This window comes from Shewanella sp. SM69 (assembly GCF_025653985.1).
GTDB lineage: Bacteria > Pseudomonadota > Gammaproteobacteria > Enterobacterales > Shewanellaceae > Shewanella > Shewanella oncorhynchi.
The window spans coordinates 1-57,671 of sequence record NZ_JAKKRV010000006.1 but is presented as its reverse complement, the minus strand read 5'-3'; the positions used below and the strand labels follow the sequence as shown (position 1 = coordinate 57,671).

Annotated in this window: 52 protein-coding genes and 1 pseudogene (1 of these 53 running past the window's edge); 22 read left to right on the top strand and 31 right to left on the bottom strand. The window is 45.3% G+C overall.

The features are described 5' to 3' along the window. Positions 1-1,297, top strand: the 3' portion of a protein-coding gene (locus tag L5M37_RS10120) for a PAS domain-containing protein (protein WP_263200351.1). Its footprint begins 941 nt before the window's first position; only the last 1,297 of its 2,238 coding nucleotides appear in the window; its start codon lies off the left edge, out of view; its stop codon occupies positions 1,295-1,297. On the opposite strand, the gene L5M37_RS10115 is transcribed toward L5M37_RS10120, so the two are convergent. The 3 genes from L5M37_RS10115 to L5M37_RS10105 all read right to left on the bottom strand — a co-directional run bounded on the left by L5M37_RS10115 (position 1,278) and on the right by L5M37_RS10105 (position 4,073). Next, positions 1,278-2,681: a hypothetical protein gene (locus tag L5M37_RS10115; RefSeq protein WP_028761621.1), complete on the bottom strand. Its 1,404-nt coding sequence runs from the start codon at positions 2,679-2,681 to the stop codon at positions 1,278-1,280. The genes L5M37_RS10120 and L5M37_RS10115 overlap by 20 nt on opposite strands. 95 nt (positions 2,682-2,776) lie before the next feature. Then, entirely contained in the window at positions 2,777-3,331 is a 555-nt protein-coding gene (locus L5M37_RS10110; RefSeq protein ID WP_113939813.1) for a hypothetical protein, read from the bottom strand. Beyond that, positions 3,324-4,073, bottom strand: coding sequence for a transcriptional regulator (locus tag L5M37_RS10105; protein ID WP_263200350.1), 750 nt, complete (start codon positions 4,071-4,073; stop codon positions 3,324-3,326). The genes L5M37_RS10110 and L5M37_RS10105 overlap by 8 nt, the downstream gene beginning before the upstream one ends. A 429-nt stretch (positions 4,074-4,502) precedes the next feature. Between L5M37_RS10105 and L5M37_RS10100 the strand changes: the two genes are divergently transcribed. Both L5M37_RS10100 and L5M37_RS10095 read left to right on the top strand, forming a co-directional pair. Continuing rightward, positions 4,503-5,324 (top strand): cytochrome C, encoded by an 822-nt coding sequence (locus L5M37_RS10100; protein ID WP_168824862.1) that lies wholly within the window; start codon positions 4,503-4,505, stop codon positions 5,322-5,324. Between the two features lie 10 nt (positions 5,325-5,334). Further along, the gene (locus tag L5M37_RS10095) at positions 5,335-5,853 is read left to right on the top strand and encodes a hypothetical protein (protein WP_105250094.1); all 519 of its coding nucleotides are present in this window, start codon (positions 5,335-5,337) and stop codon (positions 5,851-5,853) included. A gap of 193 nt (positions 5,854-6,046) precedes the next feature. Here the strand turns inward: L5M37_RS10095 and nhaD are convergent, their stop codons facing one another. The 6 genes from nhaD to tkt form a co-directional block, all read right to left on the bottom strand. Next, positions 6,047-7,516 carry a sodium:proton antiporter NhaD gene (gene nhaD, locus L5M37_RS10090; protein WP_028761625.1) on the bottom strand — a complete coding sequence of 490 codons (1,470 nt, stop codon included), beginning with the start codon at positions 7,514-7,516 and terminating at the stop codon, positions 6,047-6,049. A gap of 231 nt (positions 7,517-7,747) precedes the next feature. Further along, positions 7,748-8,485 (bottom strand): YdiY family protein, encoded by a 738-nt coding sequence (locus L5M37_RS10085; protein ID WP_028761626.1) that lies wholly within the window; start codon positions 8,483-8,485, stop codon positions 7,748-7,750. Between the two features lie 205 nt (positions 8,486-8,690). Further along, positions 8,691-9,758, bottom strand: coding sequence for a class II fructose-bisphosphate aldolase (fba, locus tag L5M37_RS10080; RefSeq protein ID WP_028761627.1), 1,068 nt, complete (start codon positions 9,756-9,758; stop codon positions 8,691-8,693). Positions 9,759-10,010: 252 nt separating this feature from the next. Further along, entirely contained in the window at positions 10,011-11,186 is a 1,176-nt protein-coding gene (locus L5M37_RS10075; RefSeq protein WP_006084021.1) for a phosphoglycerate kinase, read from the bottom strand. 137 nt (positions 11,187-11,323) lie between these two features. After that, positions 11,324-12,340 (bottom strand): erythrose-4-phosphate dehydrogenase, encoded by a 1,017-nt coding sequence (gene epd, locus L5M37_RS10070; RefSeq protein WP_173497320.1) that lies wholly within the window; start codon positions 12,338-12,340, stop codon positions 11,324-11,326. A 116-nt stretch (positions 12,341-12,456) separates the two neighbouring features. Beyond that, complete coding sequence (tkt, locus tag L5M37_RS10065; protein WP_263200347.1) at positions 12,457-14,451, bottom strand: transketolase; 1,995 nt, start codon at positions 14,449-14,451, stop codon at positions 12,457-12,459. A 445-nt stretch (positions 14,452-14,896) separates the two neighbouring features. Between tkt and metK the strand changes: the two genes are divergently transcribed. The 3 genes and pseudogenes from metK to L5M37_RS10050 form a co-directional block, all read left to right on the top strand. Then, complete coding sequence (metK, locus tag L5M37_RS10060) at positions 14,897-16,048, top strand: methionine adenosyltransferase (protein ID WP_028761631.1); 1,152 nt, start codon at positions 14,897-14,899, stop codon at positions 16,046-16,048. Positions 16,049-16,204: 156 nt separating this feature from the next. After that, positions 16,205-16,690: a hypothetical protein gene (locus tag L5M37_RS10055; protein ID WP_263200345.1), complete on the top strand. Its 486-nt coding sequence runs from the start codon at positions 16,205-16,207 to the stop codon at positions 16,688-16,690. Positions 16,691-16,780: 90 nt separating this feature from the next. Beyond that, positions 16,781-17,094, top strand: a pseudogene (locus L5M37_RS10050) (transposase); the annotation flags it as partial. A 130-nt stretch (positions 17,095-17,224) separates the two neighbouring features. Here L5M37_RS10050 and L5M37_RS10045 read toward each other — a convergent pair. After that, positions 17,225-19,639, bottom strand: a complete 2,415-nt coding sequence (locus L5M37_RS10045; RefSeq protein WP_212599759.1) for a TonB-dependent receptor domain-containing protein — start codon at positions 19,637-19,639, stop codon at positions 17,225-17,227. 158 nt (positions 19,640-19,797) lie between these two features. Between L5M37_RS10045 and L5M37_RS10040 the strand changes: the two genes are divergently transcribed. After that, complete coding sequence (locus tag L5M37_RS10040; RefSeq protein ID WP_263200344.1) at positions 19,798-20,202, top strand: GNAT family N-acetyltransferase; 405 nt, start codon at positions 19,798-19,800, stop codon at positions 20,200-20,202. A gap of 38 nt (positions 20,203-20,240) precedes the next feature. Here the strand turns inward: L5M37_RS10040 and L5M37_RS10035 are convergent, their stop codons facing one another. Together L5M37_RS10035 and L5M37_RS10030 are read right to left on the bottom strand one after the other, a co-directional pair. Next, on the bottom strand, positions 20,241-20,591 hold the full coding sequence (locus L5M37_RS10035; protein WP_263200342.1) for a hypothetical protein: 351 nt from the start codon (positions 20,589-20,591) through the stop codon (positions 20,241-20,243). A 61-nt stretch (positions 20,592-20,652) separates the two neighbouring features. Then, on the bottom strand, positions 20,653-21,195 hold the full coding sequence (locus tag L5M37_RS10030) for a GNAT family N-acetyltransferase (protein ID WP_263200341.1): 543 nt from the start codon (positions 21,193-21,195) through the stop codon (positions 20,653-20,655). Between the two features lie 168 nt (positions 21,196-21,363). Here L5M37_RS10030 and L5M37_RS10025 point away from each other — a divergent pair, with 168 nt between their 5' ends. Next, positions 21,364-22,380, top strand: a complete 1,017-nt coding sequence (locus tag L5M37_RS10025; RefSeq protein WP_263200340.1) for a GGDEF domain-containing protein — start codon at positions 21,364-21,366, stop codon at positions 22,378-22,380. 36 nt (positions 22,381-22,416) lie between these two features. Here the strand turns inward: L5M37_RS10025 and L5M37_RS10020 are convergent, their stop codons facing one another. Next, positions 22,417-22,647, bottom strand: coding sequence for a hypothetical protein (locus L5M37_RS10020; protein WP_028759411.1), 231 nt, complete (start codon positions 22,645-22,647; stop codon positions 22,417-22,419). A 71-nt stretch (positions 22,648-22,718) separates the two neighbouring features. On the opposite strand from L5M37_RS10020, the gene L5M37_RS10015 reads away from it, so the two are divergent. Beyond that, complete coding sequence (locus L5M37_RS10015; protein ID WP_113939802.1) at positions 22,719-23,135, top strand: META domain-containing protein; 417 nt, start codon at positions 22,719-22,721, stop codon at positions 23,133-23,135. 73 nt (positions 23,136-23,208) lie between these two features. Here the strand turns inward: L5M37_RS10015 and L5M37_RS10010 are convergent, their stop codons facing one another. After that, positions 23,209-24,543 (bottom strand): dicarboxylate/amino acid:cation symporter, encoded by a 1,335-nt coding sequence (locus L5M37_RS10010; protein ID WP_263200338.1) that lies wholly within the window; start codon positions 24,541-24,543, stop codon positions 23,209-23,211. 209 nt (positions 24,544-24,752) lie between these two features. Beyond that, complete coding sequence (locus L5M37_RS10005) at positions 24,753-25,049, bottom strand: hypothetical protein (protein WP_263200484.1); 297 nt, start codon at positions 25,047-25,049, stop codon at positions 24,753-24,755. 213 nt (positions 25,050-25,262) lie between these two features. On the opposite strand from L5M37_RS10005, the gene L5M37_RS10000 reads away from it, so the two are divergent. Next, on the top strand, positions 25,263-25,706 hold the full coding sequence (locus tag L5M37_RS10000) for a GNAT family N-acetyltransferase (RefSeq protein ID WP_105250107.1): 444 nt from the start codon (positions 25,263-25,265) through the stop codon (positions 25,704-25,706). A 109-nt stretch (positions 25,707-25,815) separates the two neighbouring features. On the opposite strand, the gene L5M37_RS09995 is transcribed toward L5M37_RS10000, so the two are convergent. Together L5M37_RS09995 and L5M37_RS09990 are read right to left on the bottom strand one after the other, a co-directional pair. Then, positions 25,816-27,111, bottom strand: coding sequence for an aromatic amino acid transport family protein (locus L5M37_RS09995; RefSeq protein WP_028761640.1), 1,296 nt, complete (start codon positions 27,109-27,111; stop codon positions 25,816-25,818). A 451-nt stretch (positions 27,112-27,562) separates the two neighbouring features. Next, positions 27,563-30,127 carry an acylase gene (locus tag L5M37_RS09990; protein WP_263200337.1) on the bottom strand — a complete coding sequence of 855 codons (2,565 nt, stop codon included), beginning with the start codon at positions 30,125-30,127 and terminating at the stop codon, positions 27,563-27,565. 258 nt (positions 30,128-30,385) lie between these two features. Here L5M37_RS09990 and yjjX point away from each other — a divergent pair, with 258 nt between their 5' ends. From yjjX to L5M37_RS09970, 4 genes are all read left to right on the top strand, one after another. Then, a complete protein-coding gene (gene yjjX, locus L5M37_RS09985; RefSeq protein WP_263200334.1) occupies positions 30,386-30,946 on the top strand; it encodes an inosine/xanthosine triphosphatase in 561 nt (186 codons plus the stop codon). Positions 30,947-30,950: 4 nt separating this feature from the next. Further along, positions 30,951-32,000, top strand: coding sequence for a bifunctional helix-turn-helix transcriptional regulator/GNAT family N-acetyltransferase (locus L5M37_RS09980; protein WP_263200333.1), 1,050 nt, complete (start codon positions 30,951-30,953; stop codon positions 31,998-32,000). Positions 32,001-32,241: 241 nt separating this feature from the next. Next, positions 32,242-34,689 (top strand): ankyrin repeat domain-containing protein, encoded by a 2,448-nt coding sequence (locus L5M37_RS09975; RefSeq protein ID WP_263200330.1) that lies wholly within the window; start codon positions 32,242-32,244, stop codon positions 34,687-34,689. A 161-nt stretch (positions 34,690-34,850) separates the two neighbouring features. Further along, positions 34,851-35,270 (top strand): hypothetical protein, encoded by a 420-nt coding sequence (locus L5M37_RS09970; RefSeq protein ID WP_173497310.1) that lies wholly within the window; start codon positions 34,851-34,853, stop codon positions 35,268-35,270. A gap of 145 nt (positions 35,271-35,415) precedes the next feature. Here the strand turns inward: L5M37_RS09970 and L5M37_RS09965 are convergent, their stop codons facing one another. Together L5M37_RS09965 and L5M37_RS09960 are read right to left on the bottom strand one after the other, a co-directional pair. Beyond that, positions 35,416-36,615: a serine hydrolase domain-containing protein gene (locus L5M37_RS09965; protein ID WP_263200328.1), complete on the bottom strand. Its 1,200-nt coding sequence runs from the start codon at positions 36,613-36,615 to the stop codon at positions 35,416-35,418. Between the two features lie 250 nt (positions 36,616-36,865). Then, entirely contained in the window at positions 36,866-37,183 is a 318-nt protein-coding gene (locus L5M37_RS09960) for a hypothetical protein (protein ID WP_263200326.1), read from the bottom strand. Between the two features lie 167 nt (positions 37,184-37,350). On the opposite strand from L5M37_RS09960, the gene L5M37_RS09955 reads away from it, so the two are divergent. Further along, complete coding sequence (locus L5M37_RS09955) at positions 37,351-37,668, top strand: ankyrin repeat domain-containing protein (RefSeq protein ID WP_263167499.1); 318 nt, start codon at positions 37,351-37,353, stop codon at positions 37,666-37,668. A gap of 119 nt (positions 37,669-37,787) precedes the next feature. On the opposite strand, the gene nqrF is transcribed toward L5M37_RS09955, so the two are convergent. From nqrF to L5M37_RS09925, 6 genes are all read right to left on the bottom strand, one after another. Then, positions 37,788-39,005, bottom strand: a complete 1,218-nt coding sequence (nqrF, locus tag L5M37_RS09950; protein WP_105250115.1) for an NADH:ubiquinone reductase (Na(+)-transporting) subunit F — start codon at positions 39,003-39,005, stop codon at positions 37,788-37,790. A gap of 77 nt (positions 39,006-39,082) precedes the next feature. Further along, positions 39,083-39,691: an NADH:ubiquinone reductase (Na(+)-transporting) subunit E gene (gene nqrE / locus L5M37_RS09945; protein WP_105250116.1), complete on the bottom strand. Its 609-nt coding sequence runs from the start codon at positions 39,689-39,691 to the stop codon at positions 39,083-39,085. A 9-nt stretch (positions 39,692-39,700) separates the two neighbouring features. Next, complete coding sequence (locus L5M37_RS09940; protein WP_263200324.1) at positions 39,701-40,321, bottom strand: NADH:ubiquinone reductase (Na(+)-transporting) subunit D; 621 nt, start codon at positions 40,319-40,321, stop codon at positions 39,701-39,703. After that, positions 40,318-41,124: a Na(+)-translocating NADH-quinone reductase subunit C gene (locus tag L5M37_RS09935; protein ID WP_131523704.1), complete on the bottom strand. Its 807-nt coding sequence runs from the start codon at positions 41,122-41,124 to the stop codon at positions 40,318-40,320. Before L5M37_RS09935 ends, L5M37_RS09940 begins: the two co-directional genes overlap by 4 nt. Continuing rightward, entirely contained in the window at positions 41,114-42,346 is a 1,233-nt protein-coding gene (locus tag L5M37_RS09930) for an NADH:ubiquinone reductase (Na(+)-transporting) subunit B (RefSeq protein ID WP_028759366.1), read from the bottom strand. Before L5M37_RS09930 ends, L5M37_RS09935 begins: the two co-directional genes overlap by 11 nt. Next, positions 42,346-43,719 (bottom strand): Na(+)-translocating NADH-quinone reductase subunit A, encoded by a 1,374-nt coding sequence (locus L5M37_RS09925; RefSeq protein WP_263200322.1) that lies wholly within the window; start codon positions 43,717-43,719, stop codon positions 42,346-42,348. Before L5M37_RS09925 ends, L5M37_RS09930 begins: the two co-directional genes overlap by 1 nt. A gap of 454 nt (positions 43,720-44,173) precedes the next feature. On the opposite strand from L5M37_RS09925, the gene L5M37_RS09920 reads away from it, so the two are divergent. The 3 genes from L5M37_RS09920 (at position 44,174) to L5M37_RS09910 (ending at position 46,821) form a co-directional block, all read left to right on the top strand. Continuing rightward, complete coding sequence (locus tag L5M37_RS09920; RefSeq protein WP_105250120.1) at positions 44,174-45,214, top strand: NADP(H)-dependent aldo-keto reductase; 1,041 nt, start codon at positions 44,174-44,176, stop codon at positions 45,212-45,214. Positions 45,215-45,567: 353 nt separating this feature from the next. Further along, positions 45,568-46,341, top strand: coding sequence for an outer membrane protein OmpV (ompV, locus tag L5M37_RS09915; RefSeq protein WP_317630090.1), 774 nt, complete (start codon positions 45,568-45,570; stop codon positions 46,339-46,341). Between the two features lie 21 nt (positions 46,342-46,362). Beyond that, positions 46,363-46,821 (top strand): CC0125/CC1285 family lipoprotein, encoded by a 459-nt coding sequence (locus tag L5M37_RS09910; RefSeq protein ID WP_028761861.1) that lies wholly within the window; start codon positions 46,363-46,365, stop codon positions 46,819-46,821. 260 nt (positions 46,822-47,081) lie between these two features. Here the strand turns inward: L5M37_RS09910 and L5M37_RS09905 are convergent, their stop codons facing one another. From L5M37_RS09905 to L5M37_RS09885, 5 genes are all read right to left on the bottom strand, one after another. Further along, on the bottom strand, positions 47,082-48,374 hold the full coding sequence (locus tag L5M37_RS09905; protein ID WP_263200319.1) for an ATP-binding protein: 1,293 nt from the start codon (positions 48,372-48,374) through the stop codon (positions 47,082-47,084). Next, a complete protein-coding gene (locus L5M37_RS09900; RefSeq protein ID WP_173497303.1) occupies positions 48,371-49,075 on the bottom strand; it encodes a response regulator transcription factor in 705 nt (234 codons plus the stop codon). The genes L5M37_RS09905 and L5M37_RS09900 overlap by 4 nt, the downstream gene beginning before the upstream one ends. A gap of 1 nt (position 49,076) precedes the next feature. After that, positions 49,077-49,466: a DUF3019 domain-containing protein gene (locus L5M37_RS09895; RefSeq protein ID WP_173497302.1), complete on the bottom strand. Its 390-nt coding sequence runs from the start codon at positions 49,464-49,466 to the stop codon at positions 49,077-49,079. 9 nt (positions 49,467-49,475) lie between these two features. Next, entirely contained in the window at positions 49,476-50,315 is an 840-nt protein-coding gene (locus tag L5M37_RS09890) for a MipA/OmpV family protein (RefSeq protein WP_198572891.1), read from the bottom strand. A 280-nt stretch (positions 50,316-50,595) separates the two neighbouring features. Continuing rightward, entirely contained in the window at positions 50,596-52,296 is a 1,701-nt protein-coding gene (locus L5M37_RS09885) for a methyl-accepting chemotaxis protein (RefSeq protein ID WP_263200316.1), read from the bottom strand. A gap of 346 nt (positions 52,297-52,642) precedes the next feature. Here L5M37_RS09885 and L5M37_RS09880 point away from each other — a divergent pair, with 346 nt between their 5' ends. The 4 genes from L5M37_RS09880 to L5M37_RS09865 all read left to right on the top strand — a co-directional run bounded on the left by L5M37_RS09880 (position 52,643) and on the right by L5M37_RS09865 (position 57,095). Continuing rightward, entirely contained in the window at positions 52,643-53,980 is a 1,338-nt protein-coding gene (locus tag L5M37_RS09880) for a cysteine desulfurase (RefSeq protein WP_263200315.1), read from the top strand. A 69-nt stretch (positions 53,981-54,049) separates the two neighbouring features. Then, on the top strand, positions 54,050-54,496 hold the full coding sequence (locus L5M37_RS09875; protein ID WP_263200313.1) for a SufE family protein: 447 nt from the start codon (positions 54,050-54,052) through the stop codon (positions 54,494-54,496). Positions 54,497-54,672: 176 nt separating this feature from the next. After that, positions 54,673-55,839 carry a dipeptidase gene (locus L5M37_RS09870; protein WP_263200312.1) on the top strand — a complete coding sequence of 389 codons (1,167 nt, stop codon included), beginning with the start codon at positions 54,673-54,675 and terminating at the stop codon, positions 55,837-55,839. Between the two features lie 83 nt (positions 55,840-55,922). Then, entirely contained in the window at positions 55,923-57,095 is a 1,173-nt protein-coding gene (locus L5M37_RS09865; RefSeq protein ID WP_263200310.1) for an AAA family ATPase, read from the top strand. Positions 57,096-57,114: 19 nt separating this feature from the next. On the opposite strand, the gene L5M37_RS09860 is transcribed toward L5M37_RS09865, so the two are convergent. Then, on the bottom strand, positions 57,115-57,339 hold the full coding sequence (locus L5M37_RS09860; protein WP_263200483.1) for a cupin domain-containing protein: 225 nt from the start codon (positions 57,337-57,339) through the stop codon (positions 57,115-57,117). Positions 57,340-57,671: the final 332 nt, after the last annotated feature.

Here is a 57,671-nt window from a genome sequence, read left to right as displayed (position 1 = left end):
ACAATGGCAAAACATTGTCATTGTGGCATCGTTAATATTAACGGTTTTAGCCGCTTGGGTTGTACTACTCAGCCACATGTATCGCTTACAACAGCGTTCACGCCAATACAGTATTGATGTTGCTAATGGCTTATTTAATAGTGACATCGGCTTTATGATGGTAAACGAAAATGCCAGAGTCATCAGTGCCAATACTAAAGCGGCACAAGCGACCTTAGTACCATTAGATGAACTGACAGACCGAAGCCTACAGCGTACCTTATGCCTCGATGATAAAACCTACACGGAGTTAATGGAGCAGGTACATAAAACCGGTCAATGGTCTGGTGAAATCAGTCTAGAGAGTATCGATGGCCCTACTTTACGCGTTCATATCCGCCAAGCACCAAGGGCGAGCCGAGGCTCACCACATCTATTAATCACCCTTGAGGACATCAGTGAGTTAATCAGCAGCAAACAAAATGCTTTTCTCAGTGAGCTTTTATGCGATAACACAGTCGCGACAGCCCTCACAGATGCTAACGGTAAACTGATTAAAATCAATCCAGTATTCGATGCGCTAATGCAACTCAATGGCGATTTAAATCAAGATTTAGCGTCATTACTCGCGAATGATTTAGGCAATCAATGGCAGAGGATCAGCGCCCAAATTGCCATGCAAGGTCAGTGGCAAGGGCAAATTCTATGCTCACCTAAACAGGCGCATTCCAATTGTTTGCAAGCCACCTTGAAGGGCCATGTGGCCGCCGATGGTGAGATTGATTATATCGTCTGCACTTTAGAGCAAGCCGCCGAGCGTGGTCGAGGCACAGAGAAGCGTAACCTTGTGCCCCATCGCAGTACTATTCTGCTGAATTTGGCAGATTTAGAACGTTACTTTAACTCTCTGCCGCCACCAAGCCGTCTCAGCTCAAGCTTACTGTTAATGGATATCAATCCAGAGGGCATGCTAAGCCACATGAGTGATATCGACCAACTGGCAAATCGTCAGCAAGAAATAGAAGTGCAATTATTGCTTGAAATTCCAGCTAATTATCAAATTCTGCATTGGCAGCTAGGGAAGCTCATTGTGATGTTACCTGACACAGACGCCACCCATGCGCACAACTTTGCCCTCAATATGATGGAAAAGCTCAATGGTAATGGCTTAGGGGAAGGTATTAGTATTGGTATTGCGGGTTATCAAGAAGGCCAGACATTAGAGCAATATTTGAATAATGCCGAAGTCGCCCTAAAACGGGCGAAGCAAAATAACGATCAGAATATCGGTCAAGCCTTTACTCGTCATCAATCGTAGATTCGGGTGCATTAACTGAGTCAGGCAACTGACTCTGGGTAATTTCTATGATTGCCGAGCGGTTCATGGTGATTTTATAGCGGATATACTGCGGGGCTTCGCGCCCATCACGCAACACTAAAATCAGATTGACTTGATAGCGCCGCTCAACCGATTCATAACTAATTTTGCCTTCAACTTCCTTATAAATCTTCGCTTTACCCCGTTCTAAATAACGGGCAAAAGGCACTAAGCTAAAGCTCACTTGCTCTTGAATAGTCGAATATCCCGCTTGGAATTCACTCTGATTCACCTTAGTGGCGATTTTATAGTGCAGAATTTCCGCATCGACCTTATTTTGGCTATGTCTGTGCTTTAGAATGTCACTGACTTTTTCGGGTAGATCTTGCTGACGCATAAACTCAAGCCATACCAACTGCTTAGCGATAACCGCCTGACTCGTAGTATCCCGTAAAATGCGGCTCCAACGTGGTCGACCCCGCTGAATAAATCGCCACATGGCATTGCGCACATCGTCCTTAAAGATTTCCCTGAAACCGTAGATCACGGCTAAGGTCAGCACTAGCGCAATAGTAAAACCACTAAAGGCGCCCTGCGCTTGAATTATCAACGCAGACACCACCAACATCACTAACGCGGTTGCCAGTCCTGTCGTAAACTTTTTAAGGCCAATCCCTAAAGGCTTTAACTCTTCTTTGAGTACCACACCTTGTTGGATTAAACGGCGCAACAACAACATCTTGTTAGAGATACGGTTAGGATCTTGCTTAGTTTGCGCTGAGTTGTACTTATGCTCATCACGATAGGCACATTCATTACGGCAGAGCGTGAGTACCCGCTCTAAAATATCGTTGAAATCACTGGTACGAGTGGCATAAGCGAGCACTTTGAGTAACTGCTGCTCACAAAACCAAGACAAGTAGTTATCAGCATTTTCAAAGTAAGATTTCCATTTGGGATCACCCGGTTCGTTACGACGAAACTTTTTCAGCAACTGGGCAATTTGTTCGCGTAATTCGTCGAGGGCAAAATAAAAATGGGTTACATCTGTGATTTGATTGAGTTCTTTAACATCGTTTTCAACCGCAACCGCAAACTGATAGGCGAAGAGATTTAGGTACAATCTGAATTCTTCAACAGTACGGCGATTTAAACTGGCAAAACGCCCCTGCACCAGAGGTAAGTGCAAGCCTTCTGAATAGTATGAGCGACGTCCAACTATTGAGCTGTAGTAGTACTCTTCTTCATTGAGCGTGCGCGAGCCTATGCCCATTTCCTTAGGTAAAAAGAAATAGAGATCAAGCTGACGATTATCGCCCTTTTCCATCTGATGGCTGAACTTAATCGACAGGGATTCTTCTTGCTTTACACGTATCTTAGACACAACACCCTTTTCATGAATCCCTCACTGGAGACTCACCACAGTAATCACAAATCAATGAGCACTAATCTTAACTGAAATAAACTCAAATTCACTGATTAAATTCGACTATTTACGATTCTGCATCCACAAATGGTATTGCTAGGCTGAAAAAGGACCACGGCATAATCTTTGGTGTCATCCATATCTAACACCTCGATACTGAGATTGTGCATTTCCGAGTCATTAAAATGTAAGCTGCTGATATAGGATAGATATTTCATATGTTCTGGCCAATTTTTTTGCTTTTCAATTTCAGATTCCGTTTTCGTTTTAACGGTAACTTTATAGGTCATGCTATTGGCCTCAATACTGTCGACTTTGCCTTGCATTAAAATATTGCCCGCACTCGTACCGTCAATATTAAAGTAACGATAATTGATCTGCGTATTGTCAGCGGCAATCAAAACATCCACGAGTAGGTAAAATTTACCGTCACTGCTAACACTCGAGCTGCCGCTGGGATTGGCACTAGAATGGCGGTCGAATAATTCAGAGCTGCAATTTAAAATCATCGTCTGATTGGTAGCCGACTGTTTGTATATAACACCGCAGGCCATAATCAATGCCGACAAGATAACAATATTAATCGTCCACTTTAGCCATTTAGCCACAGATATTAACCTCCTGCAGCCAAGCAGCATCGATAAAGGTTTTCGGTCGAGTGAAATCACTGATTTTAATATTACGGATCACTGACTGACCGAGTTTTTCGCCTCGAAAAGTAATATTAAGCACTTGTTTATCATGGGACAAAGATGCATAAACATCAGCCCAATCACTTTGACCGCAGGCGATTAATCCTGCACTTAAGCGCTCACCTAATTCGAAGAGTAAGGTGTTATTAGTATTGGAATCAGCAAATAAGTGTAATCGTACTTGCTGGCCTGAAGCCAAAGGTAATATTGAGGTCATAAGTGCTTGGGTTGGCTTGCTGTGATCCGTATGATTCAAATAAAACACCGAAAACGCTAACATAAACCCGAATAACACTAAGGCACTCCACAAAGGCACTGTGTGCAATCTGAGGTAATTAACACCTCTAAACTCAGTCCCATTAGATGGTTGGAGTAAATAACCTTGGCCTTTCACGGTTTCAATCAAGCCCTCATATTGAGGTCCAAGAAAGCTGCGAAGCATAAAAACAGCACGGGCCACAGAGGTATCAGTTAGCGGCGGATGTCTTCCATCCCCCGTCTTCAGCATATGCTTAGAAACCAACTTACCTTGATGCTCAACAAGCAAATTAAGCACTTGTAACTCGGCTCGAGGAAGATGCCAAGATTCATCGCGAGACAACTCAATCAATATGCCTCGTTCCCGATCAAACCTGCAGTCTCCCAATTGCATCAACATCCACTCAACTCCATAAAAACACAAAGTTAAGTCTATGCAAACTAACTAATGATTAATGTGATCTTGCTAACCCAAGTCAGCAAATAGTTAATTTTCGTGAGACGACCCCCAAGTTCAGCGCTATTAGGCAAAAACATGCGTTAACTCACAGGAATAAATGCCATTTAGCACATGGAAAATTCGGCATAAATTAACATAAATATAATAAATATCGGGACGATGAACACCTTGCAATCTATTTAGTTAATTAAAATGCATAATTTAAGTCGGTTAATTCTATTTTAGTAACGCTATTTACCGCTCATGTAAAAGGCAAATATCCTCCGGCGTAAATCACAATATTTATCTCAAGCATGCTTAGAATTTACGTCATCAATTTATCTTTAGCATTTGATAAATAGAAGTAATCCTACATAGAGGAAATACATAATGAGCATAAATAGACGTCAAGCATTAACCCGTATTATTGGTATTAGCACCGCTGCGGCAGGTGCAACACTCATGGGAACATCGGTTCTCGCGGCAACGAATGCCGATGGTCAATATCAATTAGCGATTGGTGAGAAACTTAAATACGTTCCACTTGATGCAATGGCAACAGCAAAACTGGCCTATGAAACGGGTGGTGGTTGTATGCACCAAGTTTTTCATGCCGTTGTGACTATGCTAGCCCAATCTAATAGTGCCGATGCAGACAAGTTCAAAACAATCCCAACGGCATTAGCCGCCTATGGTTTTGCAGGGGTAACGGGTCAAGGCACGCTCTGCGGTAATCTTAATGCGATAGGCATGTTAGTGAATATTTTAGATGACATTAATGGTCACAATAACGCCGTGATAGCCAATACCTTCCGCTACTACGAAAATACAACGCTCCCTTTATCTTCACCTGAATTTGTTACTGGTATTGGCTCGACAGCAGAAAAAACGGCTCTTGTGGGCAGTTCATCAAAAGCTAAGAGCGTGTTATGCCACTCATCTATCAGTAACTGGTCAAAGGCTTCTGGCTTACCATTCGCGAAAAAAGGTGAACGCTGTTACCGCTTATCCGCGTCTATGGCTTATTACTTAGTCGATGTATTAAATCGTGCCTATCAAGGGGAGAATATCGGCGCCCTTGTTGGTAGTAAACCAACACCAGATGCACAAGATTGCCAAACTTGTCACGGTAGCACTAGCACACTAGGCTCAGCGGCAAGTGTAAAAACAGACATGGAATGCACCACTTGCCATACAGGGCATTTCAATTAAGGAGACTGTGATGAAATACCCATTACTCACATTGACCCTCGCGACATTAATGCTCGTAGGATGTGGCAGTGACAGCAATAACACTGAGCCTGAAACGCCGCAGCCACCTCCCGTCGAAAATGCAGTAAACATTGATGAAGCAACGCAAATAAATCTCAAGCTTGAGCAATTTGACTCGAGTACAGGGACAATTCAATTTTCACTGACGGATGCGCAACAAGAAGCGATCACTGCGGCAAAAACCTATGATATTTACTATTTTGGGTTCCCCGACAAAGCCAAGGAATCCTCGAATCCGAAGGCATGGAAACACTGGCATGTTACCCAAAATTATCGTTGCCAAAGTCTTGGGGAATGCAGTGGTAAATTAACCGAAGTCACAAGCGGTCAATATCAATTTGAGATAGCAGGCTTAGATTGGGCTCAGCAGGATCCAAGTGGTTCAGTGGCACAAATTAAAGTCGCGATTCAGATCTACGGCGCAAAAGCCAATAACGAGCTGGATTTAATTCAAGTGCTACCGCAATAATCCTTCCAATGACATATCCAAACAAATAGAGGCATCCATCGGATGCCTCTATTTTATTCATTGATATCTAGACGTTATGCGATTGAATTTTGTTAGATCGATGTTGTTCGCTAAATAATTCGCAATATTATCCGCTACAAAACGACTCACAAACACCAATACAGCCCAAAAGGTGAATGAGCAGTACTTTTATTTAGAACATCGCAGCATTGAGCCACATATGTACTAAAATGCTCGCGATATAACCCAGCGCAATGACAGGTGTCCAACGCAAATGGGCACCAAAGGTGTAAATCCCCCTAGCTTGTCCCATCAAGGCAACCCCTGCAGCACTGCCAATTGACAATAAACTGCCCCCAACTCCTGCGGTTAACGTTACCAGTAACCATTGGCCTAAGGCCATCTCAGGGTTCATCGTCAACACAGCAAACATCACCGGAATATTATCAACAACAGAAGACAACAGACCGATAGCCACGTTGGCATAAGTCGTATCCCAATTGGAATACAAAGCCTCAGATACTAAGCTCAAGTACCCCATAAAGCCAAGGCCACCCACACATAGCACTACACCATAAAAGAACAACAGGGTATCCCATTCAGCTCGGGAGATCCTGCTAAACACATCGAAGGGCACCACACTACCAAGCTGCTGAAGACGCTGCTCGTCCTGACGCAATTCAGCCTTTGCACGTTCGCGGGCAACGGAACGATTGAAGGTTTTACGCAGATAAAAACCAAAGAATTGTAAGAAACCTAATCCCGTCATCATACCCAATACAGGCGGCATACCTAAGAAGGAATGAGCACACACTGCCGTAGCGATTGTGAGTAAAAACAACGCAACAATTCGCTTAGCACCCGGCTTAGTATAAACATGCTCTTTTTCTGGCTCTGGCACGAAATGTGGGATAAACACACTCATAATGGCAGCGGGTAATGCAAAGTTCACTAAAGCAGGAATAAACAGATGGAAGAAATCGCTAAAGTGCACTAATCCTTTTTGCCACACCATTAAGGTCGTGATATCACCAAACGGGCTAAACGCGCCACCCGCATTAGCCGCAACAACAATGTTGATACAGGCTAGGGTGATAAACTTGCGTTGCCCTGCCCCCACCTTCATCACCACGGCACACATCAATAGCGCAGTCGTTAAATTATCAGCCACGGGTGAGATAAAGAACGCCATAAACCCTGTCAACCAAAATACGGTTCTTAGACTAAACCCACGGCCGACAAGCCAACCACGAATGGCATCAAACAAATTTCGCTCTTCCATAGCATTGATATAAGTCATCGCCACGAGTAAGAAGAGTAGAAGCTCAGCATATTCAAGCAAGTTATGTTTGAATGCAGTTTCCGACACTTCAGACATACCATTTTGTACATACACAAAACCTATCATGCCCCAGATAATCCCTGCCGCGACCAGCACAGGTTTCGACTTGCGTAAATGTAACGACTCCTCAGCCATCACCATTATGTATGCAAGTACAAACACAAAGACGGCAACATAACCCACACTCGAGGCGGTTAAATTAAGCCGTTCTATCCCTTCTGTCATAGCCCATGCTGCAGGTGAGAATCCGCTCAATATTGCAACGCAGAATAGACTCCATAACGCCATTCCACTGCCTTTAAACAACCGCTGTAATTTCATTAAAGTTCATCTCTACGTAGGAAATTAGTCGAAAATTACCATAGCTTCGGCATAGTAAATGTTGATAAAACGCAACTTTCTATGCATTACCCTATAACCAAAGGCATTTAAAACATTAATTTTTGTATAACTACAGCGATAACTAATAAAGAAACATTTAACTTAGTCTAAAAAGAGCCAATAAAAAAGCACCTCAAAGGTGCTTTTTAGTTTCTAATCAGCGTCACAGCATTAGAAGGAATATAACAAGGTCATATTGGTTTCTGTATCTGTACTTTTCTTATTATCCAACGGCTCGCTGTTGTAACGCACAATAATGGCAAACTTCATTGCTAATGCGCCGATAATATTCGCCGTTAACGAAGTTTCAGAACGGGCATCGAGCTTATCACCGTAATCGGCAACGAAACGTTGTTGGAATTTAGAGGTGTCAGTGATTTCGGTTTCAAAGTTGATCACACCGTGAGCAACGACGCTGTCATTGGTGTCATGGCCTTCGATAAGTGCTTGCTCTGTATCAAGACGCTGATAGATATAACCTGGACCGACTTCGACATCTAAAAAGGTCTTACTAGTATCATAGAATCTATAACCATAACCCGCGGCGCCAGATAGCGTGTAATCATAACCTGTGAACGGATCAACTTCATAATTACCATTAGCAAACAAGTAGCTACGATCTGTCATCTTGTAGTTACCTTGTGCGCCCGCTAAATAGCGTTTCGCGGTAACAGAACCTGTATCCTCTTTATATAAACCTTCGAGTAAGTACTGATTCTCCCAATCGCCAAGCTCATGCTTAAGATTTAAACGTCCTTTGAATGATGAGGTTTCAGTGTTACCTGTGGTTAAGGTTGCACCAAGCTCAGCTTCACCTGCGAATGTCTCATCGCCTTTTACAAAATCGGCCCCAGCTGTCGCCATAAAAGGTGCAGTCATTAATAGTGCTGCGGTCAGTACTTTCTTCATGTTTATCCGTTCCTGTTCCGTTAAATCCAATCCCTATAAATATCTGTTCGTCCCAGCGATGCTGAATAAGCACATATTAATAAGGGTTAGTATTTTCCCCTGAAAATCTGCGCGATATTAACATTTACGATTAAAAAATGAAAATTGCAGCTATTTTAAGTATAAAAAAACCCGCTTTAGCGGGTTTTTATCTCAGCGATAACGCTTACATATTGATCTTAGGATCTAACGCGCCAGACTGATACGCTTTATACATTGCTTGTAAAGACAATGGCTTAATCTTAGATGCTTGACCTGCACAGCCGAAAGCTTCATAGCGAACCGTACAGATATCGGCCATGGCTTCCATTGATGCTTTCAGGAATTTACGTGGATCAAATTCACTTGGGTGTTCAGCTAAGAATTTACGAACGGCACCCGTTGATGCTAAACGTAAGTCGGTATCAATGTTGACTTTACGTACACCGTGTTTGATACCTTCTACAATTTCTTCTAATGGCACACCGTAGGTTTCTGGGATCTGACCACCATATTGGTTGATGATCTTTAGCCACTCTTGTGGCACAGAAGATGACCCGTGCATCACTAAGTGAGTGTTAGGAATACGCGCATGAATTTCTTTGATGCGGTCGATACGCAGTACATCGCCTGTCGGTTTACGACTGAACTTATATGCACCATGGCTAGTACCGATAGCAATAGCGAGTGCATCAACATGGGTATCGGCAACGAAACGCGCCGCTTCTTCAGGGCTAGTCAGCATTTGATCGTGACTTAAAATACCTGATGCACCAACACCATCTTCTTCGCCAGCTTGGCCAGTTTCTAAGCTGCCTAAACAGCCGATTTCACCTTCAACTGACACACCACACGCATGGGCAAATGCCACTGTACGACGGGTAACATCAACGTTGTACTCGTACGATGCAGGCGTTTTGCCGTCAGCCATCAAAGAGCCGTCCATCATGACTGATGACATGCCTAATTGGATAGAACGCTGACAAATATCAGGATCGGTACCGTGGTCTTGGTGAATACACACTGGAATATCTGGGTACTGCTCAAGAGCCGCTGCCATCAAATATTTTAAGAACTGTGGGCGAGCGTATTTACGCGCGCCAGCAGAAGCTTGCACTATCACAGGGCTGTCTGTTGCTTCAGCGGCCTGCATGATGGCACGCATCTGCTCTAAGTTGTTAACGTTGAACGCAGGCACACCGTATCCATGTTCTGCCGCGTGGTCGAGTAGTTGTCGTAGGGAAATTAACGCCATTTTTTAACTCCAATAATAGGGTGACTGTCACATTCTGCAACGCTTGGTCACCGAGGTCACTATCGTTTGGATGGATTTTTATACCCGTATTCAGCTAGATACCTTAAACAAGCACCTAAAATAAGTACCTGAAATAAATATCTAAAATAAACACGGGCGGTTTTTTTATAATTCTTTTATTTATTATCAAGCTTTGATGTTATCAGAGCTTATCGCGGCGTCTTATGCGCCGCGTATTTTAAAACTTGATGATTAAGCGCCGCGCTTTTCTAACATAGCCACAGCCGGTAACTCTTTACCTTCGAGGAACTCGAGGAAAGCGCCGCCGCCAGTCGAAATGTAAGACACTTTATCGGCAATACCGTACTTATCAACCGCAGCCAAAGTGTCACCACCGCCTGCGATAGAGAAGGCTTTTGAATCGGCAATCGCTTGGGCGATACGTTTAGTACCTTCACCAAATTGGTCGAATTCGAACACGCCCACAGGGCCGTTCCACACGATAGTGCCTGCAGATTCGATGATTTTAGCCAGTGCTTCAGCGCTATCTGGACCAATATCAAAAATCATTTCGCCATCAGCGACTTCGCTAACTGATTTTAAGGTTGCCGCAGCCGTTGGGCTAAACTCGCCTGCCACGACTACATCTGTCGGCACAGGAATATCGGCGCCACGGCTCTTAGCATTGGCCACTAAACGCTTAGCTTCGTCGATCAAATCCGCTTCATACAGTGATTTACCGACATTGTAACCCGCCGCCGCGATGAAAGTATTGGCAATACCGCCGCCAACCACTAGCTGATCAACGATACCTGAAAGGCTTTCTAGCACAGTCAGCTTAGTTGACACTTTAGAGCCACCGACAATCGCCACCATAGGACGCGCTGGATTATCTAATGCCTTGCCTAAGGCATCTAATTCTTGCGCCAGTAATGGACCGGCACAGGCGATGGGGGCAAACATGCCAACGCCGTGGGTCGATGCTTGGGCGCGGTGTGCAGTACCAAAAGCGTCCATAACATAGACATCACACAGCGCGGCCATTTTTTTCGATAAGGCTTCGTTGTTCTTGCCTTCGCCTACGTTGAAACGCACGTTTTCGAACACAACCACTTCACCGACGGCAACGTCGACGCCGTCTAAATAATCCGTCGCTAAACGCACAGGACACGACAAGGCTTTAGCCAAGTAGTCAACCACAGGTTGCATAGAATATTCGGGATTGTATTCACCTTCGGTCGGACGACCTAAGTGCGACATCACCATCACAGCGGCACCTTTAGCAAGGGCCAACTCGATAGTTGGTAGAGAGGCGCGCAGACGTGCATCACTGGTGACGACGCCGTTGCTGACAGGCACATTGAGATCTTCACGGATAAGCACGCGCTTACCTTGTAGATCCAAATCTGACATATTGATAATTGCCATAGTAACGCTTCCTTTTATAATCAAAAAACAAACTGGTTTCACACATGGCCGGTATCAGTTTACTGCCGCTAGGCGCTCGACATCCCGTCGAATTGGCATATAACTGAGTGACCCACCGGTGAATAATCTACTTTTTATCAGCCTCGCTTGGCTGCGATCATCGCCAAACTCGTATCTAACATACGATTGGCAAAACCCCACTCGTTATCGCACCACAACAACAGCTTCACCAGCTGACCGGCGCTGACACGGGTCTGGGTACCGTCAACAATACTGGAGCGCGGATCATGGTTGAAATCACATGAAACCAAGGGCTCATCAGTATAACCCAAAATACCGTTAAATCGCCCATTGGCGGCCGATTCCAGCACCTGGTTTACAGTGGCAATATCGACGGTTTTCTCAAGCGTCACAGACAAATCGATCGCCGTCACGTTGATGGTGGGCACGCGCACCGAAATCGCTTCAAACTTATCTTTCATGTGCGGCAAAATCCGCTCAATACCACGGGCAAGCTTAGTGTCTACAGGGATAATCGATTGGCCGGCGGCGCGGGTACGACGCAAATCATCATGATAAGCATCAATCACTTGCTGATCGTTCATCGCCGAATGGATAGTGGTAATCGCACCGCTTTTAACGCCGAAATGGCGATCGAGCACGTCGATCACAGGCACGATACAGTTAGTCGTACAAGAAGCGTTGGAAACGACTGTGTGTTCGGCGCGGAGTAAATCGTGGTTTACACCATAGACAATCGTGCCATCGACATCGGCTGAGGATGGATGACTTATCAGCACTTGTTTAGCGCCGGCGTGAATATGGGCTTCGCAGCTTTGACGATCGACTAATACGCCTGTGGCTTCATAGACAATGTCGATGTCCATCTCGTGCCAAGGGAGTTTTGCCGGATCGGGCTCGTGGAGGATTTTTATCGCATCGTCGCCAATCAGCATATGATCATCAACAAGCTTCACTTTATGCGCAAACCGACCGTGGGTGGTGTCGTACTGTGTCAGATGAATAATGGCTTCAGGTTTAGCTAATTCATTAATCGCGACAATCTGCATTTGCTGCCGTTTTCCAGACTCATATAAAGCTCGGAGAATAGAGCGGCCGATACGGCCATAACCATTGATAGCGACTCGGATCATTGAGGTCTCAATTTCCTCTTAATACAAAAACGGCCTGCAAACGATTGCAGGCCGCATTATACAGATTAACACTTAAAAAGTTTAACCTTTTGTATTGAATCTAATCCCTTGAGCGATTAGCCCAATGATTTTGCAGCATTCAGCACATTTTCAACGGTGAAACCGAAGTGATTCAATAGCACGTTACCCGGCGCAGACTCACCAAATGTGGTCATGCCCACAACTGTGCCTTCAAACCCGACGTACTTGTACCAGAAATCGGTATGCGCCGCTTCAATAGCCACACGTTTAGTCACTGCACGTGGTAATACAGATTCTTTATACGCGGCATCTTGCTTATCGAACTCAGTTGTCGATGGCATAGAGACCACGCGAACTTGTTTACCTTGCTCAGTCAGTGCAGCGGCTGCATCCATTGCCAATTGTACTTCGCTACCAGTTGCGATCAGGATCAGTTCTGGTGTACCCGCACAGTCTTGCAGTACATAAGCACCTTTAGCCACGTTGGCTAATTGCTCAGCGGTACGCGCTTGAGCTTTCAGGTTTTGACGGCTGAAGATCAGTGACGTAGGTGCATTACGGCGCTCAATCGCAGCTTTCCAAGAAACTGCCGTTTCTGCCGCATCACATGGACGCCATACGGCCATATTTGGCGTCATACGCAGGTTAGCTAGTTGCTCAACTGGCTGATGTGTTGGACCATCTTCACCTTGACCGATAGAGTCATGGGTATAAACGAAGATGTTTTGAATGCCCATCAGCGCCGACATACGAACTGCGTTACGAGCATATTCCATGAACATCATGAACGTTGCGCCGTAATTGATGAAACCACCATGCAGCGAAGCACCGTTCATAATGCCGCTCATGCCGAATTCACGCACGCCGTAGTAAATGTAGTTACCAGCTGGATCGTCTTGAATACCTTTAGAACCTGACCACAGTGTCAAGTTAGAACCCGCTAAATCAGCAGAGCCGCCTAACAGTTCAGGCAACATAGCGCCAAATGCACCGATAGCATTTTGTGAGGCTTTACGGCTCGCAATACCTTCGGCTTTGTCCTGTGATGCTTGCACGAATGCCTGCGCTTTTTCTTCGAAATCGGCCGGTAATTCACCTTTCAGAACGCGACGCTCATATTCAGCAGCCAGTTCTGGGTGAGCAGCGCGATATGCTGCAAACTTCTCGTTCCACGCTGCTTCACGGGCCGCACCGGCTTCTTTGGCATCCCAACCGGCATAAACATCGCTTGGGATTTCAAATGGTGCATGTGGCCAGCCAAGGAATTCACGGGCGGCTGCAATTTCTGCATCGCCTAGTGGCGCGCCGTGACAATCGTGGCTGCCAGATTTGTTGGGTGAACCAAAACCGATAATGGTTTTGCAGCAAATCATTGTTGGTTTATCGGTAACGGCTTTAGCCGCTTCGATAGCAGCACGGATTGCCGCGCTATCGTGACCGTCAACACCCGCAATGACATGCCAGCCGTAAGCTTCAAAACGTTTTGGCGTATCATCGGTGAACCAGCCTTCAACATGGCCATCGATAGAAATACCGTTGTCATCCCAAAATGCGACTAGTTTACCTAAACCTAAAGTACCGGCTAATGAACAGGCTTCGTGGGAAATACCTTCCATCAAACAGCCATCGCCGAGGAAGCAGTAAGTGTAGTGATCAACGATATCGTGACCATCACGGTTAAACTGTGCCGCTAAGGTTTTCTCAGCAATCGCCATACCGACAGCGTTGCTGATGCCCGCACCGAGTGGACCCGTTGTGGTTTCAACACCTGGGGTGTAACCGTATTCTGGGTGACCCGGTGTTTTAGAATGCAATTGACGGAACTGTTTTAGCTCTTCAATTGGTAATTCATAACCAGTCAGGTGAAGTAAAGAGTAAATCAGCATTGAACCGTGACCGTTGGAGAGGATAAAACGATCTCTATCTACCCATTTCGGATTGTTCGGGTTGTGCTTAAGGAAATCATTCCACAGCACTTCAGCAATATCTGCCATACCCATTGGGGCGCCGGGATGGCCTGAATTTGCTTTTTGAACTGCATCCATACTTAACGCACGGATTGCGTTTGCGAGTACTTTACGGGAAGACATGCTCTCTCCTGCTTGTTTGTGGGGTCTAGCGGGCAATTTGGATGCATATTTTCCCCTACATGCCAGTGTGACGCAAACTAAAATTACCATTCACTCAGCAAAAGATGGCCGAATATATACCCAAACAACTTGAAGATACAGGATTCAGGTCGCTTGGGTATACAAGTCGCAGAAACAAGCCAGTCACTTTGCTGGCGTTTACTTGGGAGGGCATAGCAAGGATCACTTGTAATGGAGAAATAAATTTCTCAAAAACATAGTAAACTTAATGCTATGAAATATAAGTAAAATAACCTATTTATGACAGAGCGTAGTCGTTTTCAGGTCACAATCTGAGAGGATTTTTTATTATCGGGGGTGATCGGCAATCGGATTTAAACTAAAATAGCCGTCTAGATGTAGATGCTTCTACACGTTTGAATGCTAACGACGAGATTTTCCTACTATGGCAAAGCACTTGTTTACTTCTGAGTCGGTCTCAGAAGGTCATCCCGATAAGATTGCAGATCAGATTTCTGATGCTGTGCTAGATGCAATTCTGGCTCAAGATCCAAAAGCACGCGTAGCGTGTGAAACTTATGTCAAAACCGGCATGGTATTAGTGGGTGGTGAAGTCACTACCTCTGCCTGGGTTGATATTGAAGAAATCACCCGTAAAACGGTGCGTGAAATTGGTTATACCCATTCAGATATGGGGTTTGATGCAGACTCGTGCGCAGTATTAAACGCCATTGGTAAGCAATCACCCGACATTAATCAAGGTGTAGACCGCGCAGACCCTGCAGAGCAAGGTGCTGGCGATCAAGGGTTAATGTTTGGCTATGCCAACAACGAAACCGACATTCTGATGCCTGCACCTATCACCTATGCTCACGCATTAGTGAAACGTCAGTCTGAAGTGCGTAAAAATGGCACGCTACCTTGGTTACGCCCAGATGCGAAAAGCCAAGTCACTTTTGCCTATGATGATGGCAAAATTGTCGGTATCGATGCAGTTGTGTTGTCGACTCAACACAGAGATGACGTTTCACAAGCCGATTTAATTGAAGGCGTGATGGAAACCATTATCAAGCCTGTATTACCGGCTCAATGGTTAAACAAAGATACTAAGTTCTTTATCAACCCAACTGGCCGTTTTGTTATCGGTGGTCCAGTAGGCGATTGCGGCTTAACGGGTCGTAAGATCATCGTTGACACCTACGGCGGCATGGCCCGTCATGGTGGTGGCGCATTCTCTGGTAAAGATCCATCAAAAGTGGACCGTAGCGCAGCATACGCTGCCCGTTATGTGGCAAAAAACATAGTTGCAGCAGGTCTTGCTGATCGCTGTGAAATCCAAGTGTCTTACGCTATTGGTGTGGCAGAGCCTACCTCTATCAGCATCGAGACCTTCGGTACCGGTAAAGTATCTGAAGAAGTGCTGATCAAGTTAGTACGTCAACACTTTGAACTGCGCCCATACGGTTTAACGGCCATGCTAGATTTAGCACGTCCAATTTATCAAGCGACCGCCGCTTATGGTCACTTTGGTCGCAGCGAATTCCCATGGGAAGCGACTGATAAAGCCGAAATATTACGTGCTGACGCGGGTCTATAGTCTTAATTCATTTCAATTTTTACACTTAAGACCCATAAAAAAACCGCTACCCAGCGGTTTTTTTATGTCTGTCATTTAGTTAGATTAATAGTGCTAAGACAAATATGGCAAGATAAAAAGCAGCATATACACAGACCATTAGAGTGCACAGACCCCATGACCGATAACGCCATCTTATTACAGCAACTTCAATCTTGTGCATGGGCAGCCAACGTAGGTCTGCCAGAGGAAACAGCAAAGACATACGGTACATTAGAGGAGATCGCCGCTTTTCTTGAATCCGATCCTGAAGCCTTTTTTGAAACACCTTACGAAATCCACTATGAAAGCCTGTGTGTAACAGATCATGACTTGGCAAATTCGTTAAAAACAAAGGCAGTAGTAAATGATGTGCATGCTTGGATTTCTGACAGCGAAGTCGATGAAATTGCTAAGTCAGCTTACCTCTCCACTTGGAAAATTATTCCCGTTGCAGAAATATGCGCGCTGACATCCGATGACGCTAATACGCTCGCAACACTGCTCCTAGCTGACGTTAAACTTTCAGCCTTTACGAGTGAACGCCTATTTTGGTATCTCTGTGGAAGAATCCCCTTTGGTTATATTGGTACTTACCCAAACGGGCAATGGCTGATTCTTTAGGCTTATACGCTAGCACCTTTAATTTTTCTGACTTCATCTAGGTTCTATTGAGCTTTCGAGAATAATTTTTAGATAGCATGCCAATACTGATTGTTAACCAATGCACGCAGGGAAACGCTTTTTCATTTAATAAACAGCACAGGCCATGTTTATGATAAACCTGAACATAGATAAACATTCGAAGGCATTCTTTACCACCTTCTAACAGGTATCCCTTGGCAAGATTTACCCAAAGAGTTGAGCCATTGGAGTACAGTCTTTAGACGGTTTTATTTATAGTCTAAAAAGACATTCAGGCCTATTTATTCAAAGCTTTAGCGAAAATGGCCGACACGGAATGGGTCTTTATTGATGGCTCGATAGTGCGGACTCTCCAGCACAGTGCAGGTGCACTGAGTAATGAGTAATGAGTAATGAGTAATGAGAGTTACCCTATTGTTTAATTGATAGTGGATACCTTTATCAAACGGGTAACTCTCAGTTTTATCTATCGCCCATGAATATCAAATAATGACTAATGCACAGAGTATTAGTTTAAAAACGTACATTCATACCAACCCAGAAGTTACGGGCCTTATCTTTGTTATTGAAATCATCAACGTAAGATGCTGTGTATCCGTTTTGGCCATTGTCGTCAGAGACACAAGTGGTGCTAGTGTCACTACATTCGGTGAAGACAATATCGTATGAAGTAAAATCTTTATCAAACAAGTTATTTACTCGCATGTTGAAGGTGACAAACTCACTCGCCTGATAAGAACCACCAAGATGGAACACGTTATAACCCTTATAGTAGAGTGCAGCATCATTAATGATATCCCAAGAGCGATAACGTTTAGCACGGTATTCAGAGGTCAAGAATACGTTAAATGAGTCGGTCAACTCCCATTTTAATGTCGCGTTTGCCATATGCTTGGCACTGTTGCCGAGTGGACGGCCTTGCTCTGCACCGCTTTTCTGCTCGCTATCTGTGTAGGTATAATTAGCATTTAACGTTAAGGCATCTAGAATTTCCCAACGTCCCGCGAGCTCAGCACCTTGAATAGTAACTTTATCTATGTTGACTGTTTTGCTACTGACTGCATAACCTAAATCAGCATATTCACCCGCATCGGAACATTCTATGCTCGTACCTTTACCACAGGGTTGTGAAGCAATCTTATCGTCAAAGTCATTTTTAAAGATAGTGACGTTAAAATTATGGCCATCGGGATGAGACCAATACAAGGCGACTTCGCTGGACACACTGGTTTCAGCTTCGAGATCTGGGTTACCAAATTGCGGTGAGGTTCCTTGGCCACCAAAGCCAACGACACCATCATACAATTGTGTGGTTTTAGGTGTTTTAAAACCTGTGCTCACCCCACCTTTTACTGTCCACTCATTATTAATGGTGTAAACACCGTATAGACGTGGGCTGAGTTGGTTGCCAAATATTTCATGATCATCATGACGTAAACCCGCAGTAACAGATAAATCAGAGGTCATGCTCCAGGTATCTTCAGCAAAAACAGACCACATATTGTGTTCTTGTACTGCGCCAGGCGTACCTTCTTCCATACCAAATACACCGTCTTTCAACTCACCACGAATCACCTGCGCACCCGTCACTGCGACATGATTTCCTGCAGCTTCAAATGGAATATCGAGTTTCATATCAAGCGTATATTGATTACTTGCCATTTCGCGTTTAGGTCTAGGCAGGAAAGTGGATTCAGCAATCGCTTTACGTTCGGCTTCAGTCATGCCGGTGTAATCCCCTTTACCATCAATCATCTGCAGTAGTAATACTCGTTCAGCAGTGGTAAATGGCAGTGTGCGGCCATTATTTTGTGTGTCTACATAGGATAGTGACACAAAGCTTGTACCAAAATCCCAAGCACCTTCATGCGTTAACGCCCAAGCATCACGGGTAAATTTTTGAGTCTCGCTGTAACCCGCTCGCGGATTTGATCGTCTTGCCCATTCACCACCGCTGGCTAGACAAGCAGCCTCACGGGAACCTACACCGCCTTTGCAGAAGTTACTGGCAATCCAGAGACTATCGATATTATCAACAGTACCAAGCGGATACTCTCGTTCACCGTTATCATTGATCAGTGGCGTATTATCATAATCTTGAGATGAGGAATCTAAATCAAACCAAATTTTGTGATGTTCATTTAGTGTCCAACTTAAACTCCCACCTAACATATGATTTTCGTTATCGACGGTTTTACCGCCACCACCAAAACCGAGTGAACGAGTGCGTACTTCTCCATTAGGATAATCTACTGGTGCGTACTCTGGTGTTGACCCCATTCGATCATAAATACTGCCATGAATCGATAACCCAAGAACGCCTTTAATGAGGGGACCCATCACGCTGAAATCGGTAGTGATATCTTCGCCATAGGCATCATTGGTTTGATGAGTTCGGCTGTGAGTGATAGAGCCAGACCATTCGTCGCCCACTTTTTTAGTGATGATGTTCACCACACCACCTAAAGCATCTGCACCGTATAACGTTGATGCTGGCCCACGAATAACTTCAATTCGATCAATAGCATCAAGTGGTGGTACATGACCAAATTGATTGCCACCAAAACTGTTTGGATAAATATCACCATGGTTATTCTGACGCTTACCATCGACAAGGATTAAGGTATAGTCAGATCCCATACCGCGTAGACTGATGGTACCTTGCCCTGTTTTATCACGGGTTTCACCAATATCAACCCCTTCCAAGTCACGCACTGCATCTAGGAGAGTGGTATAAGGTTTTATCATCAAATCTTCTTGGGTGATAACAGAAATACTGGCAGGTGCATCAACCAATTTCTGTTCATATCCAGAGGCAGTAACAACCATAACTTCCATTTTTCTGTCGGGAGCCTCTTCGGCTTGGACAAAATTACCCGCAAATACAGCGGTAATGGCAACTGCCAAGCAAGTTTGACGAAATAACATAAACCTCTCCTGTTTAGTAAACTTAGTTTACAAATGTAACCCACAAATGATTTCGCGAATGATAATGATTAACATTAGTGAGATCAATCAAAAGTTGAATACAACAGAAATAACATTTACGTTTATAAAGTAATCACATTCAAGAAAGAGTTTTTGACATGAAATTTGAAGTTATTCATGAAGAAAATAACGCGATTGTGGATGCGCTGGTAGACGGCGTTAGGCAATTTAATGCTGGGCTATTAGGACCTGAGAAATCAGTGCCTTTGACTGTCATAGCACGTGATGAAGCTGGCAAGTTGATTGGTGGTGTGGGTGGCCGGACTATCTATAAAAACTTCTTAATCAATGTTGTCTGGGTTGATGACCAAACCAGAGGCACAGGACTTGGGTGCAAACTCATGGCGCTTGCCGAAGCTGAGGCAAAAGAACGGGGTTGCTTGGTAGCTCAAGTAGATACCTTATCGATTCAAGCCCCTGTATTTTATGAAAAACAAGGGTTTGAGATCATAGGCACAGTCACCACTCCCCCTCAGCGCATCTTTCTGATGAAGAAGTATTGATCAAAAAAGCGATTGAGAAGCTGGCTGAATAAGCGCCCTTAGCAATGGTCGAAATGGGCGTTTTGCATGCAGAGTAGACCGATCTGCTCTTGGGATAAAATAGCGCATTCTAACGCGCTCTTGGAGTTTACACGGCTAAGTTCCTTATCGGTCAGTTGCGTTATCGTCGCAGAATAGGCATTGATTCGGCCACAATCGAGCCAAATATCTCCCACTTGTACCCAATAATGTTGCAATGCCCCTAAGTCAGATAAAAACTCGACTTCAAATCCCCTCGCCTCATACTCATGGTGAGCGCATTCAGATAAGACTAACCTCAAGCTGTCCCAAGCCGATAAATTGACCTTGGCATAAGTCGCTAATAATGATTCAACAAATTGCACATGCATGTATTTATCTCCGTTATTGATATCAGTAGAGATTTAACCCTTAATTCTTATCGTCGAACAACTAAGCTTGGGTCTTTGCCGCCATTAAATAATAATCTCTTGCCGAAACGGTGAAAAAATCCACAACCTGCATGTGCGCTTTACCCGAGTGAGCGGCAAAGGAACGTTCATTATCTTCAGCAATAAAGGTCAGCATATAGCTAAAATGCGGAGCAACTTGGCGACGAATTTCATGGACTAATGCCTCAAAAATCCCTTGTCCACGGTAGGCTTGCTGCACCCAAATCGGCCCGTATTGGCATGAGTTAGTCTTAGTTAATTTTGGTCCATCCCAATCGAGTTGCCCCAAACGATTCAACAAAGTGCGATAAATGGGCCAATGTTCGAAAAATCCCCAACGGCCGGCAATCACATAACCGACGATCTGCTGCTCAACCTGCGCCACTACGACCCAATGATGCTGCACTAATTCGCTCAATTCACTGTGGGAAAAAGCTTGCCCTTGCAGTCCCATATTGGCGGAAGCTAGTTCGTCATTGAGATGTTTTTTCTCTAGCATCGCTAATAAATCAACATCTTGGGGTAAGGCTAATCTAATCTTCACAGTGTTCTCACGGCATCATCTTGGCTTTAGGCCCAATTTAAGGCCGTCAGTATACTCGGTTGGATTAATAGACACAGCTAGAACAAGGTATTATTTAGTGCCTTGATTTGCTAAATCCCCTTTTATTTCCCAAACTTAATGAATATTTAGCCCTAGTTAGGCGTTTGTATGTTGCCCGAAACCATTAATCCCAACTTGAGTTTACTTGATAGCGACAATCAACAAGTGAATCTCACTCGCTGGATGCACCAATGTGAGCTCATCAAAAGTTATTACAACGCTAACACGGTTTTTATATTCCAAAAGACCAGCGCAGGATTTGAGATCATTGTCAGCGCAATCACTGAAACACCACAATTTACCGCGGGCACTTTATATCCACCAGCACTCGAACTCTTCAAACAGATACAAAACAGCCAACCTGATGGTTTATATCAAAACCTCGGCAGCTTTATGTTAGAAGATTTACCAAGGGATTTTGATGGTATTCAGCATATTCTCTCACGTCCTATCGCTTGGCCGGATGGTAGCCAATTTGGTGCCCTGTGTGTACTCAACCCGCATATAACAGAGCCACTAGTCAATGCCGCTATGCTCGAACCATTTCAGATTTTACTGCAACAGGAATTATCTCTGCTGTGTCAGAACCATAGAATTGAATCCCTTTCGATGCGCGATCAAGAAACCGGTATGCTCAACCATTATGGCTTCTTGATGATGGCGCCAAGACAGCTCAATTTAGGCCGCCGCTTTGGCGCCCATGCAGGTATCATCTTCTTTGAATTACTGAGCACGGATAACACACCAATACCACTCGAAAATAATCACCACAGACTGTTAGGCAAGTTAATCCAAGATACGATAAGAACCGCTGACGTTGCCGCCCATTACAACAGCACTCAATTTGTGGTACTTGCTTTTGTGGATGGTGAACGGGATGTTCTACATATTATGAAGCGAGTAGAAAAGCAGCTAGAACAACAAAACCATCAGCTAAAACTCGATGTGAGTTACAGTTTTTTTACCCCAGAATCCAGCGCCAAACTTGCACCTATGATGGAACTCGCACGGGGTAAACTTGATTCAATGCGCCCACCTGTACCCCAAGCCGCAGACACGCCAGTAGAACCCGCCATTGACTCAAGCTTGTACGATAATCCCGCCGCAGATTCGGCAGAGCTTTGATTTAATGAAATTTAGGCTTAATTAGGCAGTACAAAATTACTTGGAATGCTCATCTTGGCGCTTCGCCCATTGGATAAACAGCACCACAGGATAGGGCGACATTAAGACCAACCCTAAACCAATCAGACTTGAGATCAATAACATGCCGCTTATCTCTAGACTCCATTGCGTCAACATATAAAACCCAAGTCCACAAACTAGCATCAATACACCTAACCAATGTAAAAACTTCAACAAATTCAGAGTACTTTTAAATGAGCCTGTCATATAAACCCCTTTAGATCTTACGAAAAACTTGTCACACTATGGCCATAATCATGGAAAAAGGAACCGCAACGATGTTAAAACAAACATTCATCTTAGGTGCATTACTCTTAGGCATCACCGCCTGCCAAAGTGCCGATATAGCCCCAAATGATACCATTCCATTAGAAGGCCGCTGGCACATTGAAATGGTCCAAGGCCAACCGACTATCGATTACAGCCCAGCGCAAATCACCTTTGAGGCCGAAGGTAAATTACATGGCAACAACAGCTGCAATAACTTTTTCGGTCAATATACTCAGCAAGGCGAAGAGCTTAAGCTATCTCCTGCCGGTAGCACAATGAAAGCCTGCGTGGATGCCCTAATGCAGCAAGAGCACAAAGTGATGCAAGCTATGCCATTAGTTACCAAAGCAAAATTAGTGCAAGGCCGACTTACCTTACTTAACAGCGACGACAAGCCAGTGTTAGTGTTAAGCCAAATGAAGTAACCATAAAACTTGTCAGCATAAAAAAACCGCCAATGGCGGTTTTTTTAGTTAACGAACCAGCAATAAAAGCTCCCTATGCTTTGACACTCTTAGCCGCTGCAATTTCGAGGGCAATATTCTGTTCGGCTATTACGGCGCTTTGATCTATGTCGGCATTATAATGCGCCATATCCAACTCATCTTCAGACTTTGCAATGACAGTCGTCGCCACTAAGTCACCGGAGACGTTTACCACAGTACGCACCATATCTAAAATACGGTCAATTCCCGCAATCAATGCCACCCCTTCTAAGGGAAGCCCTACGGTTGTGAGTACTAAAGTCAACATCACTAAACCCGCACCGGGCACACCCGCAGTACCAATAGAGGCCAACGTCGCCGTTAAAATAATGGTGAGATAATCGACGACAGTCAGGTCGATACCAAACGCCTGTGCCACAAACAGCACTGTGACCCCTTGGTATAATGCTGTGCCATCCATATTGATTGTGGTGCCTAGCGGTAATACGAAGCTAGAGATCTTCTTATGAACCCCCAAATTTTCACTCGCACACTTCATACTCACAGGAAGCGTGCCCGCAGAGCTCGATGTGGTAAACGCCACTAACATGGCATTGCTAATCCCTTTAAAAAACTGCAGCGGGCTTAACTTCGCAAATCCGCGCAGTAAAAAACTATAGAATCCAATCACATGAATAATACAGCCAAGGTACACAGCAATAATAACTTTGATCAGTGGCCAGAGCATATCAATCCCATACTCCCCCGCTACCCAAGCCATTAGCCCAAATACACCGTAGGGTGCGAGCTTCATCACCATGTCGGCCATTTTATACATGGCCTCAGCTAAACTTTCGAACACTTTAATTGCAGGTTTTCCATGCTCGCCAATCAGCACTAAGGCGATACCTAAAACAATCGCAAATACTATAACTTGCAAAATTTGCCCGCTTGCTAAAGCCGCAATAGGGTTCGTCGGCACTATGTCGATCAAAGTATCGACTAAAGAAGGTATTTCTTTGGCAGTTTGAGTCGCGCCTTCTGCCAATGACAAACCTAAACCAGCACCGGGTTGAAGAACATAACCGACAATTAAACCGATAGTGATCGCAATAGCCGTGGTAAAGAGATAAAACGCAAAAGATTTAAAACCAATACGCCCCATCTTGTTCGTATCCTGCATCGAAGTGACGCCCACAATCAGTGAGCAAAACACCAATGGCACAATCAGCATCTTAATGGAATTAACAAACAAGGTGCCTATCGGCTTTAAGTGAGTCGCTTGCTCGCCGAAGATGATGCCCACTAAAATACCTAGCACCATACCGATAACAATTTGCAGCCACAGCGGCACTGACATCCAGCGAGACCAAACACGGCCTAATGCTGACGACTTTTGTTTTGTCATATTGATAACCTTGAATTCGAAACTATGATGGGGCAAAGACCAAAACTAGCGCGCTAGTTTCTCAGTCTAAATGGGGCAATCGCCGAGTCTAGCAGAGGGGTTTTAATCGAGGGATGATCTGGGTCACGTTGAGCTAAACCGCCTTAAAATCAGTAATATTAACCAAACCAACTTTGTTAAATTGGCCGCTGAGATGTTAGTTTTCCTGCTTAAGCATCAAAATATTCTGTGACTTTTTTTGGTGCTATTTGCTGACGATAAAGCGACGCAGGCGGTTGCTCACGCTCAATCAAATAACTCCAATAATCGTCATCAAAACCACTGAAAATAAAGTCGGACTTACCGTTAGCTTTTAAGACCAACCACCACCAAACTAAACCCCATAAACCGAAGCCCAACAGCGTTAAAATAAAATGCAGACGATGATTTATCTGTTCATCAGCAGCAATATCATAGACGGGTAAAATCTTAAGTTTATAGCGGCGAGTAGACTTAATAAATCCCATCATTAACTCACTTAGTTCAGCGAAAGGACACTAGAGATAAGCCTAGCAGATAAGACTTTAGTCGTACAAATATCCACAGCAATAAATAATATCAGTGCCTAACCTGCCACTGCCAAACTCGTTATCCCTCGTCGTTCCATGATAAAGTGAATCACAAAATGTTGTTTACTAAACAAGAGCGGTATTGCCAAATAACCGCCTAGGAGTTGTAGTATGTTGATTCGTAAAGCTAAGGCTCAAGACCTAATCGCCTTAGTGCAGTTTAATCAGGCCATGGCCCAAGAAACCGAAGGCCTAGCCTTAGATGAAGCGACACTGACTCGAGGTGTGGGCACGCTACTTGAGAGCCCGCAAAAAGGGTTTTACCTGGTCGCTGAAATCGCAGGTGAGCTAGTCGGCTCGCTCATGGTGACATTTGAATGGAGCGATTGGCGTGCGAAGGATTATTACTGGATCCAGAGTGTGTATATTCGCCCGAAAAATCGTCGCCAAGGCATCTATGCCAAACTCTACAGCGAAGTCAAACAACTGGCCGAAGCCAATGGTGGTGCCGCCAGCTTCCGTTTATATGTCGAGCAAGAAAATCTCGCCGCACAGCAGACCTATCAAGCGTTAGGGATGAAGCAGAGTTACTACTTAATGTACGAAGAAAAATAAGCGATTCAAATGTTATACGTAATAAAAAAGGATCGGGCCAATGGCCCGATCCTTTTCTTTTTACGACTCACGATTCACATTCAAACCGCGTTCCTACTAAGATTAAAACTTAACGAAAGAAGCCAAACAGAATAGCCGTCATTGCCAATAAACCCGCTATAACCACGAAGATATTGCTGATGCGACCACGGTGCGCTTTTAATGCTGGCACTTTGTATACAGCGTACATAGGCATCAAGTACAGGATAGCCGCGATAATTGGGCCACCTAAAGCTTCAATCATATTCAAAATACTTGGGTTTTTGATTGCCACGGCCCAAATCGTCACAAACATAAACACCAGAATAAATTTGTTGATTTTTTGCTCTGAAATGCCTTTTTTATTCGTGTCTAACTGCTTAACAATAATCCCCTTCATGCCTTCTGTCGCGCCCATGTAATGGCCAAAGAAAGAAGACACAATCGCGATAAAGGCGATTAATGGACCAAAGTAGCTCACAAAACCACTTGAATGCACGTTGGCGAGATAAGACAAAATCGGCAGATTCTGAGCTTTCGCTTCGGCCAATTGTGCTGGCGATAATGACAGCACACAAGAGAACACAAACAACATCACAAAGCCCACTAACATCATGGAAGTATTACGTAAAATAACATCAGCTTTGCGAGAAGCATTCGCGCCATGGTCACGTTTCAATGACACAGAAAACTGTGAAATCGCTGGAGAATGGTTAAAGGCAAACACTAAAACTGGAATCGTTAACCAAACTGTGCCTAAAAATGCACCCGCTTCTGGTACAACGAGTAAAGCATCCATTTTCCATTCAGGGATCAGGTAGATAGACATAAAGGCCAAAATACCCACCAGCGGATACACCAGCAGTTGTGTCACTTTGAGCATGAATTTCTCACCTGCGACCATTACAGCCATCATACCGAGGATCAATACACCCGATAGAATGAAGCGTGGTGGCGATGCCATGCCTAACTGATTGACGATAAAGCTATCAACAGTGTTGGTAATACCCACACCGTAAATTAATACAATCGGGTAGATAGCAAAGAAATACAGTACGGTAATGGCTTTACCCGCACCAACACCAAAATGCTCTTCAACTACTTGAGTAATGTCGCTACCAGGAATGCTTGATGAACAAACAAAACGAGATAAGCCACGGTGGGCAAGATAGGTCATAGGACCAATGATCACTGCCATTAACACAAGAGGCCAAAAGCCGCCCATGCCCGCATTGATAGGTAAAAATAAAATTCCAGCGCCAACGGCAGTGCCGAACAAACTCAACATCCAAGTCGTGTCTTGGCGAGTCCAAGGTAAGTGTTTCGTTGAATCTAGATTCTGTGTGCTTTGAGGTGTTCCAAGAACACTGGTCGCATCTTTTTGCATATAAAAGTTACCTTACGGTGTGACTAGCATAATAAATTCGCGCTAAGGATAACCAAAAAAAGCCCATAAAAGTTGATCTGACACGGCTTTATGTAAGGGAATTTCATAATAAACTGATATTGAGATCTAGATCGCTGATTTAATGTAATAAGTTTTCAATGCAGCATCAAAACATATACATAAAAAGCCACTTAAAAATACAAGATATTCACCTCAAGCCAAATCCAGTGACATTGCATAAGCGCCGAGAAAAACAGCTAACCGGACATGTGTCACAAAAATCAACAAAACAAGACGCGTCACAGCATACTCACGTCTAAGGTAGATCAAGATCACAGTCGTTAATGTTAAATTTTTACAAATCGCTATCAGTCGTAAACACGCATAAAAAACGGCTCATCCGGATTCAACTCCGAAGTGAGCCGCTAACGATTAAAGCGCAAAATCTAACTTATGGTTTTTGTAGTGTCAGCTCAGTTGTCGACACTACAGCTGGAGCTATGTCAGCCTCTTTGAACAACAAAGGACGGAAGCTTTTAGCACTCGAGTACAAGATACTTTGATCGGCAAACGCAGGCGTTAAGATATTACTCGACTCAGAGTAAGTTAAAATCCCCCGCGCCACAGGCCCCTCGTCGGTAAAGTTCACCGCCATCATCCAACTTGACCCGTAACGCACTTGGTATCCTTTCGCAGTTAAGCCAGAACTCATCGCCTTGCCAGTGACCACATCCATCACAGCGGCGTATTTGTGCTGCGGGATCAAAGTGTCATCACCCGACAAACTGGTTGAAAACACGTTGAATCCACCTTCAGCATTATGACTACCCGGCCAAGGTAAACGCGACCCACTTGGCGTTCCATCTGGCAGAGATTTCTCCACAAATTGCACATCCCCTAATGGCGCATCTAAGGCAAAGCCTGCGGCCTCAAGGTTAAGCGCACTGTGCGCCAAGGCCTTTAAGGCACTACCATCCGTAGTCAAGGTTTTAGGTGTCGTTGCCGCATTAGCGGGATCGAATCCTTGGGTCAACATGGTTGTTTGGCTGAATAGATGGGCAAATTCACGTAGTAAAGCACCACCTTTACTGTCGTTATCTTGCTTACCGTTCCACGCCTTTAATGCCGCACAAGCCGAAGAGACATCCTTAGATAAACTCGCCGACACCACCACAGGTGTACTGCCTTGGGCATCACACTGGGCAATCAAGTCAGGCAGCACTAACTCGGCGAGATAACTGCGATTCGACAGCACAGCCGCTTCGAGTTCTTCCAAGCTGAACTTGCCATCAGCCCCCGCGGCGTCCTGCATTAAACTCAAGCCCATCCGTGTCCGCAGTGATAGCTGTCCAGCCTCTGCGCCGTACATAGGCGAGAAGTAAGTCAGCGGTTCATTCAAGTTAGTCGACCAAAAGGAGTCATTGGAGTTTTGCACAAAGTCGCTGCGCTCAAGCTTGGGCGCACGCTCATAGGGCGTTGGACCATCGAAGCTAAACAGTGAAGTGTTGCCGGGTAAAATCGTAAATCCGGCCTTAGCCTTAGCCGCTTTAATATCCGGTGAGGTTTTTAACAACACAACTGCCGATTCAGATAATCCTGGCACAGTTGAGTCGTCGATATAGAAAGCATTGCCCTCTTTATCGGCGTACATAGTGTTATTGAAGATGACGCCATCGTAGTCCTTAAATGCCTGTTGGAACTCTTCTTTGTTCGTGGCCATGTTCATGGCTAACCAATGGTCAACAGGGTCCATAGTCCCCATATTGGCATCTTGGATCATAAAGGCACTGCCATCATCCCAACCAAAAGGCGCTAAAGCGGGAGGAGCTTCGACCATAGGGCCTTTGGCCGTAGTATAAATATCTTTCTCGGCGACCAGCATGCCCGCAGGACCTGCATTCACTAGAACCGATACCGTCTCTTTGGTGATCGGCATAGGTTTACCATCAAACAAATACTGCATCCGATCACCCGAGACTAACTCAAGGTTAAACATCACAAAATGCTCAGCGGTAGAGAAGGTATGAGTCCAAGCGAGATCTTTATTGAAACCAATATTAATCGGTCCAGGCATACCCACTAACGAGCCGCCCATCATATCTAAATGCCCTGGGATCGTAATATGGGATTGCCAAAAACGCAGGTTACCCGTATGCGGGAAATGCGGATTACCTAGCACCATGCCCTTACCATTTTCGGTTTTATCCTTGCCTAAACCCCAACCATTTGAACCTAAATCGCGGGGATTGGTTTCTGGTGTCGTGATACGAGCCGCGCGGGCAATCAACTTAGACTGCATATCGGCCACAAACGCAGTTTGGTCTTGGCTAGGCGCGGGCCCAACGATACGCGGCATGTATTCCTGTGCATCTCCTGGGTTAGCGTAAAAAATCAGATCGAGAAAGTTAGCTGCGCCCGGTAATAAGGCGATAGAAAACAAATAAGTCACCACATCTTCTGGCACTATGGGTTTCACCCAAGGCTGACCGCCACAGAAAGGTTCTGCCGTTTGTGTGCCCGCTTCGACATCAGCAAGATATTGGTTATAACCAGAGGTAAAACCTTGGATAAGTGCCCGAGAGTTTTCACTAAATTTCGGCCATTTTTCTTCGGCTTGCGCTCTGATCTTTAACGCTTTATAGGCAAAATCTGAGATAAGGTTACCGTTATCTTCCGCCGTAGGTTGACCCGTAGTGAAGTCAATCGACGCATGGGGACCAAAGTACATAGAACGCTGTGAGTTCGCCTTGATAAAACCATCGGCTAATACACATAAGTTGTCCTGTGCCTGCGCATAACCACTACCAAAACCTAAACTTTCTAAGTTGTCGGCTTGGATATGCGGCACGCCATAGGTAGTACGGCGAATACTGGCTTTGAGTAAACCATTGGGGGCAAAAGCTTGCAGTTGAGTTTCAGGTTCGGTAGGCGTAGTGCTATCTTCGCTATCGTTACAGCCGGTCAGTATTACACCGCAGGCCATTCCCATAGCAATCACGAGTTTGTTGAATTTCATTATTATTATCTCTTGGTTTTGGTTCCTTCAATGACATAGCCTTACTGCCTATTCCAGCCCAAATTACTGAAGGAGCAATAGTTGCATGTCGCTTCCTAGTCCCTAAGGCTGGCTATTGCCTCCCCTACTGTTGGCTTTTTTACTGAGCTTCGCCGACGACTGTGGCAGAATAGAAAACCCAAACGCTTAGACACCTCAGACCATTTAAGCAATGATTCAAACGAGCGTCCACATTAAAATCCAAAATAAATAACTTATATGCAACAAAACATTATTAAGATAAAAGTGGGTTCTAAAAACCCAGTAAAAATCAACGCGGCAACTAACGCCATAGCACAGCTGTTCCCTGAGAGCATCATAGAAGCCAGCGGCATGGATGCCCCTTCTGGTGTTGCGGCGCAGCCAATGACAGATCTCGACACTCGCCAAGGGGCGATCAATCGGGTGCGCTATTGTCAACAGCAGGACCCGCAAGAGACTAAAGCCGATTACTATTTTGCGATGGAAGGCGGTGTCGATTGTTTCGACTTTGGCCCTGCCACATTCGCCTATATCGCGATTGGCCATAAAGACCAGCTTGCCATTGGCCGCAGTGCGATTTTAACTTTGCCAATGCATGTTTATCGAGCATTAGAAGCGGGGGAAGAACTCGGGGATGTCATGGATAGGTTGTTCAATACAATCAATATTAAACAAAAAGGCGGTGCCATAGGTTTACTCACCCACGGCCATGCGACCCGTGAAAGTAATTACACCCAAGCGATTATTCTCGCCATGGCGCCATTATTGAATCCTGATATTTACACAGTAGATTGTTAGTAATATGTTGCAAGAGGAATTAAAGCCCGCTAACTTAGTTGTGACATGCAACCAAACCTATTCGACTATGGCTCAAACAGACACACCATTGGCTCAAGATCCCGCGAAGCCTGTGACTCAAACTAAGCAAACGACTGAGTCAGGCTCATCCGCCCAACTCAGGCATTTGTCTCGCTATCTGGTGAGAAATTTAGGCATGCTCAACGCCGCCTTTGGGGATTTACCCCTTTCGCCCGTGCAAGCCCATGCCCTGTTTGAGATAGGCAAGCAGCCCCTGACCATCAAAGAGCTTGCAAGCAAACTCAGCATAGATAAGTCCAATGCGAGCCGCGCTATCAAGCATTTGATCGATAAACATCTTGCCCAGAGTCAGGTGCACCCACGGGACAGTCGCTGCTTAGTTGTGCAACTGACACCTGCGGGTAAGAAATTACTCGTTAAATTGGATACTCAGCAGAATCAATTATTCCAAGGGATCTTAGCCCAACTGACTCCATTGCAAACTTCACAAATCGAAGAGGCCCTCGTGTTATATAACCAAGCCGTACATAACGCCAAGCAGCAAAGTAGCTGTCACATTCGCCAAGCCACAGCCCAAGATGATGCCGCAATTGCCAAAGTCATCCGCGATGTTTCGGCCGAATACGGCTTAACCGCGGATAAAGGCTATAGCGTGGCGGACCCGACCTTAGATTGCCTAAGCCAGATCTACTCCCAAGCGGGCGCCAACTATTGGATTATTGAATTAGAGGGCCGCATTCTAGGCGGCGCCGGTATTGCGCCTTTAGCTAACAATGATGGCGTCTGCGAACTGCAAAAAATGTACTTTATGCCAGAAATCCGCGGCAAAGGACTCGCAAAACGCGTAGCGTTAATGGCACTCGATTTCGCCCGCGAAACGGGTTATCAAAGCTGCTATTTAGAAACCACCGCTGTACTAAATGAAGCCGTAAAACTCTATGAGAAATTAGGCTTTGTACATCTGTCGGCTCCCCTAGGGAACACAGGCCACGACGCCTGCGAAATGCCGATGCTGCTAGATCTTAATCAATAGGATATGAAGCAGAATTCCAATCAAAGTAACAATGCCAAACATGTCATCATGCAACTTGTTTGGCATTATCAATTTGTATCACAAAATGTTATTCAAACAGGATCATTTTAATTATCAGTCTTAGGGCATAGTTTTTCTTAACTTAAATGCATTAATATATGGCAATTTTACCTCACTCAATTTTTAATAAATTGAAAGGCGTTTGATACCATTTTGTTAACGGCATTAAATAGGGAACATTATGCTCAGTTGGATTTTTAGTGATAAGAAACTCACACTTCGGGAAATATGCCTAGATAACACGCTTTCGACCTCGGCTAAAATAAAGAAAGTTGATCAATTTCTTGCCGATAGTGGAGATCTCAACTTTATTGATCTCAATGTTTCGCCCTGCAATATATTAGTTCCCCTATCTTGCAGTCCTCAGTCCGATTTAGTGCTTATAAAATACTTGCTCAGCAAAGGTGCTAAAATCGAATGTAATGGTTTCAGTGCCTTGCATTCGGCTATTGAATATAACAACTTAGAACTCGTTACCCTATACCTAGACTCTAGTGCCAATCTTTACTTTCAAAATCAATATAGTAATTGCTGGCTCAACTATCTATTTCATCCTAATCCGCAATATATCTATCAAGACCATCAACGTAGAGACATGATCGACCTTCTACTTGCAGCTAACTTAGATATCAATAAACCGGTGAGCTTTTGGACTAATGGTGAATTAAATCACCCACTAGAAATATTATATGATGAACGCAATAAAGATCTGTTCCTGCATATCATTAATAAAGATATCCCATTAGACATTGGCAGATTAAGCCTAATTGAAAACATTATTTCTTCGAGCGAATTTTGGGGAGTAGAGACATTTTCTCTCTTAGTTAAACGCTTCCCTGCATTTAAAAAGTCACGCTATATTATGGCCAACGATAACAGCTTCTGGGATGATGCCAATTTACTCGAACTATGCGTTTACGCCAAAGCGCAAGACTACACTGAATACCTGTTAGACCATTATCCGCAGCTCAAAGCCGATTCTCACGCCAAAAGTTTGGTCTATGCGGCATTGACCTCAGAATTTGACCTTAGGATTATCGAAAAACTAATTAAGGCCACCGTCGATATCAATCGCATCTATAGGATGACACCGCCTGATGCCGACCATTCACCCTTACTCAACCAATATATTAATAATGCCCAATTTACCGATCCGAATAAACGGAGCTACATCTACCAAGCCCTTGAACTGTTGCTCAAATATGGCGCTAATCCAAATGCCGAATTTGTGAATACGGGTAAACCCTATGAGATGTTAGTCTGGTCGAATTTACGACTATTGGTTTATCCAATGGTCGAAAAGAAAACCTTTCTGCCCGAGTTTTTCGATCTGTTCCTGCAATATGGTATGGATATCAATAAAAAATTTGGGGCGGTGGATGAACCAACCTTACTCACTATCTGCCAGCGTGGTTCAGGGAAAGAAGATCAAGCAACGCTTATCCAAGTGATGGAATATCTGCTCACCAAGGGGCTGGATTTAAGCCTCACCAATATCTACAACACTAACTATGTGTCCGCGGCGGCTATCTCCTGTCGAACCCAACTACTTGAATGGCTCATTCACCAAGGCGGGGATATTTTTACCCATTGCGGCCACGATAATTCGCCCATTCTACACAAGGCGATTTCGACCTACTGGTGGGATGAAATTACCGGCCCTATGCGGCGAAAAACCGTAGAACTCTTACTGCGCCATGGAGCAAAGTTAGAAGAATTCTCAGTAGATGAGCAATTTACGCCATTAATGTGCGCCAGTTACTACGGCGCACAGTCCTGCGTAGAGGCGTTACTCGAACATGGCGCCAACCCCAATGCCATCAATGCCGAAGACACCACTCCTGCCCTTTGCGCTGTGATAGGTGGCAGTTCAATCGAGTTCCCCCGCTTTGAATCAACAGCGGTGCGGATCTTAAGACTTTTGCAGCAATATGGCGCCAACTTAACCGTGACCAATAGCTTAGGCAATAGCCCGCTAATAGCGGCTATTGAGCAAGAATATAAAGAGATTTTCGAAGCGCTGCTGCAGATAGCCTCCTACAGTGAAACTCAGCTTGAGCAAGCACTCAGCAAAGCCCTGCCGCAAAGCTATTTCCAGCGCCGCCTGCTACAAACACTGGGGCGCGAGATACCGCCAGCCCCCACAACCATAGCCCACAATCGCGCAATACCAGCAACAGCTTCTATGACGACCAATCCGCAAGCATCTGAGGTGAATGTGACACCAGCGCCCGTCAAGCAAACCAAATTAGAGGTGAGTAATGCGGCGGCAAATCGAGATCAAATCCCAACGCTATTCGATCTCAAAACCAAAGTGCAGAGCTTTTTTAAACTGATCGCCACCGATCCGACGATCACAGTTGAGCAACTCAATTCGGTGAGAGTCCTTATTGATCAATTGATTGAAAAGCTCGACAACTTTAGCTTTTTCCGCAATCAAGCGACAAAGGCCGAATTTGAGGAAGGTGTTCAAGAATATATCGATGAAACCGTCGAAGAAATTAACGGAATTATCGAGGATGATTATCCAGCGCTTACCGAAGCCTTAGTCGATTCAGTTTGGACGATTTTGCAGTACTTTAGGGTTGAGATTGATATCGAGACCGCACTTAGAAAGCGCTTTTGGTAACTGTAAGTCACAGATTAACGTCTCTTTGTTAGGGACGTTAATCATTAAAATAGAGTTTAAATTCTCTGTTAGCTAACAAACTTACCCCCTTAACTAAAGAAAATGGCTCTTTAAAAGACACCAGTGCCGATAAAATCTATTCAATGAGGAGATTCAACCATATGAAACATCAAGTACTATTTGGTATAAAATCAACAAGTAAAGATGAAAAAACAATTCATAATAAACTCAAAGAATTTCTAGCATTAATAGATAGAAAAACATCTACAGCTAAGAACCCTACTATGCTTGAGAGTTTTTTACCATTCAGGATAAAACATTACCATTGGAATCTAAATAAAGAGACAGGCACATTCATTAAATTATTCCCCAATGTAGATCTTGATGAAAATATTTTCGCACCATCAAAACCTGAATGCAGCTGGTTATTGAGTATCATTTTCCACCAAGATTTTCCTGGATACGAAAGAATTAAATCCGAAGATTATATAATTAGCTTGTTAGACTCATTGAACTATGAATATGAAATGATATATGAAACAGATAGTCGTGATTCAATTAAATATGGCGACATTAAGTAGTAAAAGACTATATTTATTCCCTTAACGCGGGAGATAGTAGCCACTATTTCCCGCAGAAACTATATCTTAGTAATCTTTTAAGTACTAAAGTACCGTGCTTAATATCAGCATAAGGGCACTTATGTCAGTAGTCAGTTTACTCAAATCACTGTGCAAGTGATGTTTTAATAAGCAGTAACTGGCTACGAATGATTTGACGTATCTGATTATGCAGTTCAAATACTCGAGCGCGATCATTAAGATTTAGCGATAGATTTTCCAGCATCACCAGATCCAAATTGAATTCAGGATAATGCAGTGTCATCGACATATAGCCAGATAAATAGCCCGTATGACTGTATTCGACGAGACCATCGTCCTTATTGATCCTCATCCCATAGCCATAGCGCATATTCGGCCATAAGAATTGGATCTCGGTATACGCCGTTGTCATCCGTTGATAACTCTTTGCACTCATCAACTTGCCAGAATGTAATAGATGCTGAAAGGCGGCATAAGCTGGCGCTGAAGCAATTAATCCCCCTGCGGGCAACAAAGCTTCATCAAGCACTAAGTCAGCAGGGGCAATCACCTCGCTTTCCTGTAAACCTACGGCGAGTGAAGGCACTTTGGCGTGAATAGCCTCAATACTGCCAAGCTCAGCACTCAGGCCATTAAGCTGGTATCGCGTTGCAAACTGCGCCACTTGCTCGGCAAAGGATTGGTGATTGACCTTCTCAAGCACTTGCCCAAGCAGTGAATAACCAAAGTTGGAGTATTCAAATTGGCTACCCGGCTCGAATCGATTGGCCTTACCCAGTTTATCGACACCCGATGTATGCGTCAGCAATTGGTGCAGCATAATCCGCTCGTCATATCGACTGGTATTCAATGCATCCGCACTTAGATTTGCCCCCGCCACAGTGCCTTTTAGCGCCTTATTCCTCCCTTCTGCATCACCAAAAAGATAATGATTAAGCGATAGGTTTAAGTCGAGTTTCCCCGCATCGAGTGCCTGCAATATCAAGGTTGCAGTGATTTGTTTAGAAAGTGATGCCATCACAAAGCGCGAATCTTGACTAATACCTTCACCCTTTTGCAGTTCAAGCTGCGGCTTGCCCTGCTCAAGCAGGATAACACTGCCACTAAATGGCTGCGGCGAATCCTTTATTGCGGTTTGGATTAAGGTCTTGATCTCCGCCACCTTCGATACTGAAGATGCGGTTTGGCTTTCAACGGCAATCGAGTTACTGCCTTGCCCGATTTGCTCTTGTTCAGCACCTGTTTCTAATAACAGACCAAAACTATTGGCACTTGGGAATAATAAAAAACCAGTCAACAGAGTACTGATAACACTCAAACGCATGGGTTATCCTTAACGTAATTAACAAATAATGCTGCCTGCTAGAAAAAGCAAGCTTATCACAAGCGCTTTTTATGGATAATACAATTTAATCTTTACAATTGAATTATAAAGGAAATATTCCATTTAAAATGACACAACAAAGTGATACCTAGGGCGACGAAGCTAATCCGAGCAGTATAAACCAAGTGACAGTCTGCCCCAGTTTGTAGACTGAATATCTCAAGTTGCAGCTAATACACAATCAAAATGGCTATAAAACGACAATAGTAATAATTATCGCACCTAACATATATAAGCCTGCAGAAAGTGATATCGATTTTAGCGGGCTAAACTCCTCAACTTCCAACGTCTGTATATCTTCAATTTTGACTAGTCGCCCTTCTCCCTCGATCTGCTGTTCCGTTGCACTTTCGACTTGAAATTCCATTTGTTCGCCAGATATTGTGGTGACTTTGACCTTTTCACCTATGTAGCTGGATACCGATTGAGAATCCAATTTAACTTCATTGAGTGAAGAGCATGCGCAGAGGGAGAAACAGATAAGTGATACTACTGCTAACTTTTTCAAACAAGCCTCCTATCCTACAACTATTTACATCCATGATAAGTTATACCTGTAGACATAAGCATTTAGGTATATGCTACTCAGCTTACGGAGTTTCGCCCACAAGTTAAAGAAACCTAGACTAAATCCACTTAAATTAAATCCTTTGGATGAGGTTAAATAGCGATCAAATGAGCACTGAACTCATCGATGCGGTTAAAGCCAAAGATACGCTTGCTGTTAAGCGCATTATTGCCAATGGCGCTAATCTTGAAGGCGTGGACGATGGCGGGATGACGGCACTCTTGCATGCCTGTGAGTTGCAGTCTTTTGAACTGCTCAAATTATTGGTGGATGCGGGGGCCGATGTGAATCATCCAAACTCGCAGGGGTATCATCCGCTCGATATTGCTTACTGGCAGGGTGAGTTTCGCATGGGATGCTATACCGCTGAGAGTGAGCGCATGGTGAGCTATTTAACACGCCACGGCGGCAAATCCTTTAGCTAGGTGAGGTGCTAAATAGCATCAAAATGCGAAAGCTAAAAACTGCGAAATGATAAAAAGCCCTATAAACAAAAATCGCGTTAAGCTGGGCCTAACGCGATTTTTTATTACTCACTTACAACCTAATCACCAAAGTCATCGAGTAGGATGTTTTCTGGTTCAACGCCTAGGCTTTCAAGCATCTTAATCACTGAAGAGTTCATGATTGGAGGACCACACATGTAGTACTCACAGTCTTCTGGTGCCTTATGATTTTTAAGATAATTCTCATAAATCACATTATGAATAAAGCCAGTGTAGCCAGTCCAATTATCCTCAGGCAATGGCTCAGATAACGCCACATGCCAAACGAAGTTGTCATTCTCGGCCGCTAGGGCATCGAAATCCGCTTGGTAAAACACTTCACGGGTCGAACGAGCACCGTACCAGAAGCTCATTTTACGTGTGGTTTTCTTACTCTTAAGCTGATCGAAAATGTGTGAACGCATAGGTGCCATGCCCGCACCGCCGCCGATAAACACCATTTCCGCATCGGTTTCCTTCACAAAGAACTCACCGAATGGCCCAGAAATGGTCACTGTATCGCCCGCTTTCAGGTTGAAGATGTAAGATGACATCTTACCCGCTGGCACGTTAGCCGATGGCGGCGTCGCAATCCGCACGTTCAGCATAATGCGGCCCTTTTCATCGGGATAGTTGGCCATAGAGTAAGCGCGCAACACTTCTTCATTAACGGTAGAGACAATGTCAAACAGACCGTATTTGTCCCAATCGCCACGGTATTTTTCAGGAATATCAAAGTCAGCGTATTTCACCACATGGGCTGGCGCTTCAATTTGAATATAACCCCCTGCTTTAAAGCGAACATCTTCACCTTCGGGTAACTCAAGCAATAACTCCTTGATAAAAGTCGCCTTGTTATCATTAGAGATCACCTGACATTGCCACTTCTTCACCCCAAAGATTTCTTCGTCGAGCTCAAGTTCCATATCGGTTTTCACTGAGACTTGGCAGGCGAGACGACAACCTTCTTTAGCCTCTTTCTTGGTGATATGGCCCATTTCAGTCGGCAGAATGTCACCGCCGCCCGATTTGATTTTCACTCGGCACTGACCACAGGTTCCGCCGCCACCACAGGCAGACGGAATAAAAATACTCTGACTCGCCAAAGCGCCGAGTAACTTGTCACCCGCGGCAACTTGAATGCTTTTTTCGGCATCTTCGTTGATGCTGATCGTCACTTCACCCGTAGCCACTAATTTCTTTTTGGCGATTAGAATCACTATCACCAATAGACAGACCACTAGCGTGAACATGCCTATGCCAATTGCCATTTCCATCGTATTACCCTTTTCTAGCTCTTTTCTAAAAAGAATCTGGTTTCACTTTCTCAATTCTTGGCTCGCCTACTGTAGCGTTACAGCGAGATCCCTGAGAAAGACATAAAGCCCAGCGCCATCAAGCCTGTAGTAATAAAGGTGATACCAATACCTTGTAAGCCTTCGGGAATCGCGTTGAATTTCATTCTTTCGCGCAGTCCCGCCAGCAGTACAATCGCCACCGCCCAACCAAGACCCGAGCCCATCGCAAACACCACTGACTCACCGAAGTTGTAATCACGGTTCGCCATAAAGATCACCCCAGCAAAAATCGCGCAGTTCACTGTGAGCAAAGGTAAGAAGATCCCAAGGGAGTCATACAGGCTAGGAATGTACTTATCCAAAAACATTTCAAGGATTTGCACTAACGCCGCAATCACACCAATGAAAGTGATCAGTTGCAGGTAACTTAAATCGATACCGGGTAATCCCGCCCAAGACAGTGCGCCAGGTGCGAGCACTTTGACGTAAATCAGCTGGTTTAACGGCACGGCTAAGGTCATCACCACTATCACGGCCACGCCTAAACCAAAGGCGGTTGACACCTTTTTAGACACGGCCAAGAAAGTACACATGCCCAAGAAGAACGACAGCGCCATGTTGTCGATAAAAGTGGCCTGCAAAAATAGATTTATATAGTGTTCCATATCTGCTCCTTAACCCCGTTTCCGCTGGATCACATTGATAGTCCAGATCAACACACCAATCAGGAAGAAGGCGCTCGGTGGTAACTTGAACATCTCGTTTGGCAAGTACCAGCCGCCATTTTCGATGGTGGTGAACACAGGGTGACCGAATAAATTACCCGTCCCTAACAGCTCGCGTACAAAGGCGACGCTGATCAAAATCAAACCATAGCCTGTCGCATTCCCGAGCGCATCGACGACCGCTAAATGCGGTGGATACTTCATGGCGAAGGCTTCTGCGCGGCCCATGATGATACAGTTAGTGATAATTAACCCAACGAATACAGAAAGTTGCTTAGATAACTCATAGGCTACATCCTGCAGAACCATGTCGACGATAATCACCAAGGAGGCAATAACCGTCATCTGCGCGATAATCCGCACACTGGTCGGGATAAAGTTACGGATGGCAGAGATAATCAGGTTAGAAAACACCAACACAAAGGTCACTGCCAGTGTCATCACCACAGCGGTTTGCATTGAGTTACTGACCGCCAGTGCCGAACATACGCCCAGCACTTGCATTGCGACGGGGTTATTGACAAACACTGGCCCCGTTAACATGTCACGCATGGATAAAGTGTTGCTCATTTTGCCTCTCCCAACTCACCTTGCAATTCACCCTGCGCTGCCGACGCTTTCAGCTGGTTGAAGAAGGTTTGAAAACCTTCAACGCCAAACCAAAACTCCATTGCGCGCTGCACGCCGCGGCCCGTCATGGTCGCGCCACTCACCGCATCCACACCGTGAAGATCGCCTTCTTTAACGCCACCCTTTACAAGACGTATCGCAAATTTGCCTTTTTCATCAAATAATTGCTTACCCTTCCACAACGATAACCAATGGGGATCGGTCACAAAGTCGCCGATACCAGGGGTTTCACCGTGCTCGTACACGACTAGCCCTTTAATGGTGTTGAAATCGGGTTCAACCGCCACATAACCGTAGATCATCGACCACAGACCTTTGCCATAGAAAGGCACAACCACGCTGTCTAACTTGCCGTTGGCATCGAGCACTTTAAACACGCGGGCATCGTTCGCACGGGTTTTAATCTTGGCGATATCTTTTTTCGGCGCACTTGAAGTCTCAGGATTAATTGCCGCCATACGCTCATCGAAATCGAGGACGTTAGCGTCTGAGTCCACCTTACCTGTGTCTAGGTTGATCAATAATGGCTTCACGGATTTAGCGAAAATCTCTCTAAACTCATTGCCCTGACCTAGGTTCACATCGGCGGCCATCAACACATAGCGCTGCACTTCGTCACGTTTTTTGGCGACTTTACGTTCTTTCAATATGCCTGCAGTGCCTGTGATCATAAAAGAGCACAGGAGGCAGAGCGTGATGGTGAAGATCATGGTCCCCACCACAGTATCTTTCTTAAATACCATGACGTTTTAATCTCCGTTTGATGTTGGCGCGGGCCACCAGATAATCGAACAGCGGCGCCCAAAGGTTGGCGAACAGAATGGCTAACATCACGCCCTCAGGCATTTTGGGGTTAGCGACACGGATAAGCACAGTCATAAAACCAATCAAAGCACCGTAGGCAAACTTGCCTTGGCGAGTGTACGAAGTGGTCACAGGATCGGTGGCCATAAACATCATCGCCAGCGCAAAACCGCCAGTGACAAGATGCCAAGTCCACGGCATTGCCATCATTTGATTGCTGCTAGAACCGATGTAATTACACAGCGTTGCAGTCGCTATCATGCCCAGCAACACACCGAGCACAATGCGCCAATCCGCTAAGCGGCTGATCAGCAATAATGAACCGCCGATCAAAATCGCTAAGGTGCTGGTTTCGCCAATCGCGCCCACGGTAAAGCCAAAAAAGTTGTTCCACCAGTTAGGATCGCTAAAGGCGCTAAACCAAGAGTAATCGGCAAAACTCAACTTGCCCGCTGCGGTTTGTGCCAGCGCCGTTGCACCAGAGAAACCATCAACGGCAACGAGCTGTTTAATGGTTGAAACTTCAGATGGATAGGCGAAGTAGATAAAAGCCAAGCCTGCCAACGCAGGGTTAAGGAAGTTATATCCCATGCCGCCAAACAGCTCTTTAGCCACGACCACACCAAAGGAAATCCCCATGGCCACCAGCCACAACGGTGTCGATACTGGCAAGATTAAGGTAAACAGCAGGGCCGTCACGAAGAAGCCTTCGTGCAACTCTTGACCACGAACCCGCGCAAACACCACTTCCCAAAACAAGCTGGTGAGCAGTGCTGTCAGGTAAATCGGCAGATAAAAACTAAGACCATAGAGGAATAAACCTAATATCCCAGTGTCTTGGCTAAGGCTGCCAAACAGGGTATTAAAGATTTCTAACTTCCAAATATCTGGCGTCGATAATCCTCCCGCGAGCGCAAGCTGTGCCTGTAGGCCAATGTTATATAGACCGAATAAAATGGCGGGCAGTAAACACAAACCGACTAGCGTCATGGTACGTTTCACGTCAATCGCGTCACGCACATGCACTTGGCCCTTAGTGCTACGACCGTTGGCAATGACGAGTGAGCGCAAGAAGCCCTTCATCGACTTACCCGTTGCGTAGTACTCTTGTTGTAAATCAGAGGCGTCCTGTAAATCAGGTTTTTTCACTTGTTTGGTCATTAACCTTCCCTCTCAATAACATCTAGACAGGCACGTAATTCTTTACCAAAGTCATATTTGCCGGGACATACGAAGGTACACAGCGCCAGATCTTCTTCATCTAACTCCAATGCACCTAAGGCCTGCGCCTCGTCGGTATCACGCACCACTAAGTCTCGAACGAGCAAGGTGGGTAAAATATCCAATGGCATCACGCGATCTAACTGACCAAAAGCCATCATGGCGCGAGCTGAACCGCCCTGATGAGTCGTAAACTCGAACAATTTAGTCGCACCAAACAGGCGTGATGTTACGGCACGAGTGATGGAGAATTTGTCAGAACCACCGCGCACCCAAGGGAGAACATGGTGCTGCGAATCTTCGCTCAACACTGACACTTGGTTGTGGAATCGGCCTAAAAAGTCATGTACGCCCGCCGCGGTATGGCCAGATAACACAGATCCCGATACCACGCGGTTATGGCCAGGTTTGATTTCATCACTCACTAAGGCACTTAGCTCAGCGCCCAATTGAGTGCGCAGTAAACGCGGGTTCAACACGCTCGGGCCACCTAAGGCGACGATGCGGTCGGTATACAACTCACCGGTTTGGAATAACTTGCCGTAGGCAATCACATCTTGATAACCGATATGCCATACCTGACGTTCTAAACTCACTGGCAAAGTAAAGTGAATATGAGTGCCCACTAAACCCGCAGGATGAACACCATCAAAACGGCGCACCTCAAGTTGTGGTAATGCTTCTTTAACAATCGCTTCGCCCTTATCCTGGCACAGGTAAACCTTGCCTTCGGTTAAACGGCTCAACACCAGCAAGCCAGCTTTAAAAGCCTCAGTTTGCTCGGCGATAATCAAACGGGGATCAGCGGCCAGTGGATTAGTATCGATAGCGGTGACGAAAATACCTGCTGGCGTGCTATCGAGCGCAGGCACGCGCGAGAAAGGCCGCGTACGTAGGGCAGTCCATAGACCACTCTTCACCAACTGGTCTTGAACGGTTGACCTTGCTAAAGCGGCGATGTCTTGATGAATATCGAAAGAAATCTGCCCATCGCGGTTTTCACCATCATCACAACGAATGACGACTGATTGTAGAATTCGACGCTCACCGCGGTTAATCGCTACGACTTGGCCACTAGCGGGTGCAGTGAACAACACACCAGGCGTTTTTTTATCTTCAAATAGGGCTTGGCCCTTTTGAACAAAATCACCCTCTTCGACCAACATCGTCGGCTTAAGCCCAACGAACTCTTCTCCCAGAACAGCCACTTGGGATGGCTTAGCACCGAGTTCAATGACCTGTCGCGGCTCACCAACAATCGGCAAGTCGAGGCCTTTTTTGATCGTTACAATTTGGTTTGAAAAATCTGCCATCACAAATATCAACCATGAAAAATTTTTAGATAAATTTAGGGTAGAGATTTGTTAACGCAGATTCCGATATTGGCGTCACATTCCGCTGCAAATTCGTAAGTTAGATACGTAAATTTACGCAATTTTGTGACACAGATTCACATCCTTACTTACTGTAATCTGCAAATGTAGTTTTATAACAATTTATTCATAAATACGTCATTACTGATTTAGTAGTACCTAAGGTTTACAAAAATAAGCCAAAATCTCCATTTCAGTGCTGTAAAGCGATAAAACTGTTAAAAGTGCAACTCAGCGAACAAACTTCAACCAATGGCATGCCTCAAAATGGGGCAGGATGGCTAAACTTGCTGGCTATTTTTAGCGCACTAACATTTCAACCTATGGTTTAACCTTTGCTTTACAGCAAAAGCTTGGTAGCCTCAAACTAAGAGAGTTTCCGTAGGAGAAATAGATGGAATACAGACGCATACCGCATTCTAATCTTGAGGTCAGTAAAATTTGTTTGGGCACTATGACTTGGGGCGAACAAAATACCCAAGCCGAAGCGTTTGCACAGCTGGACTACGCCATAGGCAATGGCATCAACTTTATCGATACGGCGGAAATGTATCCCGTACCACCTAAGCCGGAGACCCAAGGGGAAACCGAGCGTATCCTAGGGCAATATATTAAGGCCCGCGGTAACCGAGACGACTTAGTGATCGCCACTAAAATTGCCGCACCGGGGGGTAAAAGTGATTACATTCGCAAAAATATGGCGCTGGACTGGAACAACATCCATCAAGCGGTCGATGCATCTTTAGCACGCCTCCAAATAGACACTATCGACCTTTATCAAATCCATTGGCCTGACCGTAATACCAATTTCTTTGGTGAACTGTTTTACGATCAACAAGAGCATGAGCATCAAACGCCGATACTTGAAACCCTAGAAGCGCTCGCCGAAGTGATCCGCCAAGGTAAAGTTCGCTATATCGGGGTGTCGAACGAAACGCCTTGGGGGTTGATGAAATACCTGCAACTCGCCGAAAAACATGGCTTGCCGCGTATTGTGAGTGTGCAAAATCCCTATAACTTGCTTAATCGCAGTTTCGAAGTCGGCATGAGCGAAATCAGTCACCGCGAAAACTTGCCATTACTGGCCTATTCGCCACTGGCCTTTGGCGCCTTGACGGGAAAATATTGCAACGACCAATGGCCTGAAGGCGCGCGCCTGACCTTGTTTAAGCGTTTCGCCCGCTATACAGGTTCGCAAATGGCTCTGGAGGCTACAAAAGCCTATGTCGATTTGGCCCGCGAGTTCAAGCTCACGCCCGCACAAATGGCGTTAGCTTTTGTTAACTCACGTAAGTTTGTCGGCTCCAATATCATAGGCGCTACCGACTTATATCAACTGAAAGAAAACATCGACAGTTTAAAAGTCACCTTATCACCAGAGCTATTAGTGCGATTAAACCAACTGTCCGATCAATTTAGATTACCTTGTCCTTAGCCCCTTGGCTTAGTCGGCGAGTTGTTTGAATGACTGACCAATAGCATCGGGTCAAATCCCCCTGATGCTATTGATTTCAAATAGCTTTAGAGGCATAACTTTTTACCTTTATATCACCTCATCAATGCGCTCTCTCCTCCATTCAATCAAAAGCTACCTATTACTTAGTCTTCTTTATCTTATCCCTCCGGCTTAGCAAAAGGTCATCGTCTTCAGCTCCACGAGCTCACCAGCGCCAGGCTATGCGAGAAGGCTGCAATACATGGTCTAGGTTACATTCGGATACAGAGTCCTTTTAAGAAGTGAAATATAGTGGCATCACAGTCACTAGACAGATGTCTTAAGGATAAAAAATGAAAAAACTTTGCTTTGTAATCACAAGTGTTTTGATGTCAAGCCACGCTCTTGCTGAAAGCAATACCTACATTCGTAACGGTAATATCTATAGTCATCAAGATCAGTTCTTTGCTGGCGCAGGTGTTGCTACTGGTAGTCAGTTTTATAAGGGTCAAGATCACCAGACAGGTGCCTATCTCAATGGCGGCTACCACGGTGAAGACTTCAACGCCGATCTGTCCGGCATCAACTACCGCTTTTTAGGCACGAACGATAGTGCCGTTAATTTCAGTATCTTTGCCGTTGCCAATCCTGGCTTTGATGCCGATGATGCGGATATTTTAACGGGCATGAAGGATCGCAAGTTCAGTGGCGATCTGGGTTTAAACGCCGACATTCATTTAGGAAATGGCACGCTATCAACTAAATTCCAACACGATGTCACCAATATTTATGATGGTTTTCAGGCTGATATCACCTATTACCATCCAATAAATGTAGGCTTCGGTGATCTGGTGCCTTATGCAGGTGTGCACTACTTCAGTAAAGACTTCGCAAACTACTACACAGGTGTGACGTCATCTGAAGCTACGGCGCAGCGCCCTGCCTATCAAGCCGACGGCACCTTTGCATATAAGCTAGGCTACGCTTTGGTTATTCCAGTCACTAAGCATTTAGATATTACTCAAGCCACAGGTTACTCGCACATAGGTGCCAACATGGCAGACTCTCCGCTCATAGACAGTAACAACCAGTGGATTACTACCCTTGGCGTGAACTATAGCTTCTAAACAACCTGACGAGACAAGACCATGACACTTATCAGAAAAACGTTTTTATGTGCTGGATTAGCTCTGATGCTTTCAGCTTGTGCCACTTCCTACGATACCGAAAAGCAATTTTGGTCTTTCGGTAAAGGATTTGAAACCGCACAGATTGCACCCGATAGCTGGCAGATAAGCTTTGTTGGCAATACCAACACTGACCGCGCATTGGCCCGAAAGTACGTCATGCGTAAGTCAGCAGAGTTATGCAAACAAGCGGGTTATAACTACTTCACTTTTACTCACGAACAAACCGATCGTGATGCAATTGGCCAGTTTGGAGTAGGAGCAAGCGCGAGTAAGGATATCTTGTGGGGGAGTTCGACGATGAATCAAGAAACCTCTGTCATGGTCGAAGTCACAGGTTTACATAGCAAGCCAGAAAATGCGAGTTCCCGCATCTATGAAACAGATTACATACTTAACAATGTCAATGTGAAAAGTTAATTGCTCATCAAAAATGCACCAGTCTAGATTCTCGTTAGGCATCAAGGCTGGTGCGTTTTATTTATAAATCCCCCTGTTCTGCACCAATTCGTTAGGCACTCATTCGTATAGTGAGTTGAGTCATTCTGCCTCTATCTCTAAATCAACTCAGCAGATTAGATGACGCAGATTTAGCCGCATTGCTCGCTTCAGCTCATGTTAAAGAAACAGACAAAAACGACTCAAACCTCGCATTACACCAATCGTATTAAACCCCAACGTTAAACTTCAGCCTTGAATTTTAGTGACATGCGAGCCCCACCCAAGTCAGGAGCACGGCCAATACGTAATGGGGAACCCATCCAACAACCAATTCTATCGACAATCGCCAGACCCATGCCATGACCGGAATTTCCGCGGCTATGCTGACCACGCACAAAAGGTTTAATCACTTGAGCAGATTCCTGTTCATCTATGCCAGGGCCATCATCGTCAACGTGTAACCACGCAATCCCATCTTCCAATGCCAACATCAACCGGATATTGGCACGGCCAAAACGCAGCGCATTACTGAGCAAGTTATTCACCTGCATTGACAAGTACTTTGGATCTGCTTTGATGTTCAACGGTATTGGGCAGGTGATGAGTTCCACTGAAAACCCTGGGTATACTTGGCCTTGATACTTTTCCAGCAACCAAGTATTAAGCTCAATAGGTTGCCAATCAGGTTGGATATTCGCCTCATCGAGACGGGCATAGCTGAGCAGTGTCATGACCAACTCTTCCATAGTGTCCAGATCGCGGTTCAATCGTTGGAAATACTTCACCCTAAGCTGTTCGCTTTGGGTTTCTTCTAACGCCGCAATACCAAATCGCAGCCGCGCAATCGGAGTTTTTAAATCATGGGAAACTGCCCGACTAAGCAATTTATTGTCATCGATTAATTGCTGGATGCGATCTGCCATACGGTTGAATTCGCTTTCTATTGTGCCTATGTAGGACGCTTTACTGACCACAATTCGCTGCTGTAATTCTCCCATACCAAATGCTTGAGTCACCTTACTGAGATTAACCAGTTGGCGGATTAAAGGAGACACCCACACCAACAAAATCACCACCACACCGCCATAAAAAAGCATGGTATACAGCTTGTTCGCGTTAAAACTCACATCGGCTGGCGTCACTATCTGGGTATTGATATTCAGCACCTGACCCGTTTTAGGCAATAAATAGTGCAAAGAGATGCCATCATCGGACTCCAGCAATAATGATTCCCCTGAATAAAACTCTGTCTTTAGGGCTGAGGGTAAGACAAAATCTGCTTCATTCACCAAAGACAATTGATCTGCATTTCGCTGATTCCAGTTGTCTATAAACGCATTATTAGGGGCGGGATCGTTATCTAACGTTTGCGCCAGTGAACCGCCCAGCAGTTTTAATGCCGCGAGGTGAGTTGCTGGGCTAGGCGTTTCATTATCAGGATCAATAAGTGTTGCAAACTCACTTATCGACCAGCCTAGGCTGGCAATGGCCACCAGCACGACCAGCACCAGAGAAGTCATTAACTTCTTCATAAAGCTTGCTCGGCCTCATCGCGGCAAAACAAATATCCCTTGCCACGAATGGTTTTGACTTTATAGGGCTGACTCAACGCTTCCTGCAACTTCTTGCGTAAGCGCGATATGCGAATATCCACCGAGCGGTCTAGGCCATCGTATTCAATGCCCCGCAGTTGAGCCACCAATTCATTGCGACTCACTATCGTGCCCGCCTTCAATGCCAGCAGCCACAAAACATCAAACTCATTGGCATTCAAATCCAGCGGCTGTTTATCAATGGTGACTGACTTTGCCGTCGCATTTAACACTAAAGAATCAAACACTAATTGCTGCTTTTGCTCCTCATCACTCACTCGGCGTAACAGGGCCTTTATCCGCGCTAACAGCACCTGTGGTCGAATCGGCTTAGTGAGGTAATCATCAGCACCGGCATCTAACCCGCGGATTTCATCGCCGTCCTCAACGCAAGCGGTCATAAATAAAATGGGCCCAGTATAAAATGCCCTGGCCTCCTTACACACATCGAAGCCATTCTTAACGGGCATCATCACGTCGAGTAGCACTAAGTCAGGTATCTCATCGGCTATCATCTCTAAGGCGAAGTCGCCTTGGCTGGCAACCGTCACCCCGTAACCGTGATCCAGTAAATAATCACTGATCCACTCTGCCAGTGAGGTATCGTCCTCTACGACTAAGATATGCTTTGCAACTGACATATTAGAATAACCTCCAACCGGACTGACTCTGTTTAGGGGCCTTATAAACCCATGTCACGACCACTTTAACTTGCGCGAGCGGTTGCACATCATCATTACGGATAAGACTAAAAGTCGCCGTTTTATCCCCTTCAAAACTATATTGATATTCTTGCAAAGCTTTGCCAGTCCAGCAGGTTAACTGGTGCTGACGGTCTGTCAGTATGAGGCAGTACTCGCCGCTCGCGGGTGTCTGCCATCGGAACAATACATCTTGATAGCAAGTTTGCCCTTTATGCAGTGCAATGCAGCGTTCTGGGGTTGCGGTAAAAATAACGGCATCATCCTGACTCCAAGCCAAAAAAGGCGCGCTCAGCATCACTACCGCTAACAATGGATTAAATCGGTTCATGCCCTCCTCCTAAAATACATAGCTAAGAGAAGCATTAAAATACGATGTATAACTCGCTTGATTGAAGGGACTGTCGGTCACTTCTTGGGATAACACATTGAAGCGATACATAGCCCGAAAGACAAAATTTTCACTCAGCGGATAAGCAACTCCTAACTCCATGCCGTAACTGAAAGAGCTATCCGGCCGATACTCAGGAAAGCGTTCAGTGGCTTCTTCCTTACTGATCCCAAAAAGATAGCGATTCAAGGTGGCAGATGAGTAACCTACGCTCCCCAATACGTGAAAATTCCAATTACGAACCTGCCAGGACTTACCCAATCTTGCAGAACTTTGAATACCTTGATCATCATAATAATCAGATACTAACCTATACTGAAAAACATAGTTATCGCCCCAATAACGTGTGGCACGAAAACCGGCACCAACATAGAGAGAATCTTCCGATAGTAGATAAGCATTGCGGCCAGCTTCATCCAGCGTACTGGGATCCACATCAGGACGGGACCATGAACCTTGCAAGTTAGCCAATAGCAGTTCTAATGACCAATCCTCTGAGCTCCAAAGATTAAATCCCAAATTAATGCCATCTTGAGATTGATGGATCATCTCAACAAACAGCCCTTTGTACTGGTACATGCCACTGACTAACAGCGACAACTGTGCAGAACCTGAATCCGTTTGCCGAACATCGACTTGATTAATTCCGTAAACACTCATGCCCAGCTCAAAATCACCGCCGTCTGCAAGGCGATTAGCTCCTCCAGTAACACTGCTCGCAATATCTGATGCTGCAGCGGTTCTAGGAAGAATGCTCAGCGTTAACACAAGAAGCCAAAGAATACGCATGCCCATTTAATTCACATTTTTAGTCGTTATTTAGCGCTACATATTACAACAGTTTGTTGCAAGTCACTGCACAACCAGTATCATTTTTACGGCAATTGTGTGTCGGATAACAAGAGAGACCTATATCCCAAACAACTTGAATCTTGCATCTTCAAATTGTTTGGGGATACACACACCTCACATTGAGTTAAGGCACAAATGAGGCTCAAGCTAAGATGAAGTGGCGCAGTTAAGTTAACCGCTGTCAGTCGTTGGCACACTGAATTATGGGCAAATACATTTAAACAACTCGCACCTTAAACTGCTGCATCGTTTCCCTCAATGAATTCGCCTGCTTAGACAGTGACTCGCTGGCTTTAGCTGTTTCGTTAGCGCTGCTGAGTACCAATTCACCCGAATCACGAATCGCATTAATGCGCTCACTAATATCTTCGGCGGTCACGGCTTGCTCCTCACTGGCGGTCGCGACTTGAGTATTAGCCTGAGTCAGTTCAGTCAACGCATCTAAAATCTCAAATAAGTGTTGCTTGGCTTGATTAACGAGCAGTGATGACTCACTGATTTGCTTATCGTTATTGGCGAAGGATTCGACTGAGGATTTAGCATCTTTCACGAGTGTTTGGATAAGATCGCTGATCTCCTGCGTGGCCGTTTGACTGCGCGTTGCCAATGCCCGCACTTCTTCGGCAACGACAGCAAAACCACGACCTTGATCTCCCGCCCGCGCCGCTTCAATCGATGCATTCAAAGCTAATAAGTTCGTCTGCCCCGCTATCGCATCGACCACAGAAACAAAGTTGAGGATTTTTCCAGTACTCGCTTGAACCTGTTGAATAAGTTGATTCGAATACTGGGCGCTGGCAACCAACTGCTTCGATATTTTTTCGCTCGCATCGACAACTTCACAACTTTCTTTCACTTTATGCTCGGCTTGTCCCGCTGAGTAAGAAGCGGTTTCTGCACTACTCGCCACTTCAGTGATCGTTGCTGCCATTTGGGTCATAGAGGCGGCGACTTGGTCGGTGTTATCCTGCTGCCTCAACATGGCCTCACGATTATTCTCGGCCACCGCATTAAGCTCAGTCACCATAGAGGCAATTTCTTCACTTCGAGCAATCACTTGGCCAACAGTTTTACTTAAGGTCCACGCCATTTGATTCATACTGACGGTAAGTTCGCCCAGTTCATCCTTAGAATCGACGCGCAGCTCTTGGTTAAAGTTACCCTGTTCCATCTTAGCGGCAGAATTACGTAACCGATTGATAGATTTGACCATGTATTGACTGCAAGCGATGCCAATCAATAAGCCTATGACTAAAGATACTATCGAAATAATCGTTAAGCCATAAATCGCCCTGAGTTCTTCTTCCTCAGTCACAGAAACCGCAGTTTGGGTCATTTGCTCTAAACGCTCAACGAATTGCCTCAGCTCAGTATTAAATTCATTTTGCGCAATCTCTAAAGATTCAACCCGCTTAGCCAAGGCTGCAGGTTCTTCTTTTTGCTGTATTCCAGTAATCACAGTGGCAAGCAGGGCTTCATAATTACCAAAACGTTGAATAATAGTGCCAATCTCTTGATTTAACTGCTGAGTTTTTTCATGTAATTGCGGATTTTCAGCCTCTTTTAATGCCTCATTGAGCATAGACTGAGTCGAGAGTAACTCCTTGCTAATGTCTTCATTGTGCCTGATAACATCCGCAATAAAAGCCACTAAAATTTGCTGGCTCGATGCGGTTTCAATGTCCGCGGCACGAAACGCTTTTTCTAAAATGACAGAGCTTTCAAGCTGCTTAATGGTGACGTCAGTTGATAATCTCACTAACGGAAGATTCTCTTCTGCAATGGCTTGAATTTCCTCCGATACACGCTGCATCTTCAACAAACTAAATCCAGACAAAATCAAGATCAGCACTAACATCACCCCAACGAGGGCGATCATCTTATGTTTAATCCGTAAGTCTTTTAAAAGCTTCACCATAAAACTACTCTCCAGCAAACACTGACAACGAAGGACGTCCAATTTAGAATAGTCGGAGTTTTAACTTTAGGTGGATGAATTAAGCGTAAAGTATTAGCTGAATTTAAAAGAAAAACTTAAACATTAGAAAAATCGCATCATAGCTAAGCTCAATGATGCGTTAGAGTCTAAAACCGTTTAAGGCGTGCGAAATATCTATTAGGCAACAGTTTGAACAGACCTTAGTGAAATTAGGCATTCAATACCACTGTCCGATAACAACACCTCAACAAACCGCTAAGACTTGCATTCACATGGCAGATCACAGAAGATCCCATGGCCTTTTTCATTGCCCTTAGCCTCGCCCATGACTCAACCTGCATCACCTACGCCAAATACTGTGACTAACACAGCGACGAATACTGTTACCTCACATCCTTCGGCAAGTGCCTCTCCTGATGCCACAGCGGTTCTTTGTTCATTAGAAGCAGAGCAGCGCAATGCTAAAATTAGGTCGCAATTCCCAGCGTTAAATCAACTGCTTGATGTCTATCCCTTGTGTTATCTCGACACCGCAGCCACCAGCCAGAAACCGCAAATGGTGTTAGATGCCATGGCGCAGTTTTACGCTAACGACAATGCGAATGTACACCGTGCAGCGCATCAGTTATCAGCGCGTTCGACCTTAAGCTATGAGAAAGTGCGCGATCAGTTGCAGCAATTTTTGAAGGCAAAACGCCGCGAAGAAATCATTTTTACCCACGGCACCACAGAATCAATCAACTTAGTCGCCTTTGGACTCACTGCACACGTAAACGCAGGCGATGTAATATTAATCGACGCAGCCGCTCACCACGCCAATATCGTGCCTTGGCAGGAACTGGCGAAACGCACAGGGGCAATCATTAAACCAACCCCGCTCTGTCAGGATTGCCGCTTAGATATCAACGCCTATAAAACCTTGCTCGAGTTAAAGCCTAAAATCGTCGCCCTGTGCCATGTTTCCAACGCCCTAGGTACAGTCAATCCCGTGGCTCAGCTAGTGCAGTTAGCGAAAAAACAAGGTGCCATCACCTTAGTTGATGGTGCGCAGGCAGTGGCGCATTTAACGCTGGATGTGACTGAAATCGATTGTGATTTTTACGTCTTCTCGGGGCATAAAATGTATGGTCCCACTGGTGTTGGCGTACTTTACGGCCGTTTCGACGCGTTAGATAGTCTCGCGCCACTATTAACTGGCGGCGAGATGATTAAACGCGTGAGTTTTGAAGCGACAGAATTTGGCAACCTGCCGAATCGCTTAGAAGCGGGCACGCCGCCGATTGCTGAAGTCATAGGTTTGGGTGCGGCCATTACATTTTTACAAACCGAACTCATGCCGCAGGTTCAAGCTTATGAAGCTGAACTAGTTAACTATTTACAAAACCAATTGCGCGCGCTCGGTGAAGTGCATTTATACGGCGCCTTTGATGACAATATCGGTGTAGTCGCGTTTAATCTTGCCGGTGAACATCACCAAGATGTAGGCATTTTGCTGGACCAACAAGGGGTTGCCGTTCGTTGTGGCCATCATTGTGCCATGCCATTAATGCAGAGCCTGAATCTTAAGGGCTGTTGCCGCGCCTCTATCGGTATCTACACCAATAAAGACGATATCGACCGCTTTATTGCCGCGTTAGCCTCGGTAAAAGACTTGCTGCTGTAATCCAGCATTTAGCCACTGCTCTACCCAACTCATACGATGCTCAAAATAAGTTAGATAGGATTTAGCCCTATGACAGATTCAATCATGCCTATGCCAAATGAGGCCGATTTTCACTATTTAGTGCAAGATGCCAAAACCTTACTGGCGCGTTTTACCAATGCCCCTAACTGGCAGGAAAGATATCGCCAAATTATGTTGTTAGGGAAAGACTTACCAAGTTTAAGCCCTGAGCTTCGCATCGAGGCCGCTCAAGTAAAAGGCTGCGAAAGTGATGCGTGGATTTATCATCTAGAACAGGCTGGCAGGCACTATTATTTAGCCGACAGCGATGCCCGCATCGTTAAGGGATTGATCGGATTATTGCTTGGTGCCTGCCATGGCAAAAGCCGCGCTGAAATCCAAGCATTTGATCCTACAGCTTACTTCAAACAATTGGGCCTAGAAGGTCAGCTCAGCCCATCGCGCACTAACGGCCTTAACTCACTGGCAAAAGCAATGGTTGAAGCCACTCGATAATCATAACCCGAGGGTTTTCATTTACTGCGACAAGCAATAATTGAAACCACTCGGCAACAACAAATAATCACAACTCTAGCTCAGGGGCAAAGGCCAAAAAAGGGATTTAATCAAAGACTTCTACGCCCTAAAAAGGTATAAAGAAGTTACATTTGCGTTATTGATAGGAACCGAGCATGCCCATCAAGGCAGTCAATCACTACCGTCGTACACTCCTTAAAGGTCTTGGCGCAGCAACTCTGTTAAGTCCACTCGCCAGTTTACCTAGCTTTGCCGCCGCACAGAGGCGGATATATGTCGATGGTTTATCTTTCCTTCCCGATGACTTAAGTGATGTAACTGCCGCTAAGCTCGATGCCTATCTTTGCGATATTTCGGCTATTGAGACCATAGAACAAGCCGATGGCACTCAAAACTACAAACGCACTTATAAAGCTTGCATGGAAAGCATTAAGCAGGCCGCTAAACGGGTAAGTGATCATCCCGATATTTTGTTGCAAGGCCTGAGGGGGCAAGATATTCAACGTGCCCGCGACAGCCAACGCACTGCGGTATACTTTCAAATCCAAGGCGCAGATTGTGTCGAAGAAGACAGTGAAGCTAACCAGTGGGCGCGGGTAGATGAGTTTCATCAACAAGGGCTACGCGTACTGCAACTCACCCACCATTACGGCAATACCTTTGCCGGCGGCGCCTTAGATAATGATGCCAGTGGCGGACTCAATAAACCACTCACGGCCCACGGGCACGAACTTATCGCCAAACTCAATCACGCCAATATCTTAGTCGATGTGAGTCACTCCAGCGCTAAAACCGCTTTAGATGTCGCAAAAATCACTAAATCACCCATAGTGCAAAGCCACGGCGCGGCGCGCGGCATAGTAAACCATGCCCGTTGTTCCCCCGATGAAGTGATCCGCGCCATCGGCGATAGCGGCGGCGTATTCGGCGTATTTATGATGAGTTTCTGGCTTACCAATAATGCCGTGCCCACGATTGATGATTATATTCGCCAACTGGAATACGTTATGCGTGTTGGTGGAGTGGACTGCGTGGCAATCGCGAATGACTTCCCGCTCCGAGGCCAAGAAAACCTACTGGCACTCGGCAATGACAACGCCAAAGGCATTAAAGAATATCAAGAATGGTGGTACAGCCTGAGGGCGAAAGGCGTGCTAGGTTTTGATGCAGAGCCAAGGCATGTAGTAATCCCCGAGCTGAATCATATCGATCGCATGAGCCGTATCGACGATGCCTTAGCCAAGGCACGCTTTAAATCTACTGACCGCGACCGTTTTATGGGTGGTAACTGGCAAAGAGTGCTCAACAAAGTGCTACTGTAAATGCCATTGTTTTATCGTCATGTTTAATTTACTTTGTCGATAAATTTACTGGCTTATCAGCTTGTTTCAGTCTTGGATATTCTATGCTGACCACTCTCGCTATTTTCAATTATCGCTCTCTGCGTGAAATCGTCTTACCCCTAGGGCAACTCAATTTGATCACTGGGGCGAATGGCAGTGGTAAATCGAATCTATACAAGGCGCTACGTTTACTCGCACAAACGGCGCAAGGCGGCGTTGTCAATGCTTTAGCCCAAGAAGGCGGACTCGACTCCAGCTTTTGGGCGGGACCAGAAAACCCCACCAAAAGTATGCTAGCGGGCGACACCGCCATTGAAGCCACCGTCAGGCAAGCGCCAAAACGCCTAAAGCTTGGGTTTGCTGGCGAAGATTTTAGCTATCTTATTGAACTCGGTTTACCCAAACCCGACGCCACCACGCTGTTTGGCTTAGATCCACAAATCAAGCGCGAAGCCATTTGGAACGGGCCTAAGTATCGACCCTCAACGGTATTGGTTGAGCGCCGTGGTCCTATGGTAAAGAGTCGCAGTGCTGACGGACAAGGCTGGATAACCTTAGGCGCACACCTGCAAACCGGCGACAGTATTTTTACCGAACTTGCCGATCCAGAGCGCAGCCCTGAAGTGCTCAAGCTTCGCGATAGTATCCGCGCATGGCGCTTTTACGATCACTTCAGAACCGATGCAGAAGCGCCAGCCCGTCGTCCACAATTAGGTACAGCCACGCCAGTATTGCACCACGATGGGCGCGACCTTGCATCAGCAATTCAAACCATTTTTGAGATAGGTGATAAAACGGCTTTTGATCATGCGGTAAGCGATGCGTTTCCCGGTGCTAAAGTTCGCATTGAACCCCAAGCGGGCGGTATTTTAGTACTCGCATTTCATCAAAATGGCTTATTAAGGCCACTCAATGCCAGTGAATTGTCGGATGGCACCTTGCGTTATTTGCTGTTAATCGCCGCCCTACTGACCCCTAGGCCGCCAGAGCTTATGGTGTTAAATGAGCCAGAAACTAGCCTACATCCCGACTTATTACCTGCGCTTGCACGCTTAATCGCGAAGGTATCGGAAGAGTGCCAGTTGTGGGTGGTTTCCCATGCTAATCGGCTTATTAATGCCTTAAGCCAATTTGAACACTGCAATACCTTGGCCTTAGACAAAACCTTAGGCCAAACGCAGATCCAAGGCCAAGACTTACTCAATACGCCCAGTTGGCTATGGCAGAATCGTTAACCTATAGCCTTAACCCTAATCAATCGTAAAATACCGCGAGCCATAGGGTTTCTGAACTTATAGAAGTCGAAGCGACTCGATGTTTTTGATGGGGCGAAATCGTTAAATAGTCACCTGGAGTTAGCGTAACGGGTTCACCTTGTTCAAATTCGAGTGTCGCCTCGCCTTTAAGTAACATCACCCATTCATACTGAGTTTGATCGTACCATTGAGCTTCGGGTAGATACCCAAACCACCTGAAGATGCAGGATTCAGCGGGCTGATGTTAACTGAATGGTAACGCACTTTAAGTAAGGCCATTAATTGCTCCTGCATTAATGGCATTCACGCCATATATGGACCCATCCGGTTTGCAAGACATTCGATAGCGATTATGAGAAGAGTTCATTGCACCCATATATTCGGCCTGTTATTGAGGTATGCCTCTGGCCCTGATGGATATCTGCTTCTACTGTCCTTATCATCCTTGCGGCTTCATTATGAGCCTATGGCGAGCTAAGGTTTTCAGTAGATCAGTCTGACTGTCTCATCATCAAATCAATTGTCATAGCAACTTGCTGGTTGATTAATTATTAA

Bases quoted from the DNA above. Each gene is read 5' to 3' on its own strand.
- L5M37_RS10105 (WP_263200350.1), bottom strand. From the start codon at position 4,073: ATGTTGATGCAATTGGGAGACTGCAGGTTTGATCGGGAACGAGGCATA.
- L5M37_RS09920 (WP_105250120.1), top strand. From the start codon at position 44,174: ATGGAATACAGACGCATACCGCATTCTAATCTTGAGGTCAGTAAAATT.
- nhaD (WP_028761625.1), bottom strand. From the start codon at position 7,516: ATGAAATTACAGCGGTTGTTTAAAGGCAGTGGAATGGCGTTATGGAGT.
- L5M37_RS09890 (WP_198572891.1), bottom strand. From the start codon at position 50,315: ATGCGTATTCTTTGGCTTCTTGTGTTAACGCTGAGCATTCTTCCTAGA.
- L5M37_RS10035 (WP_263200342.1), bottom strand. From the start codon at position 20,591: ATGCATGTGCAATTTGTTGAATCATTATTAGCGACTTATGCCAAGGTC.
- L5M37_RS09885 (WP_263200316.1), bottom strand. From the start codon at position 52,296: ATGGTGAAGCTTTTAAAAGACTTACGGATTAAACATAAGATGATCGCC.
- L5M37_RS10025 (WP_263200340.1), top strand. From the start codon at position 21,364: ATGTTGCCCGAAACCATTAATCCCAACTTGAGTTTACTTGATAGCGAC.
- nqrF (WP_105250115.1), bottom strand. From the start codon at position 39,005: ATGGAAATGGCAATTGGCATAGGCATGTTCACGCTAGTGGTCTGTCTA.
- metK (WP_028761631.1), top strand. From the start codon at position 14,897: ATGGCAAAGCACTTGTTTACTTCTGAGTCGGTCTCAGAAGGTCATCCC.
- L5M37_RS10040 (WP_263200344.1), top strand. From the start codon at position 19,798: ATGAAATTTGAAGTTATTCATGAAGAAAATAACGCGATTGTGGATGCG.
- L5M37_RS10020 (WP_028759411.1), bottom strand. From the start codon at position 22,647: ATGACAGGCTCATTTAAAAGTACTCTGAATTTGTTGAAGTTTTTACAT.
- L5M37_RS09895 (WP_173497302.1), bottom strand. From the start codon at position 49,466: ATGAACCGATTTAATCCATTGTTAGCGGTAGTGATGCTGAGCGCGCCT.
- L5M37_RS09955 (WP_263167499.1), top strand. From the start codon at position 37,351: ATGAGCACTGAACTCATCGATGCGGTTAAAGCCAAAGATACGCTTGCT.
- L5M37_RS09875 (WP_263200313.1), top strand. From the start codon at position 54,050: ATGACAGATTCAATCATGCCTATGCCAAATGAGGCCGATTTTCACTAT.
- L5M37_RS09910 (WP_028761861.1), top strand. From the start codon at position 46,363: ATGACACTTATCAGAAAAACGTTTTTATGTGCTGGATTAGCTCTGATG.
- L5M37_RS10100 (WP_168824862.1), top strand. From the start codon at position 4,503: ATGAGCATAAATAGACGTCAAGCATTAACCCGTATTATTGGTATTAGC.
- L5M37_RS09865 (WP_263200310.1), top strand. From the start codon at position 55,923: ATGCTGACCACTCTCGCTATTTTCAATTATCGCTCTCTGCGTGAAATC.
- L5M37_RS09870 (WP_263200312.1), top strand. From the start codon at position 54,673: ATGCCCATCAAGGCAGTCAATCACTACCGTCGTACACTCCTTAAAGGT.
- L5M37_RS10000 (WP_105250107.1), top strand. From the start codon at position 25,263: ATGTTGATTCGTAAAGCTAAGGCTCAAGACCTAATCGCCTTAGTGCAG.
- L5M37_RS09990 (WP_263200337.1), bottom strand. From the start codon at position 30,127: ATGAAATTCAACAAACTCGTGATTGCTATGGGAATGGCCTGCGGTGTA.
- L5M37_RS09995 (WP_028761640.1), bottom strand. From the start codon at position 27,111: ATGCAAAAAGATGCGACCAGTGTTCTTGGAACACCTCAAAGCACACAG.
- fba (WP_028761627.1), bottom strand. From the start codon at position 9,758: ATGGCGTTAATTTCCCTACGACAACTACTCGACCACGCGGCAGAACAT.
- L5M37_RS09975 (WP_263200330.1), top strand. From the start codon at position 32,242: ATGCTCAGTTGGATTTTTAGTGATAAGAAACTCACACTTCGGGAAATA.
- L5M37_RS10045 (WP_212599759.1), bottom strand. From the start codon at position 19,639: ATGTTATTTCGTCAAACTTGCTTGGCAGTTGCCATTACCGCTGTATTT.
- L5M37_RS09940 (WP_263200324.1), bottom strand. From the start codon at position 40,321: ATGAGCAACACTTTATCCATGCGTGACATGTTAACGGGGCCAGTGTTT.
- L5M37_RS10010 (WP_263200338.1), bottom strand. From the start codon at position 24,543: ATGACAAAACAAAAGTCGTCAGCATTAGGCCGTGTTTGGTCTCGCTGG.
- L5M37_RS10015 (WP_113939802.1), top strand. From the start codon at position 22,719: ATGTTAAAACAAACATTCATCTTAGGTGCATTACTCTTAGGCATCACC.
- L5M37_RS09965 (WP_263200328.1), bottom strand. From the start codon at position 36,615: ATGCGTTTGAGTGTTATCAGTACTCTGTTGACTGGTTTTTTATTATTC.
- yjjX (WP_263200334.1), top strand. From the start codon at position 30,386: ATGCAACAAAACATTATTAAGATAAAAGTGGGTTCTAAAAACCCAGTA.
- L5M37_RS09935 (WP_131523704.1), bottom strand. From the start codon at position 41,124: ATGGTATTTAAGAAAGATACTGTGGTGGGGACCATGATCTTCACCATC.
- ompV (WP_317630090.1), top strand. From the start codon at position 45,568: ATGAAAAAACTTTGCTTTGTAATCACAAGTGTTTTGATGTCAAGCCAC.
- L5M37_RS10075 (WP_006084021.1), bottom strand. From the start codon at position 11,186: ATGGCAATTATCAATATGTCAGATTTGGATCTACAAGGTAAGCGCGTG.
- L5M37_RS10085 (WP_028761626.1), bottom strand. From the start codon at position 8,485: ATGAAGAAAGTACTGACCGCAGCACTATTAATGACTGCACCTTTTATG.
- L5M37_RS09925 (WP_263200322.1), bottom strand. From the start codon at position 43,719: ATGGCAGATTTTTCAAACCAAATTGTAACGATCAAAAAAGGCCTCGAC.
- tkt (WP_263200347.1), bottom strand. From the start codon at position 14,451: ATGTCTTCCCGTAAAGTACTCGCAAACGCAATCCGTGCGTTAAGTATG.
- epd (WP_173497320.1), bottom strand. From the start codon at position 12,340: ATGATCCGAGTCGCTATCAATGGTTATGGCCGTATCGGCCGCTCTATT.
- nqrE (WP_105250116.1), bottom strand. From the start codon at position 39,691: ATGGAACACTATATAAATCTATTTTTGCAGGCCACTTTTATCGACAAC.
- L5M37_RS09900 (WP_173497303.1), bottom strand. From the start codon at position 49,075: ATGTCAGTTGCAAAGCATATCTTAGTCGTAGAGGACGATACCTCACTG.
- L5M37_RS09905 (WP_263200319.1), bottom strand. From the start codon at position 48,374: ATGAAGAAGTTAATGACTTCTCTGGTGCTGGTCGTGCTGGTGGCCATT.
- L5M37_RS09880 (WP_263200315.1), top strand. From the start codon at position 52,643: ATGACTCAACCTGCATCACCTACGCCAAATACTGTGACTAACACAGCG.
- L5M37_RS10095 (WP_105250094.1), top strand. From the start codon at position 5,335: ATGAAATACCCATTACTCACATTGACCCTCGCGACATTAATGCTCGTA.
- L5M37_RS10005 (WP_263200484.1), bottom strand. From the start codon at position 25,049: ATGGGATTTATTAAGTCTACTCGCCGCTATAAACTTAAGATTTTACCC.
- L5M37_RS09930 (WP_028759366.1), bottom strand. From the start codon at position 42,346: ATGACCAAACAAGTGAAAAAACCTGATTTACAGGACGCCTCTGATTTA.
- L5M37_RS09970 (WP_173497310.1), top strand. From the start codon at position 34,851: ATGAAACATCAAGTACTATTTGGTATAAAATCAACAAGTAAAGATGAA.
- L5M37_RS09980 (WP_263200333.1), top strand. From the start codon at position 30,951: ATGTTGCAAGAGGAATTAAAGCCCGCTAACTTAGTTGTGACATGCAAC.
- L5M37_RS10055 (WP_263200345.1), top strand. From the start codon at position 16,205: ATGACCGATAACGCCATCTTATTACAGCAACTTCAATCTTGTGCATGG.